General features: G+C 41.5%; 47 protein-coding genes and 1 tRNA gene. 18 read left to right on the top strand and 30 right to left on the bottom strand.

From position 1 onward, the window contains the following. The first annotated feature begins 7 nt into the window (after positions 1 to 7). The 5 genes from ACFE6N_RS19050 (at position 8) to ACFE6N_RS19030 (ending at position 8415) form a co-directional block, all read left to right on the top strand. Positions 8 to 601, top strand: a complete 594-nt coding sequence (locus tag ACFE6N_RS19050) for an RNA polymerase sigma factor (protein WP_378939069.1) — start codon at positions 8 to 10, stop codon at positions 599 to 601. 100 nt (positions 602 to 701) lie between these two features. Then, a complete protein-coding gene (locus ACFE6N_RS19045; RefSeq protein WP_378939067.1) occupies positions 702 to 1856 on the top strand; it encodes a FecR family protein in 1155 nt (384 codons plus the stop codon). 286 nt (positions 1857 to 2142) lie between these two features. Continuing rightward, the gene (locus ACFE6N_RS19040) at positions 2143 to 5436 is read left to right on the top strand and encodes a SusC/RagA family TonB-linked outer membrane protein (protein ID WP_378939065.1); all 3294 of its coding nucleotides are present in this window, start codon (positions 2143 to 2145) and stop codon (positions 5434 to 5436) included. Positions 5437 to 5448: 12 nt separating this feature from the next. Beyond that, positions 5449 to 6840, top strand: coding sequence for a RagB/SusD family nutrient uptake outer membrane protein (locus ACFE6N_RS19035; protein WP_378939063.1), 1392 nt, complete (start codon positions 5449 to 5451; stop codon positions 6838 to 6840). Positions 6841 to 6924: 84 nt separating this feature from the next. Then, entirely contained in the window at positions 6925 to 8415 is a 1491-nt protein-coding gene (locus ACFE6N_RS19030) for a redoxin domain-containing protein (protein ID WP_378939061.1), read from the top strand. A 120-nt stretch (positions 8416 to 8535) separates the two neighbouring features. On the opposite strand, the gene ACFE6N_RS19025 is transcribed toward ACFE6N_RS19030, so the two are convergent. The 4 genes from ACFE6N_RS19025 to ACFE6N_RS19010 form a co-directional block, all read right to left on the bottom strand. Further along, positions 8536 to 9270 carry a DKNYY domain-containing protein gene (locus ACFE6N_RS19025; RefSeq protein ID WP_378939059.1) on the bottom strand — a complete coding sequence of 245 codons (735 nt, stop codon included), beginning with the start codon at positions 9268 to 9270 and terminating at the stop codon, positions 8536 to 8538. A gap of 495 nt (positions 9271 to 9765) precedes the next feature. Beyond that, entirely contained in the window at positions 9766 to 10632 is an 867-nt protein-coding gene (locus ACFE6N_RS19020) for a universal stress protein (protein WP_378939057.1), read from the bottom strand. A gap of 263 nt (positions 10633 to 10895) precedes the next feature. After that, positions 10896 to 13571 (bottom strand): cation-translocating P-type ATPase, encoded by a 2676-nt coding sequence (locus ACFE6N_RS19015; RefSeq protein WP_378939055.1) that lies wholly within the window; start codon positions 13569 to 13571, stop codon positions 10896 to 10898. A gap of 290 nt (positions 13572 to 13861) precedes the next feature. Continuing rightward, a complete protein-coding gene (locus ACFE6N_RS19010) occupies positions 13862 to 14425 on the bottom strand; it encodes an HdeD family acid-resistance protein (RefSeq protein ID WP_378939053.1) in 564 nt (187 codons plus the stop codon). 306 nt (positions 14426 to 14731) lie between these two features. Here ACFE6N_RS19010 and ACFE6N_RS19005 point away from each other — a divergent pair, with 306 nt between their 5' ends. Further along, positions 14732 to 15211 carry a universal stress protein gene (locus tag ACFE6N_RS19005; RefSeq protein ID WP_378939051.1) on the top strand — a complete coding sequence of 160 codons (480 nt, stop codon included), beginning with the start codon at positions 14732 to 14734 and terminating at the stop codon, positions 15209 to 15211. Between the two features lie 378 nt (positions 15212 to 15589). Here ACFE6N_RS19005 and ACFE6N_RS19000 read toward each other — a convergent pair whose 3' ends face one another. Together ACFE6N_RS19000 and ACFE6N_RS18995 are read right to left on the bottom strand one after the other, a co-directional pair. Further along, a complete protein-coding gene (locus tag ACFE6N_RS19000; RefSeq protein WP_378939049.1) occupies positions 15590 to 17065 on the bottom strand; it encodes a L,D-transpeptidase family protein in 1476 nt (491 codons plus the stop codon). A 555-nt stretch (positions 17066 to 17620) separates the two neighbouring features. After that, positions 17621 to 17830: a DUF2892 domain-containing protein gene (locus ACFE6N_RS18995; RefSeq protein ID WP_378939047.1), complete on the bottom strand. Its 210-nt coding sequence runs from the start codon at positions 17828 to 17830 to the stop codon at positions 17621 to 17623. 314 nt (positions 17831 to 18144) lie between these two features. Between ACFE6N_RS18995 and ACFE6N_RS18990 the strand changes: the two genes are divergently transcribed. Then, positions 18145 to 19584 carry an MBL fold metallo-hydrolase RNA specificity domain-containing protein gene (locus tag ACFE6N_RS18990; RefSeq protein WP_378939045.1) on the top strand — a complete coding sequence of 480 codons (1440 nt, stop codon included), beginning with the start codon at positions 18145 to 18147 and terminating at the stop codon, positions 19582 to 19584. 71 nt (positions 19585 to 19655) lie between these two features. After that, complete coding sequence (locus tag ACFE6N_RS18985) at positions 19656 to 22031, top strand: phosphoketolase (RefSeq protein WP_378939043.1); 2376 nt, start codon at positions 19656 to 19658, stop codon at positions 22029 to 22031. A 197-nt stretch (positions 22032 to 22228) separates the two neighbouring features. Here the strand turns inward: ACFE6N_RS18985 and ACFE6N_RS18980 are convergent, their stop codons facing one another. Then, complete coding sequence (locus ACFE6N_RS18980; RefSeq protein WP_378939041.1) at positions 22229 to 22723, bottom strand: hypothetical protein; 495 nt, start codon at positions 22721 to 22723, stop codon at positions 22229 to 22231. Between the two features lie 43 nt (positions 22724 to 22766). Continuing rightward, positions 22767 to 23627 carry a universal stress protein gene (locus tag ACFE6N_RS18975; RefSeq protein ID WP_378939039.1) on the bottom strand — a complete coding sequence of 287 codons (861 nt, stop codon included), beginning with the start codon at positions 23625 to 23627 and terminating at the stop codon, positions 22767 to 22769. 369 nt (positions 23628 to 23996) lie between these two features. Between ACFE6N_RS18975 and ACFE6N_RS18970 the strand changes: the two genes are divergently transcribed. From ACFE6N_RS18970 to ACFE6N_RS18950, 5 genes are read left to right on the top strand one after another with little or no spacing between them, the layout of a single operon-like run. Next, positions 23997 to 24800, top strand: coding sequence for an MlaE family ABC transporter permease (locus ACFE6N_RS18970; RefSeq protein ID WP_378939037.1), 804 nt, complete (start codon positions 23997 to 23999; stop codon positions 24798 to 24800). Positions 24801 to 24804: 4 nt separating this feature from the next. Then, on the top strand, positions 24805 to 25584 hold the full coding sequence (locus tag ACFE6N_RS18965) for an ABC transporter ATP-binding protein (RefSeq protein ID WP_378939035.1): 780 nt from the start codon (positions 24805 to 24807) through the stop codon (positions 25582 to 25584). A gap of 3 nt (positions 25585 to 25587) precedes the next feature. Continuing rightward, positions 25588 to 26589: an MlaD family protein gene (locus ACFE6N_RS18960; RefSeq protein ID WP_378939033.1), complete on the top strand. Its 1002-nt coding sequence runs from the start codon at positions 25588 to 25590 to the stop codon at positions 26587 to 26589. A gap of 3 nt (positions 26590 to 26592) precedes the next feature. Next, a complete protein-coding gene (locus ACFE6N_RS18955; protein ID WP_378939031.1) occupies positions 26593 to 27027 on the top strand; it encodes a universal stress protein in 435 nt (144 codons plus the stop codon). Continuing rightward, positions 27024 to 28055, top strand: coding sequence for a hypothetical protein (locus ACFE6N_RS18950; protein WP_378939029.1), 1032 nt, complete (start codon positions 27024 to 27026; stop codon positions 28053 to 28055). The genes ACFE6N_RS18955 and ACFE6N_RS18950 overlap by 4 nt, the downstream gene beginning before the upstream one ends. A gap of 168 nt (positions 28056 to 28223) precedes the next feature. Here the strand turns inward: ACFE6N_RS18950 and ACFE6N_RS18945 are convergent, their stop codons facing one another. Continuing rightward, positions 28224 to 29138, bottom strand: a complete 915-nt coding sequence (locus ACFE6N_RS18945; RefSeq protein ID WP_378939027.1) for a universal stress protein — start codon at positions 29136 to 29138, stop codon at positions 28224 to 28226. A 172-nt stretch (positions 29139 to 29310) separates the two neighbouring features. On the opposite strand from ACFE6N_RS18945, the gene ACFE6N_RS18940 reads away from it, so the two are divergent. The 3 genes from ACFE6N_RS18940 to ACFE6N_RS18930 all read left to right on the top strand — a co-directional run bounded on the left by ACFE6N_RS18940 (position 29311) and on the right by ACFE6N_RS18930 (position 33229). After that, positions 29311 to 30201 carry a universal stress protein gene (locus ACFE6N_RS18940; protein WP_378939025.1) on the top strand — a complete coding sequence of 297 codons (891 nt, stop codon included), beginning with the start codon at positions 29311 to 29313 and terminating at the stop codon, positions 30199 to 30201. 320 nt (positions 30202 to 30521) lie between these two features. Further along, positions 30522 to 32171 carry a PAS domain S-box protein gene (locus tag ACFE6N_RS18935; protein WP_378939023.1) on the top strand — a complete coding sequence of 550 codons (1650 nt, stop codon included), beginning with the start codon at positions 30522 to 30524 and terminating at the stop codon, positions 32169 to 32171. Beyond that, positions 32171 to 33229, top strand: coding sequence for a response regulator (locus ACFE6N_RS18930; protein ID WP_378939021.1), 1059 nt, complete (start codon positions 32171 to 32173; stop codon positions 33227 to 33229). Before ACFE6N_RS18935 ends, ACFE6N_RS18930 begins: the two co-directional genes overlap by 1 nt. A 488-nt stretch (positions 33230 to 33717) precedes the next feature. On the opposite strand, the gene ACFE6N_RS18925 is transcribed toward ACFE6N_RS18930, so the two are convergent. Beyond that, the gene (locus ACFE6N_RS18925) at positions 33718 to 34236 is read right to left on the bottom strand and encodes a sigma-70 family RNA polymerase sigma factor (protein WP_378939019.1); all 519 of its coding nucleotides are present in this window, start codon (positions 34234 to 34236) and stop codon (positions 33718 to 33720) included. A 147-nt stretch (positions 34237 to 34383) separates the two neighbouring features. Beyond that, on the bottom strand, positions 34384 to 34791 hold the full coding sequence (locus ACFE6N_RS18920) for an Hsp20/alpha crystallin family protein (protein ID WP_378939017.1): 408 nt from the start codon (positions 34789 to 34791) through the stop codon (positions 34384 to 34386). Between the two features lie 256 nt (positions 34792 to 35047). Between ACFE6N_RS18920 and ACFE6N_RS18915 the strand changes: the two genes are divergently transcribed. Both ACFE6N_RS18915 and ACFE6N_RS18910 read left to right on the top strand, forming a co-directional pair. Further along, positions 35048 to 35884: a universal stress protein gene (locus ACFE6N_RS18915; RefSeq protein WP_378939015.1), complete on the top strand. Its 837-nt coding sequence runs from the start codon at positions 35048 to 35050 to the stop codon at positions 35882 to 35884. A 101-nt stretch (positions 35885 to 35985) separates the two neighbouring features. After that, positions 35986 to 36186, top strand: coding sequence for a hypothetical protein (locus ACFE6N_RS18910; RefSeq protein ID WP_378939013.1), 201 nt, complete (start codon positions 35986 to 35988; stop codon positions 36184 to 36186). 134 nt (positions 36187 to 36320) lie between these two features. On the opposite strand, the gene ACFE6N_RS18905 is transcribed toward ACFE6N_RS18910, so the two are convergent. From ACFE6N_RS18905 to ACFE6N_RS18815, 19 genes are all read right to left on the bottom strand, one after another. Next, on the bottom strand, positions 36321 to 37160 hold the full coding sequence (locus tag ACFE6N_RS18905) for a universal stress protein (RefSeq protein WP_378939011.1): 840 nt from the start codon (positions 37158 to 37160) through the stop codon (positions 36321 to 36323). Positions 37161 to 37334: 174 nt separating this feature from the next. Beyond that, a complete protein-coding gene (locus ACFE6N_RS18900; RefSeq protein ID WP_378939009.1) occupies positions 37335 to 38219 on the bottom strand; it encodes a universal stress protein in 885 nt (294 codons plus the stop codon). A gap of 137 nt (positions 38220 to 38356) precedes the next feature. Continuing rightward, positions 38357 to 40918 carry a cation-translocating P-type ATPase gene (locus ACFE6N_RS18895; protein WP_378939007.1) on the bottom strand — a complete coding sequence of 854 codons (2562 nt, stop codon included), beginning with the start codon at positions 40916 to 40918 and terminating at the stop codon, positions 38357 to 38359. 165 nt (positions 40919 to 41083) lie between these two features. Further along, positions 41084 to 41539 carry a DinB family protein gene (locus ACFE6N_RS18890; RefSeq protein ID WP_378939005.1) on the bottom strand — a complete coding sequence of 152 codons (456 nt, stop codon included), beginning with the start codon at positions 41537 to 41539 and terminating at the stop codon, positions 41084 to 41086. Between the two features lie 1077 nt (positions 41540 to 42616). Then, a tRNA-Leu gene (locus ACFE6N_RS18885) sits at positions 42617 to 42696 on the bottom strand. A 79-nt stretch (positions 42697 to 42775) separates the two neighbouring features. Continuing rightward, positions 42776 to 43087: a DUF3817 domain-containing protein gene (locus tag ACFE6N_RS18880; RefSeq protein ID WP_378939003.1), complete on the bottom strand. Its 312-nt coding sequence runs from the start codon at positions 43085 to 43087 to the stop codon at positions 42776 to 42778. Positions 43088 to 43712: 625 nt separating this feature from the next. Further along, positions 43713 to 44246, bottom strand: a complete 534-nt coding sequence (gene hscB, locus ACFE6N_RS18875) for a Fe-S protein assembly co-chaperone HscB (protein WP_378939001.1) — start codon at positions 44244 to 44246, stop codon at positions 43713 to 43715. Positions 44247 to 44328: 82 nt separating this feature from the next. After that, positions 44329 to 45717, bottom strand: a complete 1389-nt coding sequence (gene rseP, locus ACFE6N_RS18870; RefSeq protein ID WP_378938998.1) for an RIP metalloprotease RseP — start codon at positions 45715 to 45717, stop codon at positions 44329 to 44331. A gap of 29 nt (positions 45718 to 45746) precedes the next feature. Continuing rightward, on the bottom strand, positions 45747 to 46907 hold the full coding sequence (locus ACFE6N_RS18865; RefSeq protein ID WP_378938996.1) for a 1-deoxy-D-xylulose-5-phosphate reductoisomerase: 1161 nt from the start codon (positions 46905 to 46907) through the stop codon (positions 45747 to 45749). A gap of 353 nt (positions 46908 to 47260) precedes the next feature. After that, positions 47261 to 48808: a GH3 auxin-responsive promoter family protein gene (locus ACFE6N_RS18860; protein WP_378938994.1), complete on the bottom strand. Its 1548-nt coding sequence runs from the start codon at positions 48806 to 48808 to the stop codon at positions 47261 to 47263. A gap of 40 nt (positions 48809 to 48848) precedes the next feature. Beyond that, positions 48849 to 49637, bottom strand: a complete 789-nt coding sequence (locus tag ACFE6N_RS18855; RefSeq protein ID WP_090981985.1) for a hypothetical protein — start codon at positions 49635 to 49637, stop codon at positions 48849 to 48851. Position 49638: 1 nt separating this feature from the next. Then, the gene (locus tag ACFE6N_RS18850) at positions 49639 to 50601 is read right to left on the bottom strand and encodes a glycosyltransferase (RefSeq protein ID WP_378938992.1); all 963 of its coding nucleotides are present in this window, start codon (positions 50599 to 50601) and stop codon (positions 49639 to 49641) included. An 80-nt stretch (positions 50602 to 50681) separates the two neighbouring features. Continuing rightward, a complete protein-coding gene (locus ACFE6N_RS18845; protein ID WP_378938990.1) occupies positions 50682 to 51632 on the bottom strand; it encodes a glycosyltransferase family 2 protein in 951 nt (316 codons plus the stop codon). Positions 51633 to 51795: 163 nt separating this feature from the next. Further along, a complete protein-coding gene (locus ACFE6N_RS18840) occupies positions 51796 to 51975 on the bottom strand; it encodes a hypothetical protein (RefSeq protein ID WP_378938988.1) in 180 nt (59 codons plus the stop codon). Then, positions 51969 to 52523 (bottom strand): zeta toxin family protein, encoded by a 555-nt coding sequence (locus ACFE6N_RS18835; RefSeq protein ID WP_378938985.1) that lies wholly within the window; start codon positions 52521 to 52523, stop codon positions 51969 to 51971. The genes ACFE6N_RS18840 and ACFE6N_RS18835 overlap by 7 nt, the downstream gene beginning before the upstream one ends. A gap of 83 nt (positions 52524 to 52606) precedes the next feature. Next, positions 52607 to 53176 (bottom strand): DUF4199 domain-containing protein, encoded by a 570-nt coding sequence (locus tag ACFE6N_RS18830; protein ID WP_090981976.1) that lies wholly within the window; start codon positions 53174 to 53176, stop codon positions 52607 to 52609. A gap of 13 nt (positions 53177 to 53189) precedes the next feature. Continuing rightward, positions 53190 to 53858 carry a hypothetical protein gene (locus ACFE6N_RS18825; RefSeq protein WP_090981974.1) on the bottom strand — a complete coding sequence of 223 codons (669 nt, stop codon included), beginning with the start codon at positions 53856 to 53858 and terminating at the stop codon, positions 53190 to 53192. A 164-nt stretch (positions 53859 to 54022) separates the two neighbouring features. After that, on the bottom strand, positions 54023 to 55279 hold the full coding sequence (locus tag ACFE6N_RS18820; RefSeq protein WP_378938982.1) for a dihydroorotase: 1257 nt from the start codon (positions 55277 to 55279) through the stop codon (positions 54023 to 54025). After that, positions 55276 to 57315 carry a BatA domain-containing protein gene (locus ACFE6N_RS18815; RefSeq protein ID WP_378938980.1) on the bottom strand — a complete coding sequence of 680 codons (2040 nt, stop codon included), beginning with the start codon at positions 57313 to 57315 and terminating at the stop codon, positions 55276 to 55278. Before ACFE6N_RS18815 ends, ACFE6N_RS18820 begins: the two co-directional genes overlap by 4 nt. Positions 57316 to 57671: the final 356 nt, after the last annotated feature.

Genomic DNA, 57671 nt, shown 5'->3' with positions numbered 1-57671 from the left:
ATAAACTATGCCATCTCTAAGCCATTTACCGGATTCTGAACTTATCTTGCTGATAAAACAGGAAGAAGAGCAGGCATTTACCGAAATTTATAACCGTTATTGGGAAAAGATGGCATCTTATGCCATAAGATTAACCAAATCAGAGGAGGAAGCTGCAGATATTGTGCAGGAAATTTTCGTATCGCTCTGGAACAGAAGGGCCATCTTAGTTATCAAAAGTACATTAGGAGCTTATCTCATTCGCAGCACACGCAATTTGTGCTTACGATACATTGAAAGAAATATCCATACCTTTGATTTTTTAGATAAAATAACCGAACAAGCAGTTGATAATAGCCTAAACGTTGAGGAAAGCATCTCCTTAAAAGAATTACAAGCAAATATTGACCTTGGCATTGCCAAATTGCCCGAAAAAATGCGCAAAGTTTATCTTTTGAGCCGAGATGAGCAACTGTCATACCGCGAAATAGCAAAAAAACTAGACATTGCCGAAGGAACAGTAAAAAAACAGGTAAGTAATGCAATAAAAATAATAGCCGACTCGTTAAACGGCAAGCTTTCTGCTTCCATGATGGCTATATTTTTACATCTTCTAAGGTAATGAAACTGTTTTTTTTATTTTTTTTAAAATAAATCTACCACCAAACACACTTTTTCGGAATATCTATTTGTAAGGCACCATCAATGCATTTCAACATCCTATGAAAACCGAACAGGCAAGACAATTAATACAGCATTATTTAGATGGAGTAGCTTCAGCGAAAGAGGTGCATTTGGTTGATTCTTTTGTTGAGCAGCAGTTATTGGAAAATAACTGGACTGCCGATGAGGCGCAAAAAGCAGCTTTTGGTAAAAAGTTAAAAGCGCGCATTGACGCAGAAAGGTTAAAAGGGCAAGAAAACAATCAAAATCTGGTGGTGAAACCTAGAAACATTACCCAGAGACTATTGATTATTGCGGCTTCGGCAGCAGTATTGGCCTTTTGTATGATAGGTGGATTTTTTGCATTAAAAAGCAAGATTGAAGACCGTTCTGAACGTTATGCCAATGATGTATTACCCGGTGGTAACCGCGCTATTTTAACCCTTGCCGATGGCCGAAAGATAGATTTAACCAATAGTAAGACCGGAGAACTGGTTACCACAAACGGACTCAGTGTTAAGAAGGCTACAAACGGTCTGCTCGTATTTTCAGTTACCAATAATGGAAGTGTGAATGAAGGTCAAAAAAACAATACGATAACAACCCCGTCAGGTGGACAATACCGGATTAACCTGCCCGATGGTACACAGGTGTGGTTGAATGCAGAAACAAAATTTAGTTTTCCCAGCCATTTTAATGCAAAAAACAGGTGGGTAGAACTGGATGGAGAAGCTTATTTTGAAGTGAGCAAAGATAAAAATCACCCTTTTATTGTCAAGAGCAGTAAACAGGAGGTAGAAGTTCTAGGTACGCATTTCAATATAAACGGTTATGAAAATAGTCTGGAAACAAAGACAACACTTTTAGAGGGGTCTGTCAAAGTAAAAGGACCTAAGGGCGAAAAGGTAATTGCACCTGGAGAGCAATCGCTGATATATGGCAATACTATCAAGGTAAATGCAGTAGATCCGGCATTTTCCATCGATTGGAAGAATGGTGAGTTCAGGTTCAAAGACGAGAGTTTACCCAGCATCATCCAGAAACTATCTCGATGGTACGGTGTCCGGTTTGTAGTAAATAGCCGTTACGAGTTAATGCCTTCTTTTTCAGGCTCGGTATCGCGTTTTAATAACCTTTCGGAAGTGCTTAAAATGCTAGAAGAAACAGGGAATATCAAATTTTATATTAACGGTAAGGTAGTAACCGTAAAGTAACACTACCAGCAGCCCTAACCATGCTGTTTTAAATCAATAAATGTCAACTAAAACTAAAAAAATGAAAAAACCACTACTAGAACAGCGTTAATAACACGATAGGTTTAGAAGAAAAAAACCATGGAAGTGTTGGAAGCACAACCATGGCCACAATCTGAGTTAATCCTTTAAAAACGAATTCTGAGGTCCCTTTACGCATTAAACCCAAACAAACGAAAGTATGAATATTTATCCTTTTTACCAAGGTAGGCATTTGGCGTGCCTTCCTAAAAAACTCCTGTTAATTATGAAACTAACCATCATCATCATGACAACCTTACTCATGCATGTTAGTGCCAGTAGTTTCTCGCAAAAACTCACCTATACGGCTAAAAATATAACCGTCGATCAGGTTTTTAAAGAAATAGAAAAGCAAACCAATTACAGGGTATTGTATGCCACCAGTACGCTTAATGACGCAGCAAAAGTAAGTGTAAACTTTAAAAACACCCCCCTTAAAGATGTGATTGAGTATTTGTTAAAAGATAAACAGCTAACCTACAATATTGAACAAAACACCGTATTGATTAAGAAGGAAGAGCGTTCTTTTATTGATAAAATAGCATCAGTTTTTACATCTTCGCGCTTTAACGGCCGGATTGTAGACGAAAGCGATGCACCGCTTGTAGGTGCAACCATTACCGTTAAGGGGAGTAAAAAATATGCGGTAAGCGGATCAACCGGTGCATTCGTACTTGATCTGGAAGAAAATGAAGTATTGGTTATTTCTTACATCGGCTATGAAACCAAAGAACTGAAAATAACACGCGGCTTATTACAGAGTGGCGTGGCAAGTTTGCTTGATATTAAATTAAGTCCTTCAGCGTCGTCCTTAGATCAGGTTCAGGTAATTGGTTATGGCAGCACCACCAAACGGAATAATACTGGTGCGGTGAGTTCGATTACTTCCGAAGAAATTGGTAAACAAACAGTAGAAAACCCCTTGCTGGCTCTGCAAGGCCGCATTGCCGGTGTGCAGATTACGCAGGATAACGGTTTACCAGGTGCTGCTGCCCGGATGAATATCCGTGGTGCGTACACTGGCGTATCTGGAGCAGGTTATATTCCATTGTACGTTATTGATGGCGTCCCTTTTACCTTATTTAACGGTGCCCAGCCAGCCACCGATAACCTGAATGCGAACGGAGTAAGTGCTGCAAACGGTGGTGTAAGTCCATTTAGTATGATTGCACCTGAAGATATTGAACGTATTGATATCCTGAAGGATGCGGATGCAACGGCCATTTACGGTTCGCGCGGATCGAATGGTGTCGTATTGATTACCACTAAAAAAGGAAGCAAAGGTAAAACGGCTTTCAATTTCAATGTAAACTCTGGTGTAAGCAACGTGGTCAATTATATCCCGATGATGAATACGCAGGAGTACCTGGCTACCCGTAGGGCTGCATTTGCACGTTCGGGCGTTACCCCAACCGCTGCTAATGCCTTAGATTTAACGGTGTGGGATCAGAATGCCTATACTGACTGGCAAAAATACTTTATTGGTCATACCGGACGTACCACTAATGCTACCGGATCAGTTTCGGGAGGTAATGCGCAAAATTCCTTCTTGTTTTCTTCAATCTACCGTAAGCAAAATACTGTTTTCGGAGGTGATTTTGGTGCCACCACTTTTTCAAGCAGGTTAAACGCTGGTCACAAAAGTAGCGATGGCCGTTTTAATATAGATGGTTCGGTAAACTATACCTACATGAAAAACCTTTTGCCATCTACTGATTTGAGTACGATTTACAACCTGGCCCCTAACTATCCGTTGTACAATGCCAACGGCAGTGTAAACTGGACAGCTACCAGCCCGCTTTCTTACAACCCCAAAACAACCAATGCACAAACCACCAACCTATTTAGTAATGTAAACTTATCATACCGCATCATCGATGGTTTAGTGGTTAAGGCCAATTTGGGTTATACCTCAACGCGATTAAAACAACAACAGATTAATCCGGCCAGTTCGCAAAATCCCAACACAGCACAGGTAAGCTCGCTAAGGTATACCGATAACGATAACAACAATTACATTATCGAGCCACAGGCGGTGTACACTACTAAAATTGGTGAAGGCAACCTGGAAGCTTTAATAGGTACTACTTTTCAGCAGACCAAAGCAACCGGGATCTTTTTAACTGGTACAGGCTATAATAACGAAAACCTGATCAACTCATTGGCAGGTGCCTCAGCGGTGGTGACCAGTTACAATGCCGATGCCATTTACAGTTACACCGCTTTTTTTAGCCGCTTAAACTACAACTGGAAGGGCAAGTACATTGTTGATGGAACTTTCAGACGTGATGGTTCATCGCGTTTTGGCGATAAAAACAAATTTGGCAATTTTGGTGCAGTAGGTGCTTCGTGGATTTTTACTCAGGAAGATTTCATGAAAAACCTTAGCTTTTTAAGCTTTGGTAAACTAAGGGCCAGTTATGGTATTACAGGTAATGATCAAATCCCTAATTACGGTTACCTTTCGCTTTATTCGTCAGCTGGTTCTGGTAACAACTACGATGGTACCAGTACCTATATTCCTACTAATATTCAAAATCCCGATTTGAAGTGGGAAACCAACAAGAAACTGGATGTTGCTGTAGAATTAGGTTTCTTAAACGACAGGATTTTACTAAAAGCAGATTATTACCGCAATCGTGTTTCTAACCTGTTAAACTTTATTACCATTCCATCTCAAACAGGTTCAACCGGTTACACTGCCAATTTAAATGCTACCGTACAAACTAAAGGTTTTGAATTTGAATTGAACACCATTAACGTAATTGCCGGCGATTTTAAATGGAGTACCAACCTTAATTTAACCATCAGCCGCAATAAGTTATTGGCCTTTGATAACCTTGAAAATACTTTTTATGCCAATACTTACATTATCGGACAGCCAACTGATATCAGGAAATTTTACAAATATACTGGCGTTAATCCAACAACAGGATTAGCAACTTACCAGGATTTAAACGGCGATGGAAGCATTAGCTTTGCCGGAGACAGATATGTGGGCTATTATGGACACCCTTACTTTGCAGGTATGAACAACAGTTTGAGCTATAAAGGTTTTGCACTCGATTTTATGTTCCAGTACAATCACCGCTACGGCATATTAAATTCTACTTTAAGCTCGAGCCCGGCCGGTATTAACTATACCAACATGAGTACCGCCCTGTTAAACCGCTGGGGAACTGCCGGCGATACGGCACTTTTTCCTGCGGCATCTACCGTTAATGATCCATCGTATGGAAACTTAACTTCATCGGATGTTAACTGGGGCGATGCTTCTTACTTAAAACTGAAAACGGTAAGCTTAAACTATACTTTTCCGAAAGCTATAGCCAGTAAATTAAAGCTTTCTAACCTGAGTATTTACGTACAGGGACAAAACATTTATACCTGGGCCAAACAGAAATTCACATACGACCCTGAAACTACCTTACCAGGTACAGGACCGGGATTGGGCACAGGTCAGTACATTGCTTTCCCTCAGGTACGCACAGTAGTATTCGGTTTAAACTGTTCATTTTAATCAAGGAAAATCATGAAAGTTAATTATATATTCTTCAAAAAAATAATGGCATTGGGCCTGATTTTAATGACAATCTCGTCATGCAAAAAATTTGTTGAAGTCGATCTGGCTAATAACCTAATCGCCAAAGAAAACGCTTTTAACAGCGATAATTCTGCTACCAGCGCCACCTTATCACTTTACTCTTATTATTCAACGGTAGATCAGTTAAGGTATAGTACCTGGTTTGGCGGTTTGCTGGCCGATGAGTTGCAAAATACCACTTCGAATGCTGATTTAATTCAATTCTCGCAAAATGTAGTTGCACCAACCAATACTAACCCTACCAGTTATATCTGGGGTTATTCTTATCAAACCATCCGCTATTGCAACCTGATTCTGGATGGTATCAGTCGCTCGACAGGAATGACCACACCGGTGAAAAACCAATTAAGCGGTGAAGCAAAATTTTTCAGGGCTTTAATGTACTTTAATCTGGTAAACTTTTATGGAGGTGTACCAATTACTTCCGAAGTAAACGAATTGGACAATGCATTTAAACCAAGGGCTACCGTTGCCGAAGTTTACGCGCAGGTATTTAGCGATTTAAAAGATGCACAAAACCTATTGCCTGCTACTTATGTGGGTAGTAGTGCCGCATTAAAGATTCGGGTAAATAAATGGGCTGCAACCGCGTTACTTGCTAAAGTTTACCTGTACAATAAAGATTATATAAATGCCGAGGCCGAAGCGACCAAAGTAATTGGCTCGGGTGTTTATAACATGGCTACTTTGTCAAATGCCTTTATTAATACCAGTAGTGAAACTATTTTGCAGTTATCTACCCTATTTGGTGCATCGGCGTTTAGCACGTATCGTACAACCAGTTCGGCAGCTAACGTAGCACCACCGGCTTACGTATTGTTCAACAATTTTACAAAAGATTTTGAAATGAACGATAACCGTAAAACTTCGTGGGTTGATTCAACCACTTTCAATGCGGTTAAATACTACCGCATTAATAAGTACAAGGTACAAACTGCTACAGCGGCCACTTTGGGTAATGAGTACACGGTGATGTTACGCTTAGGCGAACAATACCTGATCAGGGCAGAGGCAAGGGCGCAGCAATCGAACATTGATGGCGCACAAAGTGATATCAACGTGATCCGCAACCGTGCAGGTTTAGGCAATACCACTGCTGCAACCCAAAGTACACTGTTATCGGCTATTGCCAAAGAACGCAAACTCGAACTTTTTGGCGAGTATGGGAACCGCTGGTTTGATTTAAAACGTACCGGAACTGCCGATGCAGTTTTGGGTGCACTAAAACCAACCTGGAAAACAACTGCACAGCTGTTGCCTATTGGTGCGGATCAGATTTTGCTAAATAACAACCTAACTCAAAATCCTGGTTATAACTAAGAGAATTAAACAACCTTTAAAAAGCCAAAGATGACACCTTATAGGTAAGGAACAAAAACCCTGATTTACAAAAAAAGAAGACATATGAAATTATTTAAAACAGCCTGCTCGTTACTATTATCGGTAGTTGCTATTAATACAGCACAGGCGCAGCAAACCAAACCTACCGACACCCTTGATCAATACCTGAATAAACTGGTGGCCTCGAAAGATTCGGCAGATAAAAACGTTTTAAAAGCCAGATTAGCTGATTTATTGGATGCTAAAACCGAAAAAGAAGTGTTAACTGCTGCCAATTATTATTACCGAATCGGCGATGCTAAAAAATCGGAAGCCATTTACAGCAATATCGTCAACCGTTTTCCATTGGGTACACAGGCCAGAAATGACGCTTCGAAAAACATTTACCTGCTTAAAACCGCAGCAGAAGCTGAAAACGCTTACAAAGCATGGATTAAAAAGTTTCCGTCAACGATGTATGAAAATACCGGGGTCGATGACCGTTTGCCATATGATTATATCAGGGCAGTGGTTGCGGGAAAATTTGCGGCTGAAAAAAACGTAGTAAAAGCTAACGAATACGCCAATATGCTTGAGGTTGATTTCTGGAAAGGCAATGCCTATTCAGGCATTACCGATGCATTCTATAAAAACGGTGATTTAGCCAACGCCGAGATTTTCGCAAAAAAAGCAATGGATAATGCCTTTTCCTATATCGATGGTAAAAAAGGAAATGAGAACTGGGCCAAGTTTTCAGCCTCAGGTTACGCGGGTTTAACCACTACTTATGCTAATATTTTATTTGAGAGAAAAAAATATGCAGAGGCCCTGAAATATTCGGAACTCGCCTATAAAAAATCTACAAGCTTAAATCCCCGATTAAACTATCGTTATGCAAAAATTTTAATGGGCCTGAACAGAAACCAGGAAGCTTACGATAAGCTCGAAGAAGTGGTTAAGGCCGGTAAAGCAAGCCCGGAGATAGCTGCGGATTTTAAAAAGCTTTACGTAAAATTAAAAGGCAACGATGGTGGCTTTGATGCTTATACAGCTGCCATTAGAAAAGCTTATCTGGAAAACCTGAACAAGCAAGTAACCAAAGCTATGGTTAACGAACCTGCTGCACCTTTCTCATTGACTGATTTAAACGGGAAACAGGTGTCGTTGGCCGATTATAAAGGCAAAATTGTAATTCTCGATTTTTGGGCAACCTGGTGCGCTCCATGCAAGGCTTCTTTCCCGGCTATGCAAATGGCAGTGAATAAATATAAAGATGATGAAAACGTGAAATTCCTTTTTATCCATACCTGGGAAAAAGTAGCTGATCCGGTTAAAGATGCGGCTGATTACATAAAAGGCATGAAATATTCATTCGAGGTGTTGATGGATGTTAAAGATGCCCAAACCAAGGTTAACAAAGTGGTAAGCAGTTACAAGGTTAATGGGATCCCAGCTAAATTTGTAATTGATGCGGCTGGAAACATAAGGTTTAAATTAACAGGTTTTGACGGTAGCAACGAAGCTGCTGTTGATGAGCTGAGCATGATGATCGATATGGCGAAATCTAAATCATAATAAACAAAAAAGTAGCCCCTAAAATTCCACTGCCCCCAAAAAGTCAAACACTTTATTGGGGGCATTTTTATGAGCAGAAAAATAAGGTTTTACAAAGTCTATGGCTAAAAGGGCTACAGCTTAGAACAGGAATCTTAATTTTAGCACTAAGCCTTTCTTTTTAATGCCAAAAAAGTAAATGTCCTTACCGCTTATCCCGTAAAGCCTGTTATCAACAATCTTTACCGAAAAGGCCGAGGGCTTTACGCCGGTCAGCCTTTTTAGGGCTTTGCCTATGGTATTCACAAAATAAACATTGTTCTGGTCGGCTGCATAATAAGAGTGGCTTTGGTGAAGATGGTCAGCATCAAAACAGCCAGGCACTGCCTTAAAAGTGTCAATATCCACTTCAGGTACATTCCTGCCCCTAAAAAATAGGCTTTCCTTGTCCCGGGCGACATTCTGCCAGATAATGCTGAAGGTTTTTGTATCAGCTCCTTCCACCATTTCTGCAAGAAAATAAACTTTATCACCTGCCCGCAGATAATACTCATTATATTTTTCTGCCTTGCTGTAATCATATGGCAGGCACGTGTCGAACCAATAATAATGGTTCCCGTCATAACCAATGCCGTCTTCGGCATTGATAACTTTAAATGTTTCAGGCTTTGCTCCATCAATAACAGAAGCGTTGCACATATAGCTGGTGACGTACACCCTATTTTTATCCCTGAAGTAAAAGGTCTTGTCCTCAAAAGCTTCGATCATCTCAAATGAATCGTAATCGATTGTCTTTTTGAGGCTGGTAAATTTTTCCGAATCATGCAGATTAATGCTCCTGTCTACAAGCGTAAAGCCGTGTCCCAGATCTTTCATATGTTGGGCATAAGTTAAGCGCATAAAGGTTAAATTTAAACATAACCGCCCGATTCCAGTTTTATTAAGATAAAAAATTTTAAATAAAACAAATAAAAACTTAGCAACCAGATTTTTAAATCCGAATCAGTACCGATCAGCAGCAGCAGTACTTTCAATGTTTAAAAGCATTTTTACTGCCTATTTAGCCTATCGTTGACGATTTGAAAGCTAAAGGGTTTATAAAATAATACCAAACCCAGGTTAAGTATTTCGCATCAAAAATATCCTGACTGGGAAACTTTGAACGAAAAACCTGACATTTTAATTGATTGAATTTTGTTGCATAAACCATAATCATATGTGAGAGATAACAAATCGACATGCGTTTAGCGAAGGATCCTTTTGTTTTTTTGACCTTGACCTACTCAATACGCTGGGATGATCCCAAACCATGGATCACAGCGGCCTTTCATAGTTTTGGGATCATTCTGGATATATTTTGTCTGGAGATTCTTAAGAAACAACATCCTTATGCCCCTGGGGAAATACGAGCAGCGGGAGTTCGGTAAGCCTGGCCATTTTTTGGCTATGGCTCCCCTTTAGCACCCCGTCGAGAAAATCATGCGGACGATGGATCATGGCGAGGCAATCTATTTGACCGTGTTCAATAAGCCATTCCAGTCCCCCCTCGACATCCTTATTGTATACATTTTTATAATATATTTTATCGTAGTTCATGTCTGTCTTCAGCCGGGCGATAAAGTCATTGATCTTTCCTGTTCTTTCGGGCCCCATCCCATTCTCTACAACATGGACGATAAGCAGCTCTGCATTGAATGCTGATGCCAGCACCGCTAGGGACTGGATGGCCTCAAAGTCCGCTATACTCAAATCGGTTGCGAACGCGATCTTGATAAAGGGACTGAATTTTACAGTTTTTGGTATGAGCATCAGGGGTAGCTGCGCCGCGTCTATCATGTCCCTGGTACTGCTACCCAGAAAAAACCTCCGCATATCTCCGGCACCGGAAAGCCCCATCACGGCAAGATTAACCTCGGTGGTTAGAATAGCTTCCCGCACCAGATCAGAGAGGTCGCCCACTTCTGCTTTTACAGAAACTTTGGGAAAAGCTTTATCGGCAAGACCGTTGGAATCAACGATCAGATGGGCAAAGTCTTTCAGCGCTCTTTTGCTCTGGCTAATGACCGAATCATAATCCATTGGCCAAACCATTCCGCCGGGGATGGGTTGTGAAAGTGGAACGGTAATGGCATTACAAAGCAATAGATTAGCCTTAATCTTTTTTGCAAGTTCGTATGCATAGCGTGAAGCATTTTCAGCAGATTCTGAAAAATCGGTCAAAGCAAGTATTGTTTTCATGATCTGGATATTTATCAGTTTTTCGCCGGCCGGGCAACTGCACAACCACTCGATATGCTTCCAAGTTCAGAATTTTTCTTTTTTCCTGCGATGATAGTTATCATATCTGAATATGTTTTTGATCAGCAGCGCAGATTCAGGATCGATATAGCTCATTACCTTCACAAAGTCTGCTCAACACCCAAACTCTGACTCATTGCTTTTTTCTCATCCAACAAGCAGCATGGTTGATGGGAGTTCCGGACGGACTTAACCCGGGCTTTTTATTTTAATTGCTTATATGTCCTGTTCCTCCATTTGACAAGTTCAAACCAGACGACAGAAACAAATCCCAAGACAATGGAAATCAAGAGTCTGGATAAGTTAAGAGACTGAAATCCAAAAAACGATGCCAGGGGTGGCAAGTAGATCAATGCACCTGAAATGACAACAGTAATACCTATCATGATGGGAACAAGGTTATTCTTGTATCTTATGGTAGTAAAAAGCGAGTAGAAAAAAGAGCGGTTGACCATCGTGAGCGAAATATTTGCGGATATCAGGCAGCTGAATACCATGGTGCGTGTGACGAGCTCATCCGCCCCATCATTAATCGCATACTGATATGCTGCAAGTGTTCCTGCAGTAATGACCAATCCCTGAATGATACTCATGGATAATTCTTTCCAATTAAAGAAGGTTGAAGTCAGCGGTCTGGGTTTCTGCAGCATTGTATTTTTCTCGATCGGCTCATTCTCATAGATGATCGAACAGGTTGGGCCCATAATCAGCTCCAAAAAAATGATATGAACAGGTGAGAAAATATTAGGATAAATCCAGCCCATGGCCAGCGGTATAAACACGGTTAACACAATGGGAATATGGATGGATATAATATACTGTATGGCCTTTTTCAGATTGGTATAAATGCGCCTGCCCATCGCCACCGCATCAACCATCTTGGATAAATCATCCTCAAGCAATATCAATGAAGCGGCCTGCCTGGCAATTTCAGTTCCTTTTTTACCCATAGCAATGCCGATATGCGCAGCTTTCAATGCAGGTCCGTCATTCACCCCGTCACCGGTCATGGCTACTATTTCTTTATTGGCTTTGATTGCATTGATGATCTTTAGCTTGGCCTCAGGAAACATCCGGGTAAAAATATTTACAGATTTGACCTTTTTTCCGAGCTGGGTTAAAGATAGCGGCATCAGTTCATCGCCGCCTATGCAATCTTCAGCACCCCTGAAACCAATCTGCCTTGCGATGGCGCCAGTAGTTTGTGCATTGTCTCCTGTGATAATCTTAACAGCGATACCTGCAGCGTAAAAGGATTCCAGTACATCGTTGATATTTTTCTTGGGTGGATCATAGAAGGCCAGGAGCCCCTTAAATGAGAACTCATATTCCTGCTGGTTTTTCGGAAAATTATCCCCTTCAAAACTTGCCTGTCCTACTGCCAAAACGCGATACCCCTCTTTAGCCAAAGAAAAAATCGCTTCATTGATGTTTTGCTTTTGAAATTCGCTTAGATGACTTACCATCATAAGCGCCTCTGGCGCCCCTTTGGCTGAGATAATCCGCTGGCCATGGGCGTTTTCAAAAAGGTGTGTCATCATAGGGGGCTTCCCTCCCAGCGGATACTCATGAATCATATGGAAGGCATGGCGCTCGTCTTCTGATGAATTTTTAAGGTAGGCATCATGCAGGGCAACATCCATTGGATCGAAGGGTATCGGTTCACTGGCCCACATACCCAATGTTAAGATTTCCTGAGTGGCCGAATCGAAAACATGACCCTCAACATCACAGATTTGATTGGTCTGCAGCGCATATATTTTTGTCAGGCTCATCCTGTTCTCGGTCAGGGTTCCGGTTTTATCGGTACAGATCACTGAGGCACTGCCAAGGGTCTCAACGGTTTTCATTTGTTTGACGATGATCCCCATGTTCATCATGCGCCAGGCACCCAGTGCCATAAAGGTTGTAAATGCTACAGGGATTTCTTCCGGCAAAATGCTCATTGCCAGTGTCAGGGCCTTGATCAGGCTGTCGAGAATATGCGGAAAGCGGAGGTAGTTTATTAACCACACGGCGAGGAATACTATACCGCCAACCATAACCATTTTTTTAACAAAATTGTTTATCTGCAGCTCAAGCGGTGTTTTTTCTTCTTTTATCGACTCCAGGCTTTTCCCGATCCTGCCCAGGCGGGTTTCATTTCCTACAGCCTGTACGGTGGCAATAGCAAGGCCGCTTGCTACGGTGGTTCCGTGAAAGATTAAATTCTCGTCTGAAGAACTGTCTTTATAAACGGCCAGGGATTCGCCGGTAAGTACGCTTTCATTGACAGAGAAATCATTGGAATGAACAATTGCTGCGTCAGCAGTTATTGATTTTCCTTCTTCAACCATCAGGTAATCCCCTATGACAAGGTCTCCTGAGTTTATATCCATCACTACCCCGTTTCTGATCACGCTGCATTTGGGCTGCGAAAAATCCTGTAATTTTTCCAGGGCGTTTCGGCTCCGCGAGTCCTGATAGAGTGAGATGGCAGCAACAACCACTACGGCAAGGGAAAGAAAAATACCGTCACCGGGTTTCCCGGTGAGAAAATAAATCAGGGCAGCGGCCAACAACAAGATCACCATTGGCTCTTTTATAATTTTTTTCAGGGCATCCAGAAAGGCATTTTGCTTTTTATAAGACAAGACATTTGTGCCGTATTTTTCCCGGGAGGCCTTTACCTGAATATCGCTCAAACCGCTAAGCCCAAAAGTATTAATCTTCATTATCGGTGAATTATTTTTACAACGTTTACAACAGTATTTTAATTCAGATAGAAAAAAACCACTAACAGCTTTGCCCCTTACTCTTCTGTTACTCCCGGCTTTGAAGAATATTGAAAAGAGAGCGTTGACGGCGAAGGCATGGGGCTTTTTGTTCCCCTGAACCATTGATATACTTCTGGCGGGGATGCACTTAGCCAGCGCCAGGTTTGATATCCCAAAACCGCTACTGCGTAAAACCAGTTCCGGCATAGCCCGGTGATTTTTCAATCATATTTTCTATTGAAATTTGATTTAGCTTCCTCAGCCAATAATAAAAGGCATCTCATTTCAAATTTATCATTTGGTTAAAATAGAAAGGATGACCTCAATCATTGTAACAGATGATTTTGATATCAAGCGTTTAAGCATCAATTATAAGATCAACAATAGCGGAAATCTGCTTCAGAGTTAAAAAATTAGCCCTTCGCATCTGCAGGTTTGAATAACTTAAACGAAAAAAAGATCCTCAACAGGCCTGAGCTAATGAATAAAAGGGCCATCCAGGAGACAATGTTGATCATGCCCATAAGCGGATGATCAAGAATTAAAAAAGAGAAAATGAGGATGATAAGGCCGGGTAATAGGAAAACAAACCAATGTCGTCCTGAATATGGTGTAGTATTCAATGACCTTCCGATCTCCATAAAACCGTTAAATAACAGCCAGACCCCAATCAAAACAGGTAGAAGGATCATGGTCAGCATGGGAAAATAAAACAGGTAAGCTGCTAATGCAATATCTACGATTGCCCCGCTCAGCAGCCATAACCAACCGGAAACCCTTCTGCGAAATGTAAATGCCAGATATAAATGAAAAAAACCGGATAAACCTAAGCCCATAGCCAATATCAGGCTTAATGAAAAGTATGCCTCTGATGGACTTATGAGTACATAAACACCTATCATAACCATCATTATTCCTGAAATCAACATCATCTGAAGAACTGGCATGATGCCACTTGTAGAATGTACGTTTTTCATAATTTAGAAATTTTAAGTCCCTGGTGCCGAAGAAATATGAATAAGGGAGCTAGGTAGATACTTTAAGTTTTTGCCAAAGTTGAATATTAAAAAAATTCAGAATGGTAGCCACAACAATTACATTGCAAATAAAACTTTTACAGCTTATTATGATTTTACCGGGATTTTCGGAACAAATCTTGAACCGTATACAAAATTACAGCTTCTGTCCGGAACAGCTATGATTCTCGTCACCCAGCGGCATGATACCAGTCAGCATTTGTAGCATTCTTTTTGGCCATATTTATTGTATAAAACAGGAAAATCATGAACAGCAAGAAAAAAGCATCCACAAAGATGATCCTAATGCTTACAGAATTCAGCAACAGGGATAAAAACGCTACAGACGCAGCGCTGAAACTCGCTGTAAAACTTGGGCTGAACCTGATGCTTTTGCACGTTTACCCCGTAACGGGCAACGAGCAATCAAAAAACCAGATGGAGAACGCCAAATACCTGTCAGAGATCGACAGGTATTTTGAAAGTGAAAAGAAGAGGCTGATGCAACTATTACAAATAAATCAGGGAGACGTTTCCCAGCCCATGATCAAAAGCCGTTCGGTTGAGGGTAGTTTGTCTGACAACGTCTGCGGAATACTTGAGAAAGAAGACATCGTGATGATCGTTATGGGGGGACGCCCTGCCAGGGACAATGACTACTTGTTCTGCACAGAAATCGACGAAATACTCTATAAAACAAGTCGTCCGGTGCTCATCATTCCCGAAAAGATGGGCCTGGAGATTTAATTGCCGGTTTTTTGATAACTTTATGATCTATTTGATGACGATAATTGAAGGTAATTTATCCCTTAACTTAACCACCAGCTGTAGGTAAACGTCATTTAAGCACAGATAGAAATGATGCACACCGCTATAAAATCCGTGTTTATGCGTATACATCTGCGGTTGAAAACCTTAACTTAATGACCTTAGGTAAGGCAACGCTTTTACCCCCGGAATTTAGACGATAAAAGAGTAAGCAGCAGCAGTTCACAACTTTTTATGACCGGTCTTACCCTGCTTACACCAATTATCCTATTGATAAGCTGGAACATATGCCAGATTAATATATTACCGAAACGTGCTGATCGTATCATTTTAAAAAAATCACTCGATCCGTTTCCGCTATTTTTTGGTTCTAGCGAGCTGAACCTTTCCGGGAAACATCATTTGTTCCAAAGCAGCATCTCTTTTATAGATGTCAGGATAAGACCTGAAAATACCATCGTCGATCTCACAGGTAAAATAAGTAATCTTGATAGGTACCGGATGGGTTAAAGTAAAATTTCTTCTTTGCATTTTTTGAAGTGCTTCTTTCATTTTCGGTACCTTGCCTTCCGGTCCGTCATATTCTAGGAGTAACCTGGCCAGGCGGTCTGCGTTTTCTACCCGAACACAGCCGTGGCTGAAAGATCTAGACTCTTTTTTGAAAAGTTTTTGTTCTGGTGTGTCATGCAGGTAAATATCAAAACGGTTAGGAAATCGAAAGACAATTTTTCCCAGGGCATTATCACATCCTGGCGACTGCCGAGCAAGGTAAAGGCTTGGGTGTGCAGCTATTGCCTGCAGTTTTTTCCGGGTAATAACCATATAATTACCTTTTAGATCATAAATTCCATAGTGGTTGTTACTCAGGTAATTTGAATCCCTCAATGCTCTAGGCAACAGTTCTTTTGCAAAAATCTTCTGTGGAACTTTCCATTCAGGTGCCGTGGTCATGTAGTTAACCTGGCTTTCAAGCTCCGGTGTCGGGGTGGAAGGTTTTCCTACTACGGTTTTGAAAAGTATGATGCTATCCCCGCGGAACAGTTTTAGTGAATAAGAGGGAATATTGATGTGGATATAATAGTTATCACCCGAATTTATCCAGCGCATCCTTTCCATGTTGATCGCCATTTTCCTGGCGTCACCTTCGGGAAATTCGTAACAATCGTCGATGTACTGTCCTTTTACCAGATGGAGATAATCCTGCAAGAGCCTGTACATCTGCATTCTTGGTTGCGCCGAAACGATCACTCCCATAAAATCCTTAGCATGAAGGGCACCGTTTAAATGTGCCAACGGATCAAAACCGCTCTGCTTTCCCCCTTCCAGAACCTCCGAGGTGTACACGGGATTAAATTTACCATAGTGCAGGTGGTTGACCAGTGTAACGAGCGCATCGGTTAAATAAACATCAAAATTACTCTTGTCCTGAAGATTTGACCGTGCCTGCATGAGTGGCTTTAAAAGATCATAGGTCAGCTTATCGGGGTGAAAATCATCTCTGTTCAATCCAAACTGAAGTACACAGTCCATTAAAAGCATCGATTTGTAAATCTCCGACTTTAAGGTGTCCGGTTTCACCCAGACCACAGAGAATCTCCGGTTTTTATAAAACTGCTCAACCAGTTTTGGATAGTTCAGTTGGGGTGACAGCTTAGAAAGTGCCATTTTAACATAAGTAGAATCAGCCTGGGCTATTTTAGGTTTTGAGTGATTGGTATCCCTTTCCCGTGGCGCGCATGCAGGCACTGAAGCCGAAAAGCCGCATAAAAGTGTACAGGAGATAATTGTTCTCCTTAACAAATCCTTAAGGAAATAAAAGTTCTGAGTTTTCATAATGGACTGTCTTATATGGTAAAGCTCCCAAGAATCCACCTGATAAATAATGATCTGGATCATTACCGCCGCTGATTATCAATACTCAGTTCAAAAGCTTTTACCGCCGCTCAAAGTGCCAGCTAAACGGACGGATTTTTTTACTTTTTGCAGGTGAATTTTTTTGATGCTTTGCAGTTTAATGAACCCTTCAGCTTGTTCAATCTCGTCCGTGATCAGAAAAAGATGGAGGTCAGCTTTGCTTATTGTTCCATTTTTCACTCCTTTCGGCAATATGGCTCAATAAATCTTATACCAGATCAACCCATTGTCCTGATGACAAAAATAAATTCCTTCGCTCTGGAATGCTGGCCTTCCAGAAACTCAATCTCTGATCCATTGCCGACATTTTGGTTAAATGCTGCAAAATGATTCAGGCTATTGTCAGAATAGCCTAAAATCATGGATGTAAGCGTAAAAAGTTTTTTTTAGAAGCGGTATACATTTTTTGAATACCCGATCAGCATTGCTTAATTGCCCGGGATTTTATGACGAGGTATCTTTGGTCGAAATTCTCTACCTGTGCCTATTGGTCCGGATATCAAGGGCCATGTACAAGGGGCAAAACCCGAAAATTCCGGTCCACAACAGAACCCCGGCAATACTTATCAGCGCCAACTCTGTACCTGTACTAAAAATACCAAGGATGTATGCCGGCAATATTGCAATGGCCAGTAGCGTTCTTATCGTCCTATCCAAAAGTCCCATATTTGTTTTCATTTCCATCCTACTTATTTTTTACAAGACACTTTCTTCCATTACTGCAGGAATTTTATCTGCTAACACTGAGCAAATCCAGATCTGGTACTGATTTCAACAAACAATTTGAAAACCCCTGTTCAACTGATCGCTAAATTCACTGAAAATACTTAAAGCTTAAATGAGCCAGGTCATGGTTGATGATGATTGTTAATCGATCAAAAAAAGCGATGCGGAGAACTAAAGGCTTCAGCTAACGCCAATCATTAACACCAATGATCCTAATCAGCCGGACAACTGGCAGGTATTGCTAATTTTAGACGTATACTCAAATTAAGCCAATGCAACATACAGTCAAATCCGAACAGGGTGGTTCAACAGAAAATGGTAGCGGTGTTTACCTTACGTCATTCGGTGCTGCACAGACCGTGACCGGATCAAAACACATCCTTTATACTCCATATGTGGACATTCTCATTGATTGCGGGCTTTTCCAGGGGATCAAGTCATTAAGAACAAAAAACTGGGAAACGCCAGATTTTGAAATTGAACGCATTGGCGCCTTATGCCTTACTCACGCCCATCTGGATCATTGCGGTTATATCCCAAAACTGGTGGGGGCAGGATACAGGGGGAAAATCTACATGACCGCTCCCACCCGGGAACTCACCGAACTTATTTTAAGAGACAGTGCAAAAATCCAGGAAGAAGATGCATGGAAAGCGAACCATTACGGCTATTCAAAACACCATCCTGCAAAGCCGCTATACACGCTGACCGATGTTGAACGCTGCCTGCACCATTTTGTAACGATTGAGCCTGGGGTAGAGATCAATATCGCAAAACAGGTGAGCATGAACTATATGCTATCGGGCCATATCCCCGGGGCATGCTCCATCACATTTACCATATCTGGTAAAAAAGTACTCTTCTCAGGAGATATTGGACGCACGCACTCCGGTTTTTTGGGTGCTCCCCAGCACGGGGCGCCAGCTGATGCCATTATTATGGAATCCACTTATGGAGACAGGCTCCATGGAACGCAATCGGCTGAAAACGAACTGGAAGAAGCCATCAACAGCACCCTTGAAATAGGCGGAAATGTAATGATACCTTGCTTTGCCGTCGGCAGAGCGCAGGAAATCATCAGGATGCTATATCTGCTTAAACAGGCAGGCAAAATCCCACAGTCACTGCCGGTTTATCTGGACAGTCCTATGGCCGCGGCAGCATCCGAAATCTTATTGCGCTACCCGCAGTGGAGTACCTTGACTGAGAATGAGTGCAGGATGATGATGAAAGGTCTTATCATCAATGAGAAACACGAAAACACGATCGGCATCATCAAAAACAAAAAAAGCAAAATAATCATTGCAGGAAGCGGCATGCTCTCGGGTGGCAGGATCCTGGAATACCTAAAACATTATGCCGGAGACAAGCGTAACTGCCTGATACTTTCCGGCTTTCAGGCTGAGGGTACACGCGGGCGGGCACTGCTGGAAAAAACACATGAGATACGCATAGACGGCCAATATTTTCCGGTACGCGCAAGGACGGTTTCACTAAACAACCTTTCCGCACATGCAGATCAGTATGAACTTATCGAATGGCTGGAATTATCATCAAAAAAAGAAACCCAGGTCTATCTGGTGCACGGCGAACCCATGGCCCAGGAATCGCTAAGGGTGAAAATAAGAGCCACTTTAGGGTTTGAGGCCCGGATTAGCAGACAGGGGGAAAAAATCAGGTTATTTAATACACTCAGCCTGAAAAACGAATAAACTATTTAAATAAATACCTGAGGTGATAAAATATGATCAAGTCGAAAATCAGGCCTTAAAAATAAAACAAAATGGAAATACTGACCAACCAAAACACTTTTGTGCTAAGCGAGGAAATTTTGCAGAAAATGGACGCCTACTGGCGTGCAGCGAATTACCTCTCTGTGGGACAAATCTATCTGTATGATAATCCACTCCTCAAAGAACCTTTGCAGTTGTCTCACGTAAAGCCGATGGTGGTGGGACACTGGGGAACCTCCCCCGGTCAGAACTTTATTTACGTGCATCTAAACCGGGTGATCAAAAAACACCATTTAAACATGATCTACATATCCGGTCCAGGACATGGTGGACCTGCGCTTGTTGCCAACACCTATCTGGAAGGAAGCTATAGTGAAATCTATCCGGACATCAGCGAGAATGAGCAAGGAATGAAAAAGCTTTTTACCCAATTCTCGTTTCCCGGTGGTATTTCCAGTCATGTTGCGCCCAGTACGCCGGGATCGATACACGAGGGTGGAGAGCTTGGCTATTCGCTGAGCCACGCCTTTGGAGCGGTTTTCGATAACCCTGACCTAATTGCCGCATGTGTGGTAGGGGATGGAGAAGCAGAAACCGGGCCCTTGGCAACAGCCTGGCACTCCAACAAGTTTCTTAATGCCAAAAGTGACGGGGCGGTATTGCCCATCCTGCATTTAAACGGTTATAAGATCAGTAATCCAACCCTGCTCGCCCGCATTCCGCACGAAGAGCTCGAACAGTTCTTCCGCGGTTGCGGATGGAAGCCCTATTTTGTTGAAGGAGATGAAGCTGCAGATATGCACCGGAAAATGGCATTGGCTATGGAGCAGGCCATCAGCGACATCAGGACATTTCAGAAAAATGCCAGGGAGAAAGGAGATCATAAAAGGCCGTTATGGCCGATAATCATCCTCCGCTCTCCAAAAGGATGGACAGGGCCAAAAGCAGTAGCGGGGAAAAAAAACGAAGGAACCTTCCGCTCCCACCAGGTACCGATACCCGTTGACAAGGCACATGCAGGCAATGTGCAACTTTTAGAACAATGGATGAAAAGCTACCATGCGGAGGAACTTTTTGATCAAAACGGAAAGCTTATTTCTGAACTGGCAGAACTGTGCCCGAATGGCGATAAACGCATGGGCGCCAATCCCCACGCCAATGGAGGGCTACTGCTCAAAGAAATCAGGTTACCAGATTTTAGGGATTTTGCGCTGCAGGTTTCTTCCCCGGGCAGCATCCTGGGGCAGGGTACGGTAGTATTAGGCAACTATTTATCCGGCGTGATCAAACTAAATGAAAATAATTTCAGGATATTCGGCCCCGATGAGACCTTATCAAATCTGTTGGGCGCGGTTTTTGAGGTCAGCGATCGCCAGTGGGGCGCACAGGCTATAGAGGAGGACGAATTTCTGTCTCCTTCCGGACGCATTCTGGATGCCCAGCTTAGTGAACACCAGTGCCAGGGCTGGCTCGAAGGATATCTGCTTACAGGTAGGCACGGCCTCTTCAACAGCTATGAAGCCTTTATCAGGATAGTCGATTCGATGTTCAGCCAGCATGCCAAATGGCTAAAGGTAACCCGGGAACTTCCGTGGCGAAGGGATATCGCCTCACTAAATTACCTTCTGGCCTCACATGTCTGGCAACAGGACCACAACGGCTTTACCCACCAGGATCCCGGGTTTTTGGACCATGTGGCCAGTAAGAAAGCAGATGTGGTCAGATTATATCTTCCGCCGGATGCAAACTGCCTGCTGAGTGTGATGCACCATTGCCTTGGCAGCAAAAACTACGTAAATGTTGTCGTTGCGGGCAAACATCCCCTGCCCCAGTGGCTGGATATAAGAGCGGCGGAAATACATTGCGCACAAGGCATCGGCATATGGCAATGGGCCAGCAATGATCAGCAATCAGGCCCTGATATTGTGATGGCGAGTTGCGGAGATACGGTAACACTGGAGCTGCTCGCCGCAGTTTCCATCCTTAGAAAGCACTTTCCGGAACTGATGGTCCGGGTGGTAAATGTAGTTGATCTGATGAAAATGCAGTCTGAACTTGAGCATCCGCACGGCCTTAGCGATGCTGACTATGATTCGATATTTACCTTAGATAAACATATCATATTCAACTTTCACGGTTATCCGTGGCTAGTGCACCGCCTGAGCTACAAAAGGGTAAACAGGAACCTCCATGTAAGGGGATACATTGAAGAAGGAACCATAACCACACCCTTTGATCTCAGGGTGCAGAACAAGATTGACCGCTTCCACCTGGTTATCGAGGTAGTGGACAGGCTGGGAAACCTGGGAAGCAAAGGTGATTACCTCAAACAGCAGCTCCAGGATAAACTATTGGAACACAAGCACTATGTACAGAGATATGGAAAAGATATGCCCGAAATCGCCGGTTGGGTTTGGGGTGAATAGCATTTAAAAAAAGGCAGGCCGTTGCAGATATCAGCAACGGTCTGCCGCTTTCTAATGAATAATCCGATCAGGGTTTCAAAAATATTTTAAGTATAGAGAAAAAGAAAAAGACCGGTATTTTTTAATCCTGGCCTGGTTTGATACAAATACAAAAAAGCCTATACTAATTCAAAAAATACAGCGAAAATCCAGGCCAGTCATCTTTTGGAAAGGTTACCTAAATTCTCATTGCAGCTCACACTGTAAAAGCGGAACCTGCCGCGCTTAAAATCAATGCCCTGTTTTTTATCGAGATAAACGCGCCCCAGGTTTTTCATGATTTTACCCGTTCCCAGTACGAGGGAATCCCCTTTCTTTAACAGTGCAAGCGGATTGGTAAAAACGGCATTTCCAGGTTCACCCGAGCGAAACCTGTAAGTAACAAAAAGCGTGTCCCCCTGGTAGCTACCGGTAAATCTACCCTCATTTTTTTTGTGGTTGGAATAGAGAATTGAAAGATGCCCGCTCACGCCGTTTTTTCCTGAGGTACTGATTTTTAAAAAAGCTGAATCTTTGCCATCTATTGCCATAAAACAGTCCCAGCCGGGTCGTGATTGCGCGAGTTTTTCAATATTCTTATTTTCCGGACTATGGCGGCACATCATCAAAACCGGAAGAGAGAGGATGAGCAGGTAAGGATATTTTATTTTCATGATTTGTTCTTTAAAGCTGAGGTGTTATTTATCACGCTTTTTTCTAAATATAGTCTGGTGGAAATACCAATAAGGGTGTGGTGGTATACCTTGCAAAACGTTTGGCTCTGCTTCCGCTGAATATTTTATCGAGTAGGTTATGCTTCCTGTGGAGCATGGAGACAATGTCTATATCTTCCTGTTCGGCTATCCATTCCAGCCCCTGATCGATATCGCTGTTCCAGACCGGTTCATAACGGATTTTACTGTAGCCTGTAAGTATTCTCATCTGGTGGATAAAATCTTCACCGATAGCCTGCATACCAGTGTTGAGATCCTTTCTCATCTCAATGATGTGCAGCACGCAAACTTCAGCTTTAAACCATGAAGCAAGTTTACAGAGGTATTCCAGTGGATTTATATCTTGCGGCGTGAGCGTCCCCGCATACACTATTTTCTTTATCCCGTGGTATCTGGCACCGAAAGGGATAAGAAGTACCGGGCGATCACCTTTTTCTATCATAGCCATGCTGTTACTGCCCAATATAAAATTCACAAGTCCGCCCGCTCCAGACAGCCCCATTATGATGAGATCAGTATCAATCTGTTCAGAAACCTGCTTTATAACAGCAAGTACCGGGCCTTCAGCGCAACGGTAATCTACCTTAGGACAACTGGCCGGTTCATCCGTACAGGAATTATCGAGTAGTTTTTTGACCATGAGGTCGAGTTCACCGCCGATATTACCTTCAAGATCTGCAGTATCCATCACCGGCCACAGACCGCTTTCAGAAACAGGTACGGGAAGTACAAAAGCATTAACGACCGTTACCCGCGCATCTAACACCTTCGCCATGGAAATGGCATATCTTGCCGCATTTTCAGCGGGGGCCGAAAAGTCGGTCGGAACAAGGATTCTTTTCATTTCTTATTGTTTTTTGGTAAAAAACCACATTTAAGCTCATCTGCTATGGTCAATTTTATTTTTCATCGCGAATTGACGATCATAAAAGGCTTTCCCAAAGTTAATACCTGAAAGGAATGCAACGAGATGATCCGGATTAGTCAAAAGAATGATTTATAACATTCGGAAAAGAAAAAACCAATCGAAGCCTCGATTACCTGTATCCCCTTATCGCACGGACTGCTTTTTTAACAGCGTGTGGAAATTATAAAAATTGCGGCCATGGCTACTAGAGGTGATTTGCATCAGTGCTCCACCTGATTACGCTCATTGGATAGATATACATCGCGGAGATATCTTTATCAATATGGTTTTAGCCTATATAAACAGATGAATAAACCCAAAACGAGCGAAAACCAGATAACTTCGTTTAAGCATTTGATCGAGGGCTTTTTTGAAGATACCGGAAAGATTTCTGCTTTTACCGGCAAATTCTTCCGCGTAGCCTTCCGTCCGCGTTATGAGCATAAGGAACTGCTCAACCAATGTTACCTGATTGGTTACAAGTCGATGCCATTAATCGGCCTTACTGCTTTCATTATGGGATTGGTGCTGACCATGCAGCTCCGACCCTCTCTGATCGACTATGGAGTCGAATCACAATTGCCTGTGATGGTGGGACTGGCTATTGTGCGTGAGATCGGTCCGGTCATATCGGCACTGATTTTTGCTGGCAAAATAGGAAGCAGCATAGGTGCGGAACTGGGATCAATGAAAGTAACCGAACAGATAGATGCCATGGATGTTAGCGGAATCAACCCCTTTAAATACCTGGTGGCTACAAGGGTACTTGCAGCTACGCTGATGCTCCCTATACTCACCATCCTCGGCGACGCTATCTCTTTGTTTGGCGCATTTGTTGGTGTAAATATCCGCTCGGTAACCAGTTTTGATCTCTTCTTTATACAGGTTTTCAAAAGCCTCTCTTTTAGTGACCTCTTGCCTGCAGTAATCAAAACTTTCTTCTTCGGATTTGCTGTTGGAATAGTAGGTTGCTACAAAGGTTTTCATTCTTCCAAGGGTACACAAGGAGTTGGTATTTCAGCAAATTCAGCAGTAGTACTGTCATCGGTGCTGATATTCATCATCGATCTGCTTGCCGTCCAGATAACAGAAATGCTGGGCTTAAATTAACCGTATGGAAACAACCGAAAAATCATCACCGCAGCAATACCCATCCAAAGAAGTATTGGACGAGGTAATCATCATTGAGCACCTGAGTAAAAGTTTTGGAGAACAGCAGGTTTTAACTGATTTTTCCCTTCGGGTAAAAAGGGGCGATAACGTAGTGGTGCTGGGAAAATCCGGTTCAGGAAAATCCGTACTGATCAAATGCATAATCGGATTGCTCACACCCGATAGCGGCAGGATAAATGTACTCGGAAATTCAATGATTGAACTTGGAGAAGAAGAACTCAACCTGGCCAGGGCAAAAATAGGCTTCCTTTTCCAGAGCAATGCCCTTTACGATTCGATGACGGTAAGGGAAAACCTGGAGTTCCCTTTACGCAGGCACCGCCCGGATATTTCTGAGCAGGAACTGAAAGAAATGGTCTATGAGTCACTGGAAAATGTTGGACTGGAACATACCTCAGAGATGATGCCCTCGGCGCTATCGGGCGGCATGCTTAAAAGAATAGCCCTTGCCCGTACCATGATCTTGAGGCCGGAGGTGATTTTATATGATGAGCCTACTACGGGTCTGGACCCCATCACTTCACGGGAGATAGAAAAACTCATATTGAGCCTTCAGAAAAAATACAAAACCTCCTCGATTATCATCTCCCACGATATGTCATGTGTAAAATTTACAGCAGACCGGGTGGTACTTCTTTTAGACGGACGGTGTTACATTGAGGATAGTTTTGAGCATCTGGAGCAATCTCAGGATGAACATATTAAACAGTTTTTTATATAAGTTATGGCAAAACCACAGCACAATAACCTCAAACTGGGCGTTTTCGTCCTTTCGGGACTATCTATACTGATATTGAGTTTCTTCCTTATCGGCAAAAACAGTAACCTGTTCGATTCCGACTTTAGTCTGCGTGTACGTTTCAGTGCCCTGGAAGGTCTTTCTGAAGGCAGCAACGTGCTTTTCTCGGGGATACAGGCCGGAACAGTAAAAAATATCGAAATGCTTGGCGACACCACCATAGAGGTGACCATGCGTATCAACTCAAAGGTAAAGCCCTACATCCGCAGTAACGCAGTAGCAAGTATAGGAACAGAAGGCCTGATGGGCAATAAAGTCATCAACATTAGCCCACTTACCGGAAATGCCCAGTTGGTTAATGATGGCGCACTGCTTACCGCCAGGAAAATGGCCAGCATGGAAGAAATCATCCAGACGCTTTCCACAACCAATAATAACGTGGCAGCAATCTCCAGCGTACTTAAAGGCACCGTTCTGAGAATTGATAGCAGTGAACTGCTTAAATTGATAGATGATCACCAGATTGCGGGCAATATCCGCTCCACTGCAAGATCACTGCAGGATGCCAGTGCAGGGGTATCCCGCATGAGTACCACTTTTAATGAAATTATTACCGATCTGCACGCTGGAAAAGGAACTGCCGGACTGCTGTTAAGAGATACAGCCAGCGCTAGGCGGATAAAATCTGCCGTAGAAAATATAAGCTGGGCAAGCAGGGATGTTAGTCTGACTGCAGCTGAACTGAACGGAATCGTAAAAACCATAAAGGCTGATGTGGAGGACGGTAAGGGAAGTTTGCATGTAATGCTCAGAGACACCGCCTTTGCAGCGGACCTGAAAGGCAGTTTAAAAAACATACGGAGAGGTGCAAACAGCTTTGATGAAAATATGGAGGCGATAAAGCACAGTTTTCTCTTTAGGGGTTACTTTCGTGCGCAGGAAAGAAAAAAGAAAAATGACAAGATGATAAACGATAAAAATCAGTAAGATATGGAATGTCATAAAATTTTGATAGCGATAGATGATAGCCCGGCTGCTGAGCATATTGCCGGGAGCGGATACCAGCTGGCCTGCCAGTTCGGCGCCGAGGTGGCTTTGCTAAGCATCGAAGACACCACTATCTATGACGATGATGAACTATCCTTAAGGGAACGGGATCCGCTTATAGAAAGGTCCAGCAACACTTTGCAGCAATACCTGATCAACAAAATATTTAAAAACGTTCCGGTAAGTACTTTTATTGAACGGGGAAAGCCGGCATCGGTCATTATCGAACTTTCCCGCTCCTGGAATGCCGACATGATTGTTTTGGGCACCCATGGCAGAAAAGGTCTTTCCCATCTTTTAATGGGAAGCGTTGCAGAAGAGGTGATGCGAAATTCGAGCAAACCACTCGTTATCATTCCCATATCCGAAAAAAGATGATCGAAATCAGAAAGGAAGGTGTACTGCTCTACCCTACAGATAAGCCTTTTGAATCCAGGGCAGTACTTAATCCCGCAGTTCTTCAGGAAGGAGAGAACCTGGTGATGCTGTACCGCGCCGTTAATGCATCTGGTATCTCTACGATTGGTAAATGTATATTCAAAGGCCCGCTCGAAATCGTTCAAAGAGACAACGAACCGCTTCTGATCCCTTCAGGCGAAGAAGAAAGCGCAGGCATAGAAGATCCCAGGCTGGTAAAAATAGACGGCACATATCTTTTAAGCTATACCGCTTTTGACGGCCTGAATGCACTTGGTGCAGTTGCGGTATCTACAGATCTGGAAACTTTTGAGCGCTATGGCGTTATTGTTCCTAAAATTCTTTTTCCGGCTTTCAGAATGTTGGCAGAACAATCGGGGGCATTGAATCCAAAATATGCCAGGTATGCCCATGATAAGACCCTGGCCAAAGGCAACAGACCTCTTCTGGTATGGGATAAAGATCTGGTTTTCTTTCCAAGAAGAATCAATGGCAAACTATATCTCCTTCACAGGATAAAACCAGACATACAACTGGCCAGCGGAGTCAATCTTTCAGATTTTGACAAGCCTTTTTGGGAAGATCATCTGAAACATTTTCAGAAACATATCCTGCTACGGCCCATGTTTGCTCATGAGGTAAGTTATATTGGTGGAGGATGCCCACCGATCGAAACCGAGTGGGGATGGCTGGTGATCTATCATGGCGTATGTGATACACCTGATGGCTACCGGTACAGCGCATGCGCCGCGCTGCTGGAGCTTGATAAGCCCGAGCGGGAGATCGCACGTCTGCCCTATCCGCTGTTTTATCCTGAAAAGGCTTGGGAACGTGATGGCGAGATCAATGATGTCTGTTTTCCTTCCGGCGCGGCAGTATTTTCCGGCAGACTCTACATTTATTACGGAGCTGCAGATTTCTGCATCGCCTGTGCCTCGGTCGATCTGAAAGGTCTTTGCGTGGAACTCTGGCGTTTCCGCGATCTGTAAAGGATTCCCGTGATCATTCCATTCAAAACAGATGCCCTGTACCATTGATCTATTTATTATCCTGAAACCTTGCTTGCCACATAAAAAAGCCTTCGTTGCTTATACCACAGGCAAATCAGCTCCAATAAAAGGCGTTTGCCTTTAACTGATTAAATTCTACAGTAAAGTTTAATCATGCAATTGGTTTTGCCCTAACCTGGCGGGGCCGGGGATGTCAGCGAAGCTCTGGGGGAAGATAATCATGGGCACCTGCGTCCTTGAAATCATTCTCAAGGTTTTATCTCCTCCGAAGAGTTCTCCTATGATACTGTGCTTTTTGTGTACCATGGCCAGCATATCTGCTTCACTGTTTTTCTCCATAACCGATAAAGCCTCCTCAAGCGTATCCTTTTGTTTGTGCCTGTAGAAAACCTTAGGGTAATCAATTTCCTGGGCTACCTTGTCCAGAAATTTTTTCTCTTTCAGCAGGAAAAGCCTTCCTTTCTCCATAGATATCCTGTTATGAAAAATAAGCAAATCTGAATGATAAGCAGATGCGATTCCAGCTAAAAAATCAAGAGCTATAATTTCGCTATCCGCAAAGTCACTGGTGAAAACAATCTGCCGGAGCGGTACAGGGGGAAAGTCCATCGGAACCAGCAACACGGGTACACTGGCCCATTTGATCAGCTTGCGGATCGTACTACCGGGCAAAGTTTCTGCATACCTTTCCTCAGGTTTGATCCCCATCACAATCATACCCATGTCCTTACGGTTGAAAAAAGATTTTATCCCGGCGGCAGGAACACCGATGGCTGAAAAGATCTCGATGAATGGCTTAAAGCCATCACCGCATAACCGGTCTGCATCCAGGTTAAGCTTTGCCGCAAGAGCAGACAACCTCTCCAATGAATCTGCTTCGGCAAGGTCATACAGGCTATCCTGAAAAATCATGGTTCCATCTGCCACCATTGGTAAAACAACGGAGTAGATGTGTACTATGGCCAGGTTCATTCTGCATAAGCATGCCATCTGAAGGGCATAATCCGCTGCTGAAGCTGCTGCCTTCGAGAAATCTGTGGCAATTAATATTTTACACCTCATAATCAGTCTGTTTGCAGACATAAATCTGATAAAATCATGTTTAGAAGCTGGTGAGAAAAATCAGCAGCACCGATGATTCTGAAAATAAATCAACCCAGGTCAATGAACAGGATTATCACCGGAACTAACCATTATCATCAAAAAATAAAAGTCCTTCCCCTAGCTTGGTAAGATGAAAACAATTTTGGTTATGACCGATTTTTCCAGGGCTGCGAAAAATGCTGCTCAAACCGCGCTAAATATTGCTGAACATTTTGGCGCAGCGCTATTGCTGTTGCACAGCTATCAACTGTCACAGATTATGTTTGCTGAACCTTTAAAAATGGATTATCAGGCAATTGAGGAGAAGGCTGCAATTTCGCTTGAAAAAGAAAAGGACAGACTTTTAAAACTAATGAAAACCCGCCGGCAAGCGATCAGAATCCGCACGATAAATACCATAGCCCCGATAGCTGAGGTACTGTACGACATCCAACAGGGCGAAAAAGTTATACTTGCGGTGATGGGCAGGCACAAAGCACATAAAAGTAATTTTCTATTTGCGAACCATATTCATGTTGCCATGCGGAACAGCGATTGCCCGCTGCTGATATTATCTTCCGGCACATTCCTTCTGCATAGGTGCAGGATAAACTTTGCTTCCGACCTCAATGAGAAAGATATCGCTCTGCTTGAATCCATTGATAAGATCCGTATGGCGTTCAAAGCCAGCATTTCGATCGGTTCCGTAATGGAGAGTACGGGGTTAATTGCTGATTTTGGTGAAGAAGACCGCTTAGCATCTTTTCAGCATGCATTGCGGAAAGATAAATTCAGCGATATTCCCTTTCATCTTTTAACATCCAATGCCATCGCCAGTGAAATAGAGCGGATTTTTCCTCCATCAGAAGATAATCTTTTACTCCTTGTCAACAGAAATCATGGCTTGCTTTATGAAATTTTTCATTCCTCGCACTGCCGCGCCATAATTAAAAAGCATCGTGGAGCCATCCTCGTCTTGCCCGAGCTCTGGAAGCCGGGGTGCCGGCCACAACCTGGCACAGGGGCATTGAAAACGATTTAAACCAGGGAGCTTAACCGTTTCCCTATAATTCCGGGCTGATGAAATCATGTCTTCTTTACCCTAATAAAGATTAGAGCTGCTGATGGTCAAGTTTAATCAAATCCGTTTTTAAAACAATATGACTACGATCATTGCCCCATATGATCCCGGTCATAAATAAAGATAAAAAAAGGAAACAATTTTAGCTATCAGCAGCGATCTGCACATGATCAGTTGAGTTTAGAACTGTTGGCGGGCAAACAATTTACACCCCGAAGGAATTGGGACGACTAATTTTTTGTACATTTATGAAGTAGGCTAATATGTCTTTCGACCAAAAGATGAACAAAACCACGGGAATCGGTTTCGATCCTTTATTTGACAATGCCTCAATGGGTATAATCGTTGCCGACGACGGTGGGCATATTGTGATTACCAATCCATTTTTAGAAAAGCAGTTTGGCTATGGCCCGCATGAACTTGACGGCAAGCCTATTGAAGATCTGATTCCAGGCCGGTTTACAGACAGGCACCAGCACCATGTTAATGGCTATATCAAACATCCCAGGTCGCGGCCTATGGGACTGGGACTTGATCTTTTCGGACTTAGAAAAGACGGAACGGAATTTCCCGTTGAGGTTAGCCTGAGCAATTACCAAACAGATCAGGGAAAATTTGTAATCGGTTTTATAAGTGATATCTCGGCGAGAAAAAAAGTGGAACTAGAGCTTAAAGTCTTAAATGAACAGCTGGAGGCCAAGGTGTTAAGCAGGACACGCTCATTAACAAGCACGGTAAAACAATTGGCCGAGCTTATCACCGAAACAGAGCTTAAAGATGTGGAACTCAATAGGGCAAACACTTTTTTGCGGAGTATTTGGGGCCATGCAGAGGTTATCCTTTTTGTTACCGATTCCGGCGGAACCATTAAGATGTTCAATCCTGCTGCCGAACGGGAGCTGGGATACGTTGCAGAAGAAATTATAGATAAACTTGATCCCTCCGTCTTTCATTCTGTTGAAACACTTAAGCAAAGTGCAGACGAGCTTACAAAATCACTTCAGTTAACTGTTTCTGCTGACTTTGAGGCACTAAAAATAAAATCTGATCTGGGATTGGCAAATGAACGGGAAATTGACTATCTGAGAAAAGATGGAAGCCGTTTTCCAGCGTCACTTACCATTACAGCGATGCATACCACAACCGGAGATATTGAGGGCTATCTGGGGATTGCGATGAACATTTCTGAACGGAAGAAAGCCGAGGAAAAAATTCTACGGAGCCTGAAGAAGGAAAGAGAGATGAGCGACTTCAAATCGAGGTTTGTCTCAATGGCCTCTCATGAGTTCCGGACCCCTTTGAGTACCATACTCTCTTCTGCCTATCTGATATCAAAATATACTACAGAAAATCAGCAGCAAAAGCGGGAAAGCCATGTTAACCGGATCACCACCATGGTGCAATCTTTAACCGATATTTTAAACGATTTTCTATCTCTTGAGAAAATTGAGGAAAATAAGGCAGAACCATACTACAGTACTTTTGAGTTAACGGATCATATCAGAAACGTGGTTACTGAAATTGAAACCCTGAAAAAGAAAGGCCAGGTTATCAGGCTTTCTCATCAGGGAGAAACCCATGTGCATCTAGATCAGGTCATGCTCAAACACGTTATCATCAATCTTCTTTCAAATGCCATAAAGTTCTCGCCTGAAAACAGCCAAATTGAAATATGCAGTTCGGTTGATGAAAACCAGATAACCATAAAAATCAGTGATGAGGGATTAGGCATTCCTAAGCAGGATATGCGCCATCTCTTTGAAAGGTTTTTTCGCGGAAGCAATGCCAACAATATCCAGGGGACAGGTCTGGGGCTTCATATTGTTTCAAGATACATAGATTTAATGGGCGGAAAAATTTCCTGTAAAAGCGAACTTGGATCGGGAACGGAATTTAGTATAGAATTTGTAAAAACAAAACAGACTGAATGATGAAAAGAATTTTAGTTATTGAGGATAACCATGACATCAGGGAGAACCTTTCGGAGATCCTTGAGCTGGCCAACTATAAAGTTGAACAGGCTGAAAATGGAAAGCAGGGTGTGGAAATTGCCCTTCAACAAAAACCCGACCTGGTAGTTTGCGATATCATGATGCCCATTCTGGATGGCTATGGTGTTTTGCTCATGCTTCAGAAAAACCCGGCAACAGCAAACATCCCCTTTATCTTTCTTACAGCTAAATCCGAACGTAGTGAGGTAAGAAAGGGAATGGAGATGGGCGCGGATGATTATATCATAAAGCCTTTCGACGGAACTGATGTAATCAATGCCATAGACGGGCGGTTGCGCAAGGCGGCTTCGCTACGGGAAGAGATTGCGCCGGGGATAAATGGCATGGACCGGCTTATTACACTTAACGGCGGGAAAGACCATCTCGATCTGCTCAAAGAAAACCGCAGCCAGAATCAGTACAAGAAAAAACAGATTATTTATACGGAAGGAAACCTTCCCTCCAAATTATTTTATCTGCAAAAAGGAAAAGTTAAGACTTACAAACGGAACCATGACGGAAAGGAACTTATCATAGGGCTTTACAACCAAGGCGATTTTTTTGGGTACCTGCCTTTGCTTGAGGGCAGGAATTACCGAGAATCTGCTGAGGCACTGGAAGATACCGTGCTTGCCGTAATTCCGCGCGCTGAGTTTGAGCAATTGATGGGCAGTAACCCCCAGGTGATGAAAAAATTCATTTCCGTTCTTGCAAAAAACCTGATTGAACGCGAGGAACATCTACTGGCCACTGCATATAACTCCCTGCGCAAAAAGGTTGCAGATACACTGGTCACCCTTTACGAAAAATACAATCCCCAACAACAGCAAACCTTTGAAATCGATCTGACAAGGGAGAACCTGGCTGCTATTGCAGGTGTTGCCAAGGAATCCATGATCAGAATGCTTGGCGAGTTTAAAGATGAACGGCTCATCAGCATCACCGATAGTATCATCCATATAGAACAGATCGATAAATTAAGGCATATGCACAACTGATCTTCGGTCCGAGCATAACGCAGCAATAACATACCTTAAAAATTTCTTTTGCCTATGTACCAATTGTTTATTCCCAGCAAAAAAACTTAAACCGTCTGCACAGCCTGAGCAAACAAATCCTGTGGTAAGCAGCTACCGGAACACCGGCAGCTGCGCTGATTGCTTATTTTGGGTATCTTAACATCAAATCTGTACTTTACATGACATGATACCCATTATTCAAAGGCTATCTGTCTTTTTGCGGAAACCTTTTCCTGCCTGAGCTGAGTTCAAGTACCAGCGGGCCATCCTTGTAGCTGGCCTTTACTTCTTCCAGCAATATATACGGCGGGTAGGATTAAATGTTCTCTTAAAGGAGGACATAGAATTCTTTGCGTGTATATTTATCTTCTACTTTTTCAGATTCTTATTCGTTGCTGATGATCAAGAGGTCATTCCTGAGTCTCGTTCTTGAAATCCTTTTTATCAAAATTGACGGGTCTACAAATTCAGTGAGCGGTGAGGGAAAATTTCTTTTCAAGGATCATACGCGCGGTTCTGACCCTGGTCTTTACCGTTCCGATGGGTTGGGCAGTTGCCACGGAAATCTCACGATATTTATAGCCTGCATTGTACATCGTTATCGCCTGCCTGACGTGATAAGGAAAGCTGTTGATCACCTGGTGAAGGTCATCAGAGATGAATTTTGAGAAGACAGTGCTTACCGAACAGCTGTTCTTGAAGGCTATTTCAATCTGCGTATGGTGTTCCATCACTCTGGAAGTTTTGTTGACCCTGTTAATAAAGGTGTTTCTCATGATGGTATACAACCATTTGCGGATATCGGTGTCCATACTAAACTTCTCATAGAAGCGCAATGCCTTGAGTAGGGTATTCTGAACCAGATCTTCCATTTCATCTTTCTCATTTACAAAGTGCTTGGCCATGCTTTTTAAGACTTTGACTTCTGCAAGCAGCAGTTCTTCAAAAGATTTACGTTCGGTAAAAGAAGTTATCAGCTTTTCCATGTTTTTCATTTTAATGCCAAAATCCAAAAACCGTTATATTTATGCGATGATTTCCCTCATGCGCTTCAATGATGTGGGTGAGGGAAACAGAAGCCGGCGGTTCAGGGATTATCCTACCGTAAAACCCGGCTTAAATTAATTTTCTGTTCAGGAAATCTTTACATGCTTTTTCACTGAAGACAGCTTGCCGGTTTTCCTGAGTGTAAGAGAGAGAATACCATCTCTGTATTTGGCGCTTATATGTTCGGGAGAAACATTTTCAGGAAGGCTGAACGCCCCGCAGAAAGAAGAGCGCGAGAATTCTCGTCTCAGATAATTTTCCTCATCGCCCGCTTCATGTTCGGCAAGGATATTGAGTATCCCATTCTCAACATTTACAGAGAAGTCTTTTTTTCGAAACCCGGGCGCGAGCACCTCGATTTTGAATTTGGTATCCCTTTCTATAACATTTACAGCCTTCTTTGGCTCATTAGGCTCATCAAAGAATTCAGGATCCCAAAAATCCTGTACCATGGAGCCTATCTCTTTTTTGTTTAAATTTTCTGTGACTGACATAACTTTTTTTATATAAAGTTAACCTGCCTGAAACAAGGTTTAATTGATATCCGTCATGATCTGCTATGAGTTTGCTCATCGGCCGTGATGCTGCCTGTAGATTTTCGGTAAGGGCAATTTAAATGGAGGCCCGTTTTAGGATCATTGAAGGAAGTGATTAAAATCATTACATTATCGGGATAAACTTCTGAAATTGATGTTAATCTGGGGCAATTAAACGAGTGAAAGAAGTTGCGTTAAAGACCAGGAAAAAAAAATGAAAAAAATTTTGGTAACCACTGATTTATCTGATAATTCAAAATCAGCTGTTCGTATGGCACTGCGTTTGGCCAAAACTAAAGATTGTGCCTTAAGTGTGGTGCAAGTAAATCATATACCTAAACCTTTTAACTGGACACAGGGGGCTTATACCACGTTTTTAAAAAAAAGCATGGATAAGCTCACCGGGGAACTCAGTAACTTTGTTTCCGCAATCTGCCATTCCATCAATCTGGAACCTTTCAGGTTTAAATCTGTGGTACTTAATTCAATGGAGGTAGTTGATGCTGTATGTGATTATGCCATGAAAGAGAAATTCGATTATTTGCTGATTGCTACACGTGGAGCGGGCATGGTAAAAAAACTTTTCGGTACTCATACCAGCAAACTCTTGGCCACTTCCAAAATTCCGGTGATCGTAGTGCCCAGCAGATATCGCCACAGGAAAATAAAAAATATCATATATGCAACAGACCTGCAGGATATTGAGCGCGAGCTGCCGGATCTGGTTGATTTTGCATCTCCCCTGGGCGCAGAAATCCAGATGCTGTATATCAAACTACCATTTGAAGGCATGAGCAGCCCTGAAGAGCTTGAATTAAGAATGAGAGAAAAATATAGTTATCCGATAACGTTCATTCAGGTTAAACGCAACATAGAAAGGTCGGTAATAGAAGATATTCATCACACCATAAACAATAAGCATAACTCTGTTCTAGCACTTTTCTCCCATCACGACCGCTCCGGATTTGACAAACTCCTGTTTCCCTCCAATGCCGAACAGTATTCATTCTATACAAGAATACCGCTATTGGTTTTTACCAAGCATGAATAATTTTAGCGGCATACTGAAAACCTTATTGAGAAGATTTTATTTACCCAGAAAGTTAAAATACGATGTTAGGAGAACTAAACGACAGTTAGATCGAAAACCTTTTGAGCAATCAGGTTGCAGGCAGGATTGTATGCAGTAACAACGGCGTTCCGTATATTGACACGATAAACTATTATTATGACGGAGAGAAAATCATTTCACGTAGTGTAGAGGAGAAAAAAATTTCCGCCCTGCGCAAAAAAAACCTGTGGTATAAGGCTCATATTAACAACACTTTACAATTAGCAAAGTGGATTACATAGGGACATTTTGAGGAGCTTTCAGACATGGAGAAAAAGGGCAATGATATGGAATCATAACAAATGGGTATTCAACCTTCTCAAGTACCCGGTTCGGTTCGCACGCATGGACGGACCAAAAGCGCGGACGATTTGGTTTAACGGTTGTGCGCAACCAGGAGTGAACATTTGCATTGGGCAATCAGCCCGTCTGCTATGCTGGGGATGAACCAACGTGATGTACTTCCCCTGCCATATGCGCCCGCCACAGTCAGCGTTCCTGGACCAAGTCTCTGCACGTAATCAATGGCAGACTGCTTCTCCGGCCCGGATATGCAGGTGTAGATTGCACCCTGGCGATGACATTCTACCAGGGCTTTTATTTTTTCAAAATCCGGAATTTCCGCATTCTGATCGGAACTTGTGACATACAGGACTTCTGTAGATGTATCCTGCCCCGCGGTGAAAAGTGAAAAAAACAATTTGATGGCATATACCGATCCGGGTTTACCGTCGTAGAGAAGTACAACACGGCTGGGATTTTCAATGCTTTCATCAAGGAGCAGTACGGGACATCTGGAATCTGAAAGCAATTGTCTGGTAAAGGTTGAAGGCAGCTGTGTCCCTATGGTGCTGAACGTTTCGTCCTTAGCGATGAGGATAATATCGGCGAAAGTACTTTCCTTTAGCACCTCGTCAATAGTAATACCCTCCGGGTGGCTAATGGAATAACTTATCTTTTCCTTTTTACATCCATCGGCAAACAGCTTTCGTGACCTGGTCCTTTTTTCGGCCTCTTTCATAATGGCATGCCTGATTTTTACTGCGGAAATCCCGTTTTTCCCAAGTAGTTCAGCAAAGTCATACTCGTGATAAAGAAAAGATTCCGGAAAAACACCCACCAGGTGCGCGTCCGATTTCTTACAGTACCCGATAGCGAAGTCCATGGTCGATCCTGCAAAGTCCAATCCATCAAAAACAGCAGCAATTCTTTTCATACCTCTTATATTTTTGATTAAAGATAGACTCCGCAAAAATGAAAAGTAATGACCCCTGTCATGCTCCGGAATGATAATTAGGATAAAAAAACGGAAGATTATTAGCTTTCTTTTGGCACAGGCCATTACGAGGCCCAAAATAAAAAAGCTACTTTTTAAGTGGTCATTTACTGCTCAAAGAAAATATTCACCTTTTTGAAAGTTTTCCGGGAATATTAACAGCGGCATCTTTTGTTCAGAGATGGCGACCTTTAAAGTGTTCTTTTTAAAAATGGAAACGAATACCGGTCTATGGTGTTCAGAAAGGGCAATCCAGCCTGCTTTTAGAATTTTGCTCCATTGCTCCAGCAGGCCAAATACATTACCACCCATTAAATGTCTGTAGGTTAGGTTTTTTCTACCCAAGCGCTTAATCTCCTCAACAAACCTTTGTTCACGCTCTATTTCACCGGGGTGGATGCCCCGCTCGCTTTTCACGTGAACAACTTCTACGGAAAATCCAAGCCGCTCGCCAAGAAAGGAAAGATAGCTGCAGGCATCAAGGTCATTGTTATTAAAATCAGTTGCGAATATAACTTTCTCATTTACTTTTATGCTCTTGCTGCCTGGGGCCTGAATCAACACCGGAACGCTTGAAGCATGAATCACTGCACGCACTGCATCCCCAAAGAGCATATGCGAAAGTACCCCTGACTGCCCTGCCCCCATGATCACAAGAGCAGTATCTTTGCCGATGGTGTATTCTTTTACCACGGTTCCCAGATCCCCTTCAGTCAGCACAGAACTGATCTGGGGACGGCGGGCATTTTCCGGTAGCGATGCGGAAACCTTTTCGATTTTTTCCATCAACTCTTTAAAAGCCTCACGGTGACCATCGTATGCATCGCTGTACCATTTGGCCTGATAGGATCCGGCATCCAATGAGGGAACATAAGGTACACCATTGTACAGGTTTAATACCTGTAGATTGCAGCCTATCTGGCTGCACATATTTACCGCCATTGTGTAAAGCTGCGTATCATCTTTACAGAGATCGGTTAGAAAAAGAATATTTTTCATTGATATTGGATTAATGCGTCTTCTTTGTAAGTAAAACTACCTGCATTGGAACATTAAATAAATGAGCAATATCATTCCCGATAATGATCTTGGGAGTATATTGGGTTCAGATCCTGGGGCGGGGTCCTACGCCGGTTTCACCTGCTTTTCACAGCCTTTTCGATCTCCACTGCGAGAAAAATAACAGTTGATAAGGCTCCGACAATTAAAAACTCTTTCAGGCTTAGCGACTGGGTATGAAAAACAGATTGCAGGAAAGGTAAGTAGGTGATGAGGAACTGAAAGAGTAAAACTGCCATTACCGATGAGATAAGAGGCTTATTCGAAAAAACACCTATCTTAAAGAAAGATTGGTATTCCGAGCGGATGGCAAGTACATGTCCCATCTGGCTCAGGCATAAAACATTGAATACGATGGTTTGCCAATGAAGACCATGACTTATCGCCCATCCCTGTGCTGCCAGGGTGATGGCAGCCATAAGTATCCCGACCCATATCATGTGCAAACCTCTCCCATTCCCAAAAACACTTTCCTGAGCAGGGCGGGGCGGTCTTTTCATAATATTTTTTTCGGCTTTTTCAAAAGAGAGCGAAACTGCGGGCAAACCATCTGAGACCAGATTTATCCATAAAATATGTATGGGTAACAAGGCAATGGGCATGCCTAAAAGCGGCCCCAATAAAAGAACCAATAGCTCGCTGGAGTTTGTGGTCATAAGGTATTTGATAAACTTGAGGATGTTATCATATATTTTTCTGCCCTCACGAACGGCCTTTATGATGGTTGAAAAGTTATCATCCAGCAAGATCATATGGGCTGCCTCTTTAGCAACATCGGTACCTGCGATTCCCATAGCGATGCCTATGTTTGCACTTTTCAAAGAAGGGGCATCATTTACCCCATCGCCTGTCATTGCTACATAATGTCCTTTTTGCTGAAGGGCTTTTACTATCCTCAATTTTTGTTCGGGGGAGACCCGGGCATAAACTTTGATTATTTCTATTTTTTCAAGCAACTGTTCATTGTCCATTTCTGAGAGCTGCTGACCGGTAATGGTAATATCCTTGCTGCAATCGAGAATACCAATGCGCATTGCAATGGTACTTGCTGTAAGCGGATGGTCACCGGTGATCATGACCGGCACGATACCTGCAGCCTTACATTCCCTAACCGCTTCAGATACTTCCTCACGCGGCGGATCTATAATACCCGTCAAACCTAAAAAATGCAGGTCCCTTTCATAAACCGCACTATCGGGATTTTCGGGCAGTGCATTCCAGTAACGGTAAGCAAACCCCAGGATGCGGTCTCCTCTTTTTGCCATAAGATCTACCTGAGCCTGCAACCGCGCCTGATCGATATCCCTACATAGTGGCAATAAAATATCAGGAGCACCTTTGGTGAACGAAATAATCCGCTCACCATCATGATGAAAGGTAGTCATCAGTTTACGATCCGCATCAAAAGCGATTTCCGCTAAGCGTGGCCAAATGCTGCCTTTGATGTTATACTCTGTTGCTACCGACATTAGGGCAACTTCTGTACTATCACCGGTAATGCTGTTATCTTCGGCCAGCAAGGCATCATTGTTGAGCGCAAATGCGTGCAACAATAAATTTATATTATCATTCTCCCTGATAACTGGCAGGGTACCGGGAGGATAATACTGCCCATTTACAAAAATCTCCTCAACATGCATTTTATTTTTGGTTAGCGTACCGGTTTTGTCTGTGCAGATAAAACTTACAGCGCCGAGGGTCTCGACAGCTGGTAATTTTTTGATAAGACAGTTAAACCGTATCATCCTTTTCGCAGCAAGCGCGAGAGAAATAGTAATCACTGCAGTTAATGCTTCAGGAATAGCCGCAACAGCGAGGGAAATACTGGTGAGTACCATCTTAACGATATTTTCACCCCTGAACCATCCTGCAAGAAAGAATACCACACATAAAAACAACACTAGCAGAGAGAGTTTTTTGCCGAAAGCGGCCATTCGCTGTTGTAAAGGAGTTGGGGGTTCATCTTGCTGAAGCATGGCGGCAATGCGGCCAAGTTCAGTTTCCATACCTGTTGCAACCACCACAGCATCTGCACGGCCGTATGAAACAAAAGTGCCTTTGAATGCCATGTTGATCTGATCGCCCAAGGCCAATCCATCCTGACTTAAGGGATGGCTGACCTTATCAACAGATTCGGATTCTCCGGTCAGGGCGGCCTCCTCAATCCTTATGTTTACCGAGGAGACAATGCGCACATCTGCCGGAACTGCACATCCCGCTTCCAGCAGCACAAGATCGCCGGGAACCAACAATGTTGCCGGGAGCCAGACCGGCTTTCCATCTCTTAGCACCTTGGCCTGAGTCAGGGCCATATGCTTTAATGCCAGCATCGCTTTTTCTGCCCGATATTCCTGAAAAAAACCTATCAGGGCATTAAAGAGCACAATTACCAGAATAACGATTGTATCTGTGAGATCCCCTATAATTCCGGAAATAATAGCGGCCACAAGTAAGACCAATATCATTACATCTTTGAACTGAGCGAGCAAAATTCTCCAGGCACCATTTTTTTTTCCTGCTGAAAGCTCATTTAGCCCGAGCAGAGATAATTTTTCTTCTGCGTTAGCTGAACTTAGTCCCTTTTTTCCTGTGCCCAATAATTCAAACGTTTCTTCTATGCCCAATCGGTACCAGTTCATATTCTCTGTTTAATTTTCAGTATTTAAATCGGTTTGAAGCATTTCCTTGGATGAGCCCAGGGATTTTAAAAGGTCTTGTACTTTTTTTCCTTATATACGGGAGCTGGTTATTGATTTACCCAGGCCGTGTATTGGAAAAACCGAATAATTTCCTGTCTATAAAACTCATTTTCCATATTTTAACACCATTGCCAGCTGCCCGGCATGATAGGCTGTATGTGATGCGATCCGTCCTAAAGTCTCCGCCCTGGTTTTTATTCCAAACTCCGCTGTTGTAACGGATTGTTCCCAATAGTCCGTAACCTGAATTTCGATTATTTCTTTTAGGCTTTCAAAAGCATAGCCAAGAAAGTCCTTCAAGGCATTAAGGTTATTCCATTCATCCGTATCATGTTTAGCGATCAGGGTCGCGGCGTGCACGGTTATCCCTGGGGCTTTAAATACATTCTTTGCAAACAAAAGTTCTACTTCAGCAATGTGGCGTAACAAGAAACCCACGGAATTTGGCGATGGGGACAATGTTTTTTTTAGATCTTCGGTGCATAGTTCTGCTAACTGATCGGTTAACCAGGCCCTGGCCTCCTGCCAGAGTTCAAGAAGTAGTTGCGAGTGGGTTTTCAAATTATCTGCTTTTTTATCAGTACTTTACTATTTTCTGAGTTTACGCGCCGGATGTTTAATATTCCACTGATTAGGTCATCCGGATAATGCAAATACTATCAGACTCCATTATCTATCAAAAGCCGATAAAGGAATCCGAGGCATTCAGGGCCTGATATATTTTTCCATCCATTGCTGACTTTCATTCAAATTTAAATCCTGCGAGGCTGATAAGCCATGATTGATGTCATCGCTGTGGATGATCCGGGTTAATAACATTTGCAACCTGTTTTTAAACCCAATAATTAGCGAAGAAAAATCTCAGGAACAAAATCTAAAATTCCCGATTAGGCTAAAAAACATATGAAAAGACAAACCGTACCTTTATTTTCTTATCATACGAAAAACATTTAGATCATAAACACTCATGATGCAATCGTTCTTTCATTCTAAATCCGTTTCGATATTGTGTACATGAAACAGATCAGCATTAAGCATATTTCCAATGTTCACAGTGATGCGCTAAGGTCGCTTGCGTTATACAGTAAAGAGCTAAAAATTTTTCCAGAAACGCCTAGAAGAAATCAGATCAGCAAATACAGATCTTGGAAGTCTCTAATCAGGCAGAGCATTTTCAAAACCTAATTATTATCCACAGGGAACAGATCAGCGGGATCAGAAGTTTACTTCAGCACAACCTACATACCATTTCAGGTGAAGTCAGATCAAATTCAGGTTTTTTGGATGAATCACTTATGTCTGAAAATTACCAGTTGAATGAACAGTTTATAACTGAAGAAAAGCTTTTCAGGTAAATGAAGATTGAATTATCAGTTTACAGCTAAATGGATGTAAGCCACTTAAATGGAGAGTCTGACCATGCCAGGCAAATATCTGAGCTTTAGTCATACTGAAACTTAAGAAGACAATCCTTTCAAATAACTATAAAACCTGAAGGAAAAACTTATCGATATCGGAAGGCCGGATCAATTTGTAAAATTATTGACCCAACGTTAAACGATAACATACTGAAAATAAACAAAAAGGGCTGCTTTTTAACGAGCAACCCTTTAAGGTTTTGGGCTTGAGCCCGGTTAGTACCCGGAGCCGGAGTCGAACCGGCACGGTTTCCCACAGGTGTTTGAGACCAGCGCGTCTACCAATTCCGCCATCCGGGCATTCGTGTTGGACGGGGTTGCAAATGTAGAAATTGAAAGTTAAAATCCAAAAAATATTTTCAATTAATCTATAACTATTTTACTTTATGCCGTTTACATTTTCCGGCCGTTCGTCTTTCAGCTTACGATCTACAATAAAAGGGGCAAACGGCAACAAGGAGGCCAAAAAAATTAGGGTTCCTTTACCAAACTTCCATTTTTGCTCCTGCCAGGCCAAAATCAGGCAGGCAATGTAGGCTATAAATAAAATACCGTGCATCCAGCCCGTATATTTAACTACTTCTTTATAATGAAGAAGATATTTGATCGGCATGGCTACAAATAATAAAAGCAGGTATGATATTCCTTCTGCCACGGCTACTTTGCGAAAAATAGAAAGGGAGCTGTTCATTGATCTGATTGTTTGTTCCGAAAATAAAACAAAGCTTTTGTCTAACAAAAAGTAAAAAATGATTTTACAATAGAGTGTTTCATGAGGTTGAGGGTTTTAAGGCAGAAGGTTTAGGGTTTAGACGATCACCTTTCCGAAACTCGGTTGAGTATCAATTCTATATTAACCACAACGATCAAAGAGTTAAAGCAAAAACACCAAGCGCATTTTCCTGTTATTACACCAAATCTTCGGAAATCGCACCCCAGACCCCGGACTTTCAGACCACCCCCATCTTTTACCACCGAGCACATTAAGTGAAGGCGCAGAGAACACTGGGCCCGTCATCCGGCTATTACAACATATCTTCGGACTTCGGACCCCAGACCCCGGACTTCTCAGACCAATCCAATCTTTTACCACCGAGCACACTAAGTGAAGGCACAGAGAACACTGAGCGCTTCATCTGGCTATTACAACACATCTTCGGACTTCCGTCCTCCGACCCCGGACTTTTCAGACCAATCCAATCTTTCTACCACCGAGCACACTATGTGAAAGCGCCGAGAACACCAAGCCCGTCAACTGACTATTACAACATATCTTCGGACTTCGGACCCCAGACCCCCGACTTTTCACTCATCTGTTAAGCCAATTTCTCCCTGATCCTGTCAATGTATTTTTGCCGGTAGAAATTATCTTTGATAGCAGGCAATAGCGCATCAGCTTCTTTTGGATTGCTGTCGAACTGCTCCGTCAGCTCCTGTAGCTCATTACTTAAATCTTTTTCTATCGTCTCAACATCAAGTTTTACCTTCGTGCGCTTGTCTGTATCCGGCTCAAATTCCAAATCCATTAAAGCCTCATTAATATCCATCATTTCCATTAGAAAAGATTGCGGCAGTTGATAGGATTCATCAGCTGCTACGATACCCTTCAATTCCAATACGTACTTTAAGCGTTTCTTAGCATTGCTGAGCGTTTGATAAGCCTTATTATTCAATGTAGATAATTCCAGTACTTCCTGCTGCTTTTCTTCGCTTTCATTGGCATAAAAATCAGGATGAAACTGTTTGCTCAAAGCATAAAACTTTGCTTTTACTATATTTTGATCTGGAAAAAATTGAATTGGTAATTCGTAAAAATCGAAATAATTAATACCTGATGCTGCTACACTCATGATGTATGTTAAATTAAAAAGCCGCAGATGTACAGATCAACTAAAAGACCTGCGCATCTGCGGCAATAATATAAATTTGCTTTTACTTACCGAAAGATTTTAAAATATCATTACCGAAGGCAAATACCATTAGACAGATCAGGATAACGAAACCCACAATCTGAGCCCTTTCAAGCACCTTTTCGCTTACAGGCTTACGCTGTACCATTTCGATCAAAAGAAACACTACATGACCACCATCCAAGCCTGGGATAGGCAGTAAATTCATAAATGCCAGCGCCATGGAGATCAATCCTGTCAGTGTCCAGAATTTAACCCAGTCGAAAGTGCTGCCATATACTTTTGCAATACCGATCGGACTGCTGATGTTACGTGCACTCAATTTACCGGTAATCATTTTTCCGATACCTTTAGCATTGTCTACAAACGTACTCCAGGCCATGTTAGCGCCTACCGGAAGCGATTCTATAAAGCCAAAATCTACATGTGCAGTTTCAGGCATTTTCAGGTTAGGAATAATTCCGATCGTACCCTCTTTACTTACTTTAAGATTGAAAGTGATTTCTTTTCCTTTGCGCAAGGCTTTAACCGTAATGGGTTTTAACTTATTCGCAGAAACTTCTTCTTTAAACTGATCAAAAAAAGTGATTGGTTTTCCATTCACAGCTAAAATACTATCACCTGGTTTAATACCAGCAGTATATGCCGGATATACAGGCTTCTCGAATTTTTTCCCAAATAAATTATCAAAAAATGATGGCTTATCTGCTTTCTCATCAGGTGCACTTACCTTTTCCACACGCTCCATGGTATACCTTGGAGCGATAAAATTTTCTTTATCATTTTTAGATATTTTATTTAGAATGGTATCCGGCACGGAGATATAAAGGGTTTTATTATCTCTCAAAATAGTTAATTGTGCCCCATCAAACAATACCTTGCTTGATATCGCGTCTTCAAAGCGGATGAGTTTATTGCCATTGATGGCTAAAATCTTATCTCCGTTTTTCAGACCGATTTCCTTACCAATTGTGCCTACAGAAATACCATCATTGAGTTTACTGTTGACCGTATAATTTTGCCCGATGTTGAAGGTTAGCATCCAAAAGATAAAAATACCTACAATTACGTTTACGATAATTCCCCCAAGCATTACGATTAAACGCTGCCAGGCTGGTTTAGAACGAAACTCCCAAGGTTGTGCAGGCTGCGCCATCTGTTCGGTATCCATACTCTCATCAATCATCCCGGCAATCTTCACATATCCGCCAAGTGGCAACCACCCCACCCCATATTCAACATCACCTTTTTTGAAACTGAAAAGTTTAAAACCCCACGCATCAAAAAATAAATAAAACTTTTCTACTTTAATACCAAATGCTCTGGCTGCCAAGAAATGTCCTAATTCGTGTAATATTACCAATAAAGACAATCCAAGCAGCAGTTGCCCCGCCATAATCAATCCGTTCATATTCGCTTATAAAATTTTTATGTTAGATGTTAAACCTTACTTTTTGTTACTAATCTGCCGGCTAAGATACGGCTATGTTTGTCAGTTTCTAAAAAATCGTTCAATTGTGGTTTCTCTATAAAACCGATTTCTTCCATACACTGTTCAATTACATCACTCATCTGGAGGAAACCGATTTTATCTTCCAAAAATGCCGCGACCACAATTTCGTTCGCCGCATTTAAAATACAGGGCATGTTCCCTCCCTTTCTTAAGGAAGCAAATGCCAGGTTCAGATTCCTGAATGTTTCCATATCTGCCTTTTCAAAGCTGAAAGTCGGATAATCTAAGAAATTAAAACGCTTAAAATTGTTTTTTAGCCTATCGGGATAATTTAATGCGTACTGGATCGGCAGTTTCATATCAGGGACGCCCATCTGGGCTTTCATAGAACCATCGGTAAACTGAACGATGGAGTGAATGATTGATTGAGGATGAACAATTACATCAACTTGATCTACCTCGAGATTAAACAGCCATTTAGCTTCAATTACCTCCAGACCTTTGTTCATCAACGATGCAGAATCGATCGTAATTTTTGCACCCATTACCCAGTTGGGATGTTTTAAGGCCTGCTCTTTTTTTACAGTGGATAAAAAACCCTTTGTTTTACCTAAAAATGGCCCTCCAGATGCGGTTAAATAAATCTTCTCGATTTCATTTTGTTCCTCCCCCGCCAAACATTGAAATATGGCCGAATGCTCCGAATCAACCGGTAAAATTTTAACCTGGTGTTCAGCTGCGAGTTGGGTAATCAGTTCGCCTGCAACCACCAGGGTTTCCTTATTCGCTAGCGCGATATTTTTTCCCGCTGTTATAGCTGCGATAGTAGGTTTAAGCCCTACCGACCCCATCAATGCCGTAAGTACAACATCGCTATCCGGATAAGCCGCAACTTCGGACAAAGCGGCTTCGCCTGCCAAAACTATTATATTAAGGCCATGCAAAGCCTCTTTAACTTCGTTGTATTTGCTTTCATCACAAATTACAACAACTGCAGGCTTAAATTCCTTTGCTTGCTGAATGAGTAATAAAGAATTCTTCAGTGCTGATAACACCGCTACTTTAAAAACTCCAGGATGATCCCTGACCACTTCCAAAGCTTGTGTACCTATGCTCCCTGTAGAACCTAATATGGTTATTCTTTTCAAATCTTTTTAATATCGTTACAGTTGCCATAGTTCGTGTCCTCACGAACCATTATAGTTTCGTTTCTTGAGAACACGAACCGCGGCGATCAGTTATTCTTTTCAAATTATTAATACCGTTTTGCTTAAATCAATTAAGCTTTATTTTATTCTGCCATGGTTTGTGTCCTCACAAACCATTATAATTTCGTTTCGTAAGGGCGCGAACTGAAACTTTAAATCCGTGTAAACAGATTTGGCTTCGCTGAACCTTCGGGTTCTCCACTGCGTTGCATTGCATTCGAAATGACAATCTATCGTAAGCTATTATTACAAAAAAGATTGCTTCGTCATTCCTCCTCACAATGACGGATTCTTTAAACAATATACCGCTCCAACCCTTTCGCCAACTTCCTGTCATTACTCAACCGCGGTACTTTATTTTGTCCGCCTAATTTTCCCTCACTTTTCATATAGTTTACAAAGGCATCTTTTTGCAAAGTACGTATAATCAACGGCTGCAATATATTTCCTTCAATGAGGTCAAAGTAATAAATATTTTTCTTTTGCAAAGCCTCATCCACCTTTTTGCTAAAGGAAGCGAGATCTTTTGGTGCAGATGAAAATTCCACAAACCATTCGTGATAAGGCAATTGCCCTGCTTCCGGATTAACCTGTGGCGCTACTGTAAATTCTGTAATTTCTACCTGCTCTTCATTAGCTACGCTTAAAATAGCCTGTTCTACCTCTTCTCCTATTACATGTTCGCCAAAAGCAGAAATAAAATGTTTAATCCGCCCTGTTACCACAATTTTGTAAGGGTTTTTAGAAACAAACTTAACGGTGTCACCAATACTGTAGCCCCATAATCCTGCATTGGTATTTAAAATTAATGCATAATTGGTATCCAGTTCAACTTCACCAAGCGATAACCGTGTTGGATGATCATTATAATATTCATCAGTTGGTACAAATTCGTAAAAAATACCAGCATCAGCCAATAACAATAAACCTTTATCTTTCTGCGAATCCTGATAAGCGATGAATCCTTCTGAAGCCGGATAGGTTTCGATGGCATCAATTTTCCTACCGATACTCTGCTCAATTTTTGCCCGGTAAGGTTCAAAATTTACACCACCATAAATAAAGAGACTAAAATTCCTGAATATTTCGGAAATTTTCTTTCCTCCGGATTTTTCCGAAAGCTTATCGAAATACATCTGTACCCAGGGCGGAATGCCTGAAATCAAAGTCATGTTCTCATTGATGGTTTCCTCCACAATGGCATCTACCTTTTGTTCCCAATCGTCAATGATATTGGTTTCATAAGAAGGCAACCGGTTCTTTTGCAGATAAGCTGGTACGTGGTGGGCCACAATGCCAGATAAACGACCTACATTAATTCCATTTTTTACATTCAACACCGGACTCCCTTGTAAAAAGATCATCTTTCCGTTTACAAAATCAGCCTTTCCCGTTTCGTTGATATAAGTTAAAATGGCATTTCGCGCAGCTTTGATATGCTCAGGCATCGATTCTTTAGATAGCGGGATATATTTGACACCTGATGTAGTACCTGATGTTTTAGCAAAATAAAGTGGTTTACCTTTCCAAAGCACATCAGCCTCTCCGGCCACAACACGGTCTACATAAGGCTTTAAACCTTCATAATCATGAATCGGCACATGTTTTTTAAAGTCAGCATAGGTTTTGATATCATTAAAATGATGATCTTTCCCGAAAGCTGTATTTTCGGCGGCTTTAACCAGCCGCTTTAATATATCATTTTGAGCATTAACGGCATTATATTTCCATTTGTTGATCTGCCAGACTGCAAATGCCGCAAAGGGTTTACTTAACGCTGCTTTAAGCCCCCAGCCCCCTGAAGAGGATTTTTCCCTTCTACCGTTATTTTCTTTTTCCATAAATTTAATCTGATTTTAACTCCCCTTCAGGGGCTGGGGATTAAACTATATTATGTAAAATATCAGGATGCTGATCGCCTTTATACTCACTTGAAATTTTACGGTATGCAACGGTTAAAGCCACACTTGATAATGGAACAATAATGAATGAACTTAAAATATTTACAATAAAGGCGATTAAAGGCCATTGCAGGTAATTTAATAACAGGTAAATTAAATATCCACCACCCAAAACAACCAATAGCAGTAATATCTTAGTGAAATTTCCTTTGGTGGTAGCCAAACTTAATTTGATCGAATCAAATGGTGTTGCACCTTTATCGATAATAAAAAACGGAAAAAATGAAATCCTTAACCAGGTGATGAAAATGGCAATGATCCCTACCGAGATGGCTACATTTTTAACGATCGATAAATTAATCCCGGTATAAATAAATGGAAAAGCGACCAGAATGACAACCAGATAAACACCAAGGATACAGCCTACAAAATAAAGGGTAGCGATCAGAAACCTGATAATCTGCTGTCTGGTTGGGAGTGTATCAACAATCTTCACATCGTTTTCCTCATCATCCATTAAATGAAAGATATACTTAAACAATGAGAGATTGATAGTAAAATAAAGCAGAACGAAAATAATCACCATGATCACGCTTAAAGCTTTGCTCACATCCTTAATAAAAAAGGCCATTAAACTTGATGCACTGGCGGTAATAAACATCAAAAAACATAATGTAGCAATTGAGAAATAGTGTTTTCTGGTGATGCCCCATGCTTTTTGCATCACATCATTAACGGCAAAAGTACTTTCTTTTAAATAATTGATCATGTTATTTGAATACCACACGTTTAAATAAATCCTGTATAAACCCTAAACCATAAGCAGTTAATTGGATAAATGAGGATATAATGCTCAAAAATGCAACTTTTAACGATTTATTTACAGACCATGAATGAAAAAATATCAACATAAAGTAAACCAATAAGAAGAAGTTACAAACATATGCCAATGGAGGATATATAAAGTTACACAAAATAGTGAAACCAAACCCCAATGTAAAAAAGGCAGGAAAAAAATGAACGAGCTTTAACTCTTTTGGAAAATGTTTATATATATTAATCCTGGCCCTGCCAAAAAAATGCAGTTGTTTATAAAACTGGCTAAAGCTGGTGCGGCGCTTATGATAAACCTTTGCATCGGGAATCAAACCAATCTTAAAACCTTTCTCGTGTATGCGGATACTGTATTCAATATCTTCGCCTAAACGCGTTAAAATAAACCCGCCTACTTTTTCCCAGGCCTGGCGCGAAACGCCCATGTTAAAACTGCGGGGATGGAACTGCCCTACATGTTGTTTGTTTCCACGGATGCCACCAGTGGTGAAAGGCGATGTCATGGCATAACTGATTGCTTTCTGTACAGGTGTAAAACTATCATGCGCTGCATCCGGGCCACCATAGGCGTCTAAATGATGTTCGTACAGATAATTTTTAACAATCTCTAAGTAATTGGCCGGAACCAGAATGTCAGAGTCAAAAATAACAAAGTAATCGCCTTTAGCTCTTTCAAAGCCAAAATTACGGGCAAAACCCTGTCCGGCATTCTCCTTGAAATAGTATTTAACATCCAGTCGATCTGCATAAGAAGCAACGATTTCCTTCGCATCGTTTTTAGAGCCATCCTCAATTACCAAAACCTCAAACTGTAAATAAGTCTGTTTAGTTAAAGTGTATAAAAGTTCGTCAATTTCCTGTGGACGATTATAAAGGGGAATGATAATGGAGAAAAACATGTTTATAGAGGTAAAGGGTAGAAGGTTGAAGGTTTAGGGCTTAGGGCGTATAAAAAACCTTACGCCTTAGACCTTTCGCCTTATACCTTCTTTTCTATCAAATACTGGTTTCTTTCTGGAGCGTTACGGGTTACCAGTTCGGCCACAAAACCTGTCAAAAACATTTGCGAGCCTACAATAATAGCCACCAACGCAATATAAAATAACGGTTGGTCAGTAATTTCTCTTTTGTAAGGAATATGTGCAGCAAGGTGATAGAGTTTTTCACCGATCATCCATAGTGCCATAAAAGTACCAATAAGAAAACTCAACACCCCTAACGACCCAAAAAAGTGCATTGGGCGCTTGCCGAATTTACCCACAAAGAAAATAGAAAGTAAATCTAAGAAGCCGTTTATAAACCTGCTGAAACCAAATTTGGTTGTGCCATATTTACGTGCACGGTGTTCAACCACCTGCTCTGCTATTTTGCTAAATCCCGCCCATTTGGCAATAACGGGGATATAACGGTGCATTTCACCATAAACTTCGATAGTTTTAATTACATCACTCCGGTAAGCCTTTAAGCCACAGTTAAAATCGTTCAGTTCGATACCGCTCATTTTACGGGTAGCCGCGTTAAAGAGTTTCGTGGGAATGGTTTTCGTAATCGGATCGTAGCGTTTCTTTTTCCAGCCTGAAATCAGGTCCAGTTTTTCTTCTTTAATACGTCGGTACAACTCCGGAATTTCATCAGGACTATCCTGCAGGTCTGCATCCATGGTAATCACCACATCACCCTGTGTAGCTTCGAAACCAACATTTAAAGCGGCAGATTTACCGTAATTACGCCTAAATTTAATGCCTTTTATGGCAGGATTTTGAAGTCTCAAATCTTCAATTACAGCCCAGGATCTATCGGTGCTACCATCATCAACAAGTATAATTTCATAACTGAAATTATTGGCGATCATCACTTTATCAATCCAGGCCGTTAATTCCGGCAAGGATTCATCTTCATTAAACAAGGGTACTACAACTGATATATCCATTTTTAAGCATAAACCTCACAGGTTTAATTCGTTTTTTATGTTGTTTTCAACAGTCTCATTGAGGGCTACGCCGTTTAGAAACCTGCGAGGTTTGTTAAATTAAAACGTGCAAATTTCATCAAATTAATTGACAAAACCTGCACGTTGAATTTTTTTGATTTGATTATAATTTAATGTCTTTGGCTTTTACTTTTATAATTTTTCCCTGATCGGAAAAAACCAAAACGCCATCGTTTTTCGCTTTATACGCGATCAATTTTTTGAAAGTTAATTCCATACCTTCACTTATTTTTCTATGTAATAATTGAAGCGTGATCTGCTTATCATCCATGATTTTTAACATAATTTTATCCAACTTTCTTTTTCAAAGATAGTGATTTCAAATTTATTACCCTCCGCTATAAACTGAAGCGATTTTTTCGAATTATTTAGTACAAACCAAAAATCAACAGTTTTGATAAACTGCTGTAAATTTTGTATTCCTTTATTATACCTTCTTCTGATTACATCTTCAGGGATATCATGTCCACCTTCAGACACCCTCATTTTAACCCTTTCAATAGCAAGTTCTACATCATTTAGCCAGAAAAATAAAAGCGTTACCTGATAACCTAAAGCCTTTGCTTTTTTAATTGTATTTAAGTAAGATTTAGTAGTGAGCGTAGTTTCAATAGCAAAATCTGCTTTTTGCAATAGCAGCTCATCAATCCGGTTCAGCATAATTTTTCCTGCCTGAATGGCTACGCTTTCAGGCTTAAACGGAGATATTCCACGGGCGATTTCATCGGCATTCACAAATTCCCTACAATCAAGAATTTCAGGGAGGACAGTAAATGATGCCGTTGTTTTACCAGCTCCATTACAACCCGAAATAATATATAAATGATGCATTACCAGTAGCTAGTTAAACTAAAAAGTGCAGATTTCATCAAAATAATGATAAAACCTGCACTTTCAAAATTTTAGAGAAGAAATTAGTCTTCTTTTGGAAACGAGTTAAAGGTAACTGGTTCTTTTCTTTTCAAAATAGCGGCAAGTATGAGCGAAAGCACACCATATAAGGCAAGTGAAACGCCAAAACTGGTAAATATATTTTTAAAGGTAGGCTCAAGTTTTTCCTGCATATTGCCGGCTTTGGCCATCGCTTCATCAATTTGTTCACTGGCCATTCCAAATTTTTCCATCATCGCTCTTTGCGCAGTTTCAATCGCATCTGCAGCCTTCGCCGGAAGATCTGGATCAATAAATTTCATGAGTACTACGTTGTAAAGTGTAGCCGTTAATGCCAAAATTAACGAAACAATCAAAAAAGCTTTGAAAGCTTCTCCAAATGTCCAAAAACCACCAATTTCTTTACGAATGTTAATCCCTACTACTACCAATAAGACGATAAATAAAACAAATATTAATATTTGCGCCATAAAACTGGTGTAAATTAAAACGGGATCGATAAAATGCAGGGTTAGTGATAATACGATTGAAACCGCAGCCAACATTAATCCATTTTTTAAAGCTAATTTGGAAATAAGAGCACTCTTGTCCATTTTTTTTAATTTTTTAGTTATTGATTGTTGTGATCAATGTATAAGATGCAGCGTCGAAAGCTTTGTTACGGCTAAACTGAATTAATTCTTTTTCAGTTTCCTTACTGCCTTCAACATCCAGGAAGAAAACCATAAAAGGCACGAACAATTCCTGCATTTCTTCGCTGATATTTAATTTTGCAGCCGTTTTACAGATCTCTTCTACACTGCTCTCGGCCAGTTGCTGGTTGCTGATCAGCTCTTCGTAAATCTCAAACTCATCCTGAAATTCATCGTCTTCTACCAACAAAAATTCTTTCAGGAAATCACCCAGTTCAGGATCCAAATCTTCATCCTTGCACTCTTTAATATATAACAAGAGATTTAAAAGTTCGGTTCCCCTGTCAATGGTTTCCTCTTCAATATTGGCCCATTCATCGCTTTCCAAATAATCATCTTCCAGTTTTTGCACGTCGCTGCTGAAGAAATTTACCATCAGTAAATCGAAAAATACTTCTCTCAGCTCTTCAAATTTTGGATGCGAATCAAAAACAGCATCAAAAGCGGTAGCCTTATCTAAAAAGTTAACATCCAGTTCAAAAGCAGACAATAATTCTGTTTCAAAACCTTCAACATTGATTGCCGAAATCTCAGCATATTTATTAATTGAAGCACTTAATGCTTTTTTTACTCTATTATCCATGATTAAGATTTTAGGATGATAAGATTGTATGACCTGAACAACAAAATTATCATTTCTTGCTTCAGTCTAAGTCCTTATAACCTGTTAATTTACCAATTTTTTTTTACTATATCTTTTGAGAGATCATTAAAAACCTTTTGTCCTCAACTTTCTAACCTTCAACCTTAACTCTCCCAGTATTGATCATTGTTACAAACCAGCTTTACCTTACCCGTAAGCTCGCTACCTAACAGCGGACTATTTGCCGATTTGGAATAATTACTGGCTGCATTATACAGCCATTTTTCGCTTGCATTAAAAACCGTGAAGTTAGCTGACGCCCCTTCTTCAATTACCGGCACTGTTAAATTTAACAATTTGCGCGGATTAATGGCTAATTTTTCGGCAATTAAAGCAATATCCAATCCAGCTTTTAACAACAACGGCAACACCGTTTGTAGGGCCACAATACCGTAATGGGCAATTTCGAACTCTACATTTTTAAATTCTATTTCCTCCGGGCGGTGCTGGGAAGTAATTGCATCAATGGTTCCGTCTTTTAAACCTGCAATTAATGCCTTTACATCAGCTTTTCCACGCAAGGGTGGTTTAACCTTATAATTGCTATCAAAATCGCTTAAAAGTTCTTCTGTAAATACGAGGTGATGTGCCGTTACATCGCATGAAACCTGAACACCATCTTTTTTTGCTTTACGGATTAAAGCAACTGCACCTGCGGTTGAAATATTGCTGATATGGATTTTGGTCTCGTTATAGCCTGCTAAAAAAATATCGCGTGCAATGTGCATTTCCTCGGCCAATGCCGGCAAACCTTTCATCCCCAGCAGCACTGAATTTTTACTTTCGTTGATCTGCGATTTACCTGCAATTGATTTATTTTCGGGATAAACCATTAACAATGCATCAAAACCTTTGGCATATTGTAAGGCTCTGCTCATAAAACCATCATCCTGCAGGGCTTTATCCCCATCAGAGAAGGCTACAGCACCCGCCTGTTGCATATCGAAAAGTTCAGCCAGTTCTTTGGCCTCACGGTTCTGACTAATGGCTCCAACCGGAAAAACATCAACCAGATTATTTTTGGCCTTGTTAACGATATATTCGACCTGAGATTTCGACTGTACAACCGGATTGGTTTGCGGTAACAGGGCCAATCCTGTAAATCCACCGGCTTTCGCCGTTTGTGTTAACGTATCAAGATCTTCCTTCGTTTCAAAGCCCGGATCTCCTGCGGCACAATTTAAATCGAAAAACCCTGGTGTTAAAAAAGCACCCTGAGCATCAAAAACGGTTTCATTTTTATCGGCAGATAATTTACCTATGTTCGTGATCTTACCATTTTCTACTCTTACATCGCATTGTTGACTATTGAATTTACTTTGCGGATCGGCAATGGTTACATTTTTAACCAGGAGATTCATATTGTTTTCTTTGTGTTATTAAAAAATCGGATGAGCAAAATTTCTGCTGCAATAAAAATCAGCGACAAAATTAGACAAAGTTTCCATAAAGTTTGTCCGATTTTATTGCCACCGGCAATTAATTTAACAGCATCCTTATCGGTATCGAATATTTTCAGGTTACTTTTACCGGCTAATTGCTCCAATTCTGTTTTGCTTAGGTAATGTAAATCAGATTCGGTCCGGCCATTGTTAAAACTATAAACAGCAAGCAGCGAATCAGCAAGTTTCAAGTTATAAAAGCCTGCATTTTTAACCTGATCGGCGATATAGATCAATGTTTTTCCATCTACCTGGCGTATCTCAGGTATGGCTTCGAAATGATCGGCCGTAATTTTTAAACTCTGGTTTTTGCCTATCGCAATTCTTTTACTGGCTAATGTATTATCATTACCAATATGATAATAGAGTGGTATTTCATTCCCCCCACTTAGGGCTAAGCGATAAATTAACGGTACAAAAACCGGATGACGTGCCAGATTTCCGTCATTGGCATTCAAACCGGTGGCCGACAAATAAATCTGCCCATTCCCTATTCCATATTTAGCAAAAAAAATTCTTCTACCCGCCAATGACATGATATCTTCTTTATTGGATGTGTTTTTCTCCACAAAAGAATAATAACGCGAAACCGTTGGTAGATCCAGATTTTTAGGAATTTCTTCAAAAACAGTCTTGAAAATTGGATTTTGAAGATCAATCTGATCAACTCTACTTGGGGTAGTATTTAGCCCCTGAATGGTGGGAAGCGACAATACACTTAAAAATGAATTATAAGTTTGGATATCGGCATCCAAATCTGGAAAAAGCACAACTGTACCCCCTGCTTTGAGATAGGTTCTTAGCTGTTGTGCCAGTCCGCTGGAAGGATTTTTCAATCCATTCAATACAATTAAGCCAAAATTGGTAAAATTGCTATAGTTGATGTTGCTTTCTGCATTTTCAGCTAATTTGTAGTATGCGTCAGCCGCAAATAAGGATTTGATATAACTACCCGCAGCAGGTCCGTTAATACTTAAAACCGGGAAACTTTTATCCACTTTAAAGCTGAATGAAAGGGTATCATCAAAGGTTACGGGAAAATCTTTAATACTCACTATACCTTTTTGCCACCCAGCGTTAAGTCCCGAGAAATTCAGGGTATCTTTCACTGTTTTACCCGCAGGAATGGTTACAGAACCCAATCCTTTTTGCTGGTTGTTAATGCTTAGTTTTAAGGGAATATTTTTTGCATCTTCTTCCGAATAATTTTTTAGCTGTACTACTAAACGTTCATTTGCACCTGGCTGATGATTTGGTGAAAGTGTCCAAACGCTATCTACGGCAACATTGGCTAAGGTATTCGCATTCAATTTTAAAAATGAATATTGAATATCGGCTTTGGTTTCGAGTTTTTTGGTGGATAGGATATTTTTTTGAAAATCGGAGATTAAGAAGCTGTATTTATTTTCAGCGCCTGATAAAACATTTTCCTGACGGTTTAAAATCTGCTGGAGATTGCGGCTCGTTGCCGAGATTTTCACCTCATCCAGTGCTTTTAAAAATGCTTCTTCATTTAACAAACGCTGGTGTTTCCCTTCAAAATCGTTTGTTAATAACTGAAACCGGTCGTTCACTCCGAAACCTTTAACCAGTTCTTTTGCCCTACGTTTTGCCTCGTCCAATAAACTGCCGTCTTTATTAACGGCTTCCATACTGTAAGAGTTATCGATGTAAATACTAACTATATTGTTTAATGCCGTAGCTTTTTCGTTGTGAGCAGGAATGTAAGGCTGGGCAAATGCGAGCACTAAAAAGATGATCGCTAAAATCCGCGATGCAAGAATAAGCAGGTTTTTAAGTTTTTCTTTTGATGAATTTTGCTGCTCTACTTCTTTTAAAAGCTGAACATTAGAGAAATAAACCTTTTTAAATTTCCTGAAATTGAATAAATGAATGATAACCGGAATGGCAACCGATAGTAGTGCAAAAAGAAAGCCCGGATAAAGGAAATTCATTAAAAACCAAAGATAGAAAAAATATGGAATTGGGGATAATATTCTGCATTTATTAATAAGTTGCGTCATCTCGACTGGAGCACCGCGGAATGGAGAGATCTAGCAAGATAGATTTAGCTTCGCTGAGCACTTCGTGGTTCTCGACTGCTTTGCACTCCGCTCGAAATGACGGCACTTACGAGAGTTTATGGGTAAACTATCCCTTAAGATGAAGTTTGGTGGGATAAAATGTAATAGCCACTACTTAATCTTACAGTTGGTTAGTTTTTACTGATTGTCAGATTGAATTTGTGAGTATGTTTTTTGCTCTTCTGAGATCGTTAATTTATCTACTACTTTCTCTTGTTTATAGCTCT

It is taken from the genome of Pedobacter sp. BG31 (genome assembly GCF_042464845.1).
GTDB classification, from domain to species: domain Bacteria; phylum Bacteroidota; class Bacteroidia; order Sphingobacteriales; family Sphingobacteriaceae; genus Pedobacter; species Pedobacter suwonensis.
Note: the sequence above shows the minus strand (reverse complement) of the source record. Positions and strands in the feature narration are given on the sequence as shown.

Excerpts from the sequence above, each read along its gene's own strand:
- ACFE6N_RS19050 (WP_378939069.1), top strand. The coding sequence starts at position 8 with ATGCCATCTCTAAGCCATTTACCGGATTCTGAACTTATCTTGCTGATA.
- ACFE6N_RS19045 (WP_378939067.1), top strand. The coding sequence starts at position 702 with ATGAAAACCGAACAGGCAAGACAATTAATACAGCATTATTTAGATGGA.
- ACFE6N_RS19040 (WP_378939065.1), top strand. The coding sequence starts at position 2,143 with ATGAAACTAACCATCATCATCATGACAACCTTACTCATGCATGTTAGT.
- ACFE6N_RS19035 (WP_378939063.1), top strand. The coding sequence starts at position 5,449 with ATGAAAGTTAATTATATATTCTTCAAAAAAATAATGGCATTGGGCCTG.
- ACFE6N_RS19030 (WP_378939061.1), top strand. The coding sequence starts at position 6,925 with ATGAAATTATTTAAAACAGCCTGCTCGTTACTATTATCGGTAGTTGCT.
- ACFE6N_RS19025 (WP_378939059.1), bottom strand. The coding sequence starts at position 9,270 with ATGAAAGATCTGGGACACGGCTTTACGCTTGTAGACAGGAGCATTAAT.
- ACFE6N_RS19020 (WP_378939057.1), bottom strand. The coding sequence starts at position 10,632 with ATGAAAACAATACTTGCTTTGACCGATTTTTCAGAATCTGCTGAAAAT.
- ACFE6N_RS19015 (WP_378939055.1), bottom strand. The coding sequence starts at position 13,571 with ATGGTTCAGGGGAACAAAAAGCCCCATGCCTTCGCCGTCAACGCTCTC.
- ACFE6N_RS19010 (WP_378939053.1), bottom strand. The coding sequence starts at position 14,425 with ATGAAAAACGTACATTCTACAAGTGGCATCATGCCAGTTCTTCAGATG.
- ACFE6N_RS19005 (WP_378939051.1), top strand. The coding sequence starts at position 14,732 with ATGAACAGCAAGAAAAAAGCATCCACAAAGATGATCCTAATGCTTACA.
- ACFE6N_RS19000 (WP_378939049.1), bottom strand. The coding sequence starts at position 17,065 with ATGAAAACTCAGAACTTTTATTTCCTTAAGGATTTGTTAAGGAGAACA.
- ACFE6N_RS18995 (WP_378939047.1), bottom strand. The coding sequence starts at position 17,830 with ATGGAAATGAAAACAAATATGGGACTTTTGGATAGGACGATAAGAACG.
- ACFE6N_RS18990 (WP_378939045.1), top strand. The coding sequence starts at position 18,145 with ATGCAACATACAGTCAAATCCGAACAGGGTGGTTCAACAGAAAATGGT.
- ACFE6N_RS18985 (WP_378939043.1), top strand. The coding sequence starts at position 19,656 with ATGGAAATACTGACCAACCAAAACACTTTTGTGCTAAGCGAGGAAATT.
- ACFE6N_RS18980 (WP_378939041.1), bottom strand. The coding sequence starts at position 22,723 with ATGAAAATAAAATATCCTTACCTGCTCATCCTCTCTCTTCCGGTTTTG.
- ACFE6N_RS18975 (WP_378939039.1), bottom strand. The coding sequence starts at position 23,627 with ATGAAAAGAATCCTTGTTCCGACCGACTTTTCGGCCCCCGCTGAAAAT.
- ACFE6N_RS18970 (WP_378939037.1), top strand. The coding sequence starts at position 23,997 with ATGAATAAACCCAAAACGAGCGAAAACCAGATAACTTCGTTTAAGCAT.
- ACFE6N_RS18965 (WP_378939035.1), top strand. The coding sequence starts at position 24,805 with ATGGAAACAACCGAAAAATCATCACCGCAGCAATACCCATCCAAAGAA.
- ACFE6N_RS18960 (WP_378939033.1), top strand. The coding sequence starts at position 25,588 with ATGGCAAAACCACAGCACAATAACCTCAAACTGGGCGTTTTCGTCCTT.
- ACFE6N_RS18955 (WP_378939031.1), top strand. The coding sequence starts at position 26,593 with ATGGAATGTCATAAAATTTTGATAGCGATAGATGATAGCCCGGCTGCT.
- ACFE6N_RS18950 (WP_378939029.1), top strand. The coding sequence starts at position 27,024 with ATGATCGAAATCAGAAAGGAAGGTGTACTGCTCTACCCTACAGATAAG.
- ACFE6N_RS18945 (WP_378939027.1), bottom strand. The coding sequence starts at position 29,138 with ATGAGGTGTAAAATATTAATTGCCACAGATTTCTCGAAGGCAGCAGCT.
- ACFE6N_RS18940 (WP_378939025.1), top strand. The coding sequence starts at position 29,311 with ATGAAAACAATTTTGGTTATGACCGATTTTTCCAGGGCTGCGAAAAAT.
- ACFE6N_RS18935 (WP_378939023.1), top strand. The coding sequence starts at position 30,522 with ATGAACAAAACCACGGGAATCGGTTTCGATCCTTTATTTGACAATGCC.
- ACFE6N_RS18930 (WP_378939021.1), top strand. The coding sequence starts at position 32,171 with ATGAAAAGAATTTTAGTTATTGAGGATAACCATGACATCAGGGAGAAC.
- ACFE6N_RS18925 (WP_378939019.1), bottom strand. The coding sequence starts at position 34,236 with ATGGAAAAGCTGATAACTTCTTTTACCGAACGTAAATCTTTTGAAGAA.
- ACFE6N_RS18920 (WP_378939017.1), bottom strand. The coding sequence starts at position 34,791 with ATGTCAGTCACAGAAAATTTAAACAAAAAAGAGATAGGCTCCATGGTA.
- ACFE6N_RS18915 (WP_378939015.1), top strand. The coding sequence starts at position 35,048 with ATGAAAAAAATTTTGGTAACCACTGATTTATCTGATAATTCAAAATCA.
- ACFE6N_RS18905 (WP_378939011.1), bottom strand. The coding sequence starts at position 37,160 with ATGAAAAGAATTGCTGCTGTTTTTGATGGATTGGACTTTGCAGGATCG.
- ACFE6N_RS18900 (WP_378939009.1), bottom strand. The coding sequence starts at position 38,219 with ATGAAAAATATTCTTTTTCTAACCGATCTCTGTAAAGATGATACGCAG.
- ACFE6N_RS18895 (WP_378939007.1), bottom strand. The coding sequence starts at position 40,918 with ATGAACTGGTACCGATTGGGCATAGAAGAAACGTTTGAATTATTGGGC.
- ACFE6N_RS18880 (WP_378939003.1), bottom strand. The coding sequence starts at position 43,087 with ATGAACAGCTCCCTTTCTATTTTTCGCAAAGTAGCCGTGGCAGAAGGA.
- hscB (WP_378939001.1), bottom strand. The coding sequence starts at position 44,246 with ATGAGTGTAGCAGCATCAGGTATTAATTATTTCGATTTTTACGAATTA.
- rseP (WP_378938998.1), bottom strand. The coding sequence starts at position 45,717 with ATGAACGGATTGATTATGGCGGGGCAACTGCTGCTTGGATTGTCTTTA.
- ACFE6N_RS18860 (WP_378938994.1), bottom strand. The coding sequence starts at position 48,808 with ATGGAAAAAGAAAATAACGGTAGAAGGGAAAAATCCTCTTCAGGGGGC.
- ACFE6N_RS18855 (WP_090981985.1), bottom strand. The coding sequence starts at position 49,637 with ATGATCAATTATTTAAAAGAAAGTACTTTTGCCGTTAATGATGTGATG.
- ACFE6N_RS18850 (WP_378938992.1), bottom strand. The coding sequence starts at position 50,601 with ATGTTTTTCTCCATTATCATTCCCCTTTATAATCGTCCACAGGAAATT.
- ACFE6N_RS18845 (WP_378938990.1), bottom strand. The coding sequence starts at position 51,632 with ATGGATATATCAGTTGTAGTACCCTTGTTTAATGAAGATGAATCCTTG.
- ACFE6N_RS18840 (WP_378938988.1), bottom strand. The coding sequence starts at position 51,975 with ATGTTAAAAATCATGGATGATAAGCAGATCACGCTTCAATTATTACAT.
- ACFE6N_RS18835 (WP_378938985.1), bottom strand. The coding sequence starts at position 52,523 with ATGCATCATTTATATATTATTTCGGGTTGTAATGGAGCTGGTAAAACA.
- ACFE6N_RS18830 (WP_090981976.1), bottom strand. The coding sequence starts at position 53,176 with ATGGACAAGAGTGCTCTTATTTCCAAATTAGCTTTAAAAAATGGATTA.
- ACFE6N_RS18825 (WP_090981974.1), bottom strand. The coding sequence starts at position 53,858 with ATGGATAATAGAGTAAAAAAAGCATTAAGTGCTTCAATTAATAAATAT.
- ACFE6N_RS18820 (WP_378938982.1), bottom strand. The coding sequence starts at position 55,279 with ATGAATCTCCTGGTTAAAAATGTAACCATTGCCGATCCGCAAAGTAAA.
- ACFE6N_RS18815 (WP_378938980.1), bottom strand. The coding sequence starts at position 57,315 with ATGAATTTCCTTTATCCGGGCTTTCTTTTTGCACTACTATCGGTTGCC.